Origin of the sequence: Blastococcus mobilis, assembly GCF_900188025.1 — a bacterium.
GTDB lineage: Bacteria > Actinomycetota > Actinomycetes > Mycobacteriales > Geodermatophilaceae > Blastococcus_B > Blastococcus_B mobilis.
Genome location: NZ_FZNO01000021.1, coordinates 1 through 56,220, shown reverse-complemented (window position 1 = coordinate 56,220; position 56,220 = coordinate 1). Strand labels below are relative to the sequence as shown.

General features: G+C 72.1%; 56 protein-coding genes and 1 other RNA gene (1 of these 57 only partly in view). 21 read left to right on the top strand and 36 right to left on the bottom strand.

The annotated features are described in order from the left end of the window. Positions 1-404, bottom strand: the 5' portion of a protein-coding gene (locus CHB94_RS17615) for a helix-turn-helix domain-containing protein (protein WP_176445616.1). It extends 28 nt beyond the left edge of the window; only the first 404 of its 432 coding nucleotides appear in the window; the start codon lies at positions 402-404; the stop codon falls past the left edge of the window. A gap of 31 nt (positions 405-435) precedes the next feature. After that, the gene (locus CHB94_RS17610; protein ID WP_089337856.1) at positions 436-1,206 is read right to left on the bottom strand and encodes a M23 family metallopeptidase; all 771 of its coding nucleotides are present in this window, start codon (positions 1,204-1,206) and stop codon (positions 436-438) included. 489 nt (positions 1,207-1,695) lie between these two features. Between CHB94_RS17610 and CHB94_RS17605 the strand changes: the two genes are divergently transcribed. Genes CHB94_RS17605 through CHB94_RS17590 form a run of 4 tightly spaced genes read left to right on the top strand, consistent with a single transcriptional unit; the run spans position 1,696 to position 6,080 of the window. Next, positions 1,696-3,309: a mannitol dehydrogenase family protein gene (locus tag CHB94_RS17605; RefSeq protein ID WP_254920733.1), complete on the top strand. Its 1,614-nt coding sequence runs from the start codon at positions 1,696-1,698 to the stop codon at positions 3,307-3,309. A gap of 32 nt (positions 3,310-3,341) precedes the next feature. Further along, entirely contained in the window at positions 3,342-4,130 is a 789-nt protein-coding gene (locus CHB94_RS17600) for an HAD family hydrolase (RefSeq protein WP_089337855.1), read from the top strand. Further along, positions 4,127-5,266 carry a CDP-glycerol glycerophosphotransferase family protein gene (locus CHB94_RS17595; RefSeq protein WP_089337854.1) on the top strand — a complete coding sequence of 380 codons (1,140 nt, stop codon included), beginning with the start codon at positions 4,127-4,129 and terminating at the stop codon, positions 5,264-5,266. The genes CHB94_RS17600 and CHB94_RS17595 overlap by 4 nt, the downstream gene beginning before the upstream one ends. After that, positions 5,253-6,080, top strand: a complete 828-nt coding sequence (locus CHB94_RS17590) for a phosphocholine cytidylyltransferase family protein (RefSeq protein ID WP_254920732.1) — start codon at positions 5,253-5,255, stop codon at positions 6,078-6,080. Before CHB94_RS17595 ends, CHB94_RS17590 begins: the two co-directional genes overlap by 14 nt. Before the next feature lie 30 nt (positions 6,081-6,110). Here the strand turns inward: CHB94_RS17590 and CHB94_RS17585 are convergent, their stop codons facing one another. From CHB94_RS17585 to CHB94_RS26595, 5 genes are read right to left on the bottom strand one after another with little or no spacing between them, the layout of a single operon-like run. Continuing rightward, positions 6,111-7,202, bottom strand: coding sequence for a hypothetical protein (locus CHB94_RS17585; protein WP_176445615.1), 1,092 nt, complete (start codon positions 7,200-7,202; stop codon positions 6,111-6,113). Continuing rightward, complete coding sequence (locus tag CHB94_RS17580; protein WP_089337852.1) at positions 7,199-7,882, bottom strand: SCO family protein; 684 nt, start codon at positions 7,880-7,882, stop codon at positions 7,199-7,201. Before CHB94_RS17580 ends, CHB94_RS17585 begins: the two co-directional genes overlap by 4 nt. After that, positions 7,879-8,613: a YcnI family copper-binding membrane protein gene (locus CHB94_RS17575; RefSeq protein ID WP_254920731.1), complete on the bottom strand. Its 735-nt coding sequence runs from the start codon at positions 8,611-8,613 to the stop codon at positions 7,879-7,881. Before CHB94_RS17575 ends, CHB94_RS17580 begins: the two co-directional genes overlap by 4 nt. A 37-nt stretch (positions 8,614-8,650) precedes the next feature. Next, positions 8,651-10,444 carry a FixH family protein gene (locus tag CHB94_RS17570; protein WP_089337850.1) on the bottom strand — a complete coding sequence of 598 codons (1,794 nt, stop codon included), beginning with the start codon at positions 10,442-10,444 and terminating at the stop codon, positions 8,651-8,653. After that, positions 10,441-11,082 carry a zf-HC2 domain-containing protein gene (locus CHB94_RS26595; protein ID WP_089337849.1) on the bottom strand — a complete coding sequence of 214 codons (642 nt, stop codon included), beginning with the start codon at positions 11,080-11,082 and terminating at the stop codon, positions 10,441-10,443. The genes CHB94_RS17570 and CHB94_RS26595 overlap by 4 nt, the downstream gene beginning before the upstream one ends. 68 nt (positions 11,083-11,150) lie before the next feature. On the opposite strand from CHB94_RS26595, the gene CHB94_RS17560 reads away from it, so the two are divergent. The 5 genes from CHB94_RS17560 to CHB94_RS17540 all read left to right on the top strand — a co-directional run bounded on the left by CHB94_RS17560 (position 11,151) and on the right by CHB94_RS17540 (position 16,102). Beyond that, a complete protein-coding gene (locus CHB94_RS17560) occupies positions 11,151-11,714 on the top strand; it encodes a sigma-70 family RNA polymerase sigma factor (protein WP_089337848.1) in 564 nt (187 codons plus the stop codon). A 107-nt stretch (positions 11,715-11,821) separates the two neighbouring features. Next, complete coding sequence (locus CHB94_RS17555; protein WP_089337911.1) at positions 11,822-12,439, top strand: DUF47 domain-containing protein; 618 nt, start codon at positions 11,822-11,824, stop codon at positions 12,437-12,439. Between the two features lie 6 nt (positions 12,440-12,445). Further along, on the top strand, positions 12,446-13,447 hold the full coding sequence (locus CHB94_RS17550; protein ID WP_089337847.1) for an inorganic phosphate transporter: 1,002 nt from the start codon (positions 12,446-12,448) through the stop codon (positions 13,445-13,447). 10 nt (positions 13,448-13,457) lie between these two features. Continuing rightward, positions 13,458-14,870 carry an MFS transporter gene (locus CHB94_RS17545; protein WP_254920730.1) on the top strand — a complete coding sequence of 471 codons (1,413 nt, stop codon included), beginning with the start codon at positions 13,458-13,460 and terminating at the stop codon, positions 14,868-14,870. A 233-nt stretch (positions 14,871-15,103) separates the two neighbouring features. Then, positions 15,104-16,102, top strand: a complete 999-nt coding sequence (locus CHB94_RS17540) for a sulfite exporter TauE/SafE family protein (protein ID WP_254920729.1) — start codon at positions 15,104-15,106, stop codon at positions 16,100-16,102. 113 nt (positions 16,103-16,215) lie between these two features. Here the strand turns inward: CHB94_RS17540 and CHB94_RS17535 are convergent, their stop codons facing one another. The 5 genes from CHB94_RS17535 to CHB94_RS17515 form a co-directional block, all read right to left on the bottom strand. Then, positions 16,216-17,199, bottom strand: a complete 984-nt coding sequence (locus CHB94_RS17535; RefSeq protein ID WP_089337910.1) for an NAD-dependent epimerase/dehydratase family protein — start codon at positions 17,197-17,199, stop codon at positions 16,216-16,218. A gap of 145 nt (positions 17,200-17,344) precedes the next feature. Beyond that, a complete protein-coding gene (locus tag CHB94_RS17530; RefSeq protein ID WP_254920728.1) occupies positions 17,345-17,839 on the bottom strand; it encodes a DUF5994 family protein in 495 nt (164 codons plus the stop codon). Between the two features lie 250 nt (positions 17,840-18,089). Then, positions 18,090-19,979 carry a translational GTPase TypA gene (gene typA / locus CHB94_RS17525; protein WP_089337846.1) on the bottom strand — a complete coding sequence of 630 codons (1,890 nt, stop codon included), beginning with the start codon at positions 19,977-19,979 and terminating at the stop codon, positions 18,090-18,092. 98 nt (positions 19,980-20,077) lie between these two features. Continuing rightward, on the bottom strand, positions 20,078-20,425 hold the full coding sequence (locus CHB94_RS17520) for a hypothetical protein (RefSeq protein ID WP_089337845.1): 348 nt from the start codon (positions 20,423-20,425) through the stop codon (positions 20,078-20,080). 148 nt (positions 20,426-20,573) lie between these two features. Next, positions 20,574-21,134 carry a YceI family protein gene (locus CHB94_RS17515; RefSeq protein ID WP_089337844.1) on the bottom strand — a complete coding sequence of 187 codons (561 nt, stop codon included), beginning with the start codon at positions 21,132-21,134 and terminating at the stop codon, positions 20,574-20,576. A gap of 88 nt (positions 21,135-21,222) precedes the next feature. Between CHB94_RS17515 and CHB94_RS17510 the strand changes: the two genes are divergently transcribed. Further along, positions 21,223-21,738: a MarR family winged helix-turn-helix transcriptional regulator gene (locus CHB94_RS17510; protein ID WP_089337843.1), complete on the top strand. Its 516-nt coding sequence runs from the start codon at positions 21,223-21,225 to the stop codon at positions 21,736-21,738. A 95-nt stretch (positions 21,739-21,833) separates the two neighbouring features. Here the strand turns inward: CHB94_RS17510 and CHB94_RS17505 are convergent, their stop codons facing one another. Together CHB94_RS17505 and CHB94_RS17500 are read right to left on the bottom strand one after the other, a co-directional pair. Then, a complete protein-coding gene (locus CHB94_RS17505) occupies positions 21,834-22,994 on the bottom strand; it encodes a glycerophosphodiester phosphodiesterase (RefSeq protein WP_089337842.1) in 1,161 nt (386 codons plus the stop codon). Between the two features lie 164 nt (positions 22,995-23,158). Next, a complete protein-coding gene (locus CHB94_RS17500; protein WP_089337841.1) occupies positions 23,159-24,010 on the bottom strand; it encodes a patatin-like phospholipase family protein in 852 nt (283 codons plus the stop codon). 88 nt (positions 24,011-24,098) lie between these two features. Between CHB94_RS17500 and CHB94_RS17495 the strand changes: the two genes are divergently transcribed. Both CHB94_RS17495 and CHB94_RS17490 read left to right on the top strand, forming a co-directional pair. Next, complete coding sequence (locus CHB94_RS17495; protein ID WP_089337840.1) at positions 24,099-25,847, top strand: class I adenylate-forming enzyme family protein; 1,749 nt, start codon at positions 24,099-24,101, stop codon at positions 25,845-25,847. 100 nt (positions 25,848-25,947) lie between these two features. Continuing rightward, positions 25,948-26,973, top strand: a complete 1,026-nt coding sequence (locus tag CHB94_RS17490) for a potassium channel family protein (protein ID WP_176445614.1) — start codon at positions 25,948-25,950, stop codon at positions 26,971-26,973. 250 nt (positions 26,974-27,223) lie between these two features. On the opposite strand, the gene CHB94_RS17485 is transcribed toward CHB94_RS17490, so the two are convergent. Next, a complete protein-coding gene (locus CHB94_RS17485) occupies positions 27,224-28,744 on the bottom strand; it encodes an adenylate/guanylate cyclase domain-containing protein (RefSeq protein WP_089337839.1) in 1,521 nt (506 codons plus the stop codon). A gap of 276 nt (positions 28,745-29,020) precedes the next feature. On the opposite strand from CHB94_RS17485, the gene CHB94_RS17480 reads away from it, so the two are divergent. Together CHB94_RS17480 and CHB94_RS17475 are read left to right on the top strand one after the other, a co-directional pair. Beyond that, on the top strand, positions 29,021-30,259 hold the full coding sequence (locus CHB94_RS17480) for a serpin family protein (RefSeq protein ID WP_176445613.1): 1,239 nt from the start codon (positions 29,021-29,023) through the stop codon (positions 30,257-30,259). Between the two features lie 189 nt (positions 30,260-30,448). Further along, entirely contained in the window at positions 30,449-30,700 is a 252-nt protein-coding gene (locus CHB94_RS17475; protein ID WP_089337837.1) for a hypothetical protein, read from the top strand. Between the two features lie 148 nt (positions 30,701-30,848). On the opposite strand, the gene CHB94_RS25300 is transcribed toward CHB94_RS17475, so the two are convergent. The 6 genes from CHB94_RS25300 to CHB94_RS17450 form a co-directional block, all read right to left on the bottom strand. Continuing rightward, on the bottom strand, positions 30,849-31,004 hold the full coding sequence (locus CHB94_RS25300; protein ID WP_176445612.1) for a hypothetical protein: 156 nt from the start codon (positions 31,002-31,004) through the stop codon (positions 30,849-30,851). 152 nt (positions 31,005-31,156) lie between these two features. Further along, entirely contained in the window at positions 31,157-31,858 is a 702-nt protein-coding gene (locus CHB94_RS17470; RefSeq protein ID WP_254920727.1) for an acetate uptake transporter, read from the bottom strand. Between the two features lie 337 nt (positions 31,859-32,195). After that, positions 32,196-33,359: a glycosyltransferase gene (locus tag CHB94_RS17465; protein ID WP_089337836.1), complete on the bottom strand. Its 1,164-nt coding sequence runs from the start codon at positions 33,357-33,359 to the stop codon at positions 32,196-32,198. Positions 33,360-33,366: 7 nt separating this feature from the next. Beyond that, entirely contained in the window at positions 33,367-34,254 is an 888-nt protein-coding gene (locus CHB94_RS17460) for a class I SAM-dependent methyltransferase (protein WP_141137540.1), read from the bottom strand. Next, on the bottom strand, positions 34,251-34,784 hold the full coding sequence (locus tag CHB94_RS17455) for an acyltransferase (RefSeq protein WP_141137539.1): 534 nt from the start codon (positions 34,782-34,784) through the stop codon (positions 34,251-34,253). The genes CHB94_RS17460 and CHB94_RS17455 overlap by 4 nt, the downstream gene beginning before the upstream one ends. 29 nt (positions 34,785-34,813) lie before the next feature. Beyond that, complete coding sequence (locus CHB94_RS17450; RefSeq protein ID WP_176445611.1) at positions 34,814-36,106, bottom strand: glycosyltransferase family 4 protein; 1,293 nt, start codon at positions 36,104-36,106, stop codon at positions 34,814-34,816. A 217-nt stretch (positions 36,107-36,323) separates the two neighbouring features. On the opposite strand from CHB94_RS17450, the gene CHB94_RS17445 reads away from it, so the two are divergent. From CHB94_RS17445 to CHB94_RS17430, 5 genes are all read left to right on the top strand, one after another. Then, entirely contained in the window at positions 36,324-36,704 is a 381-nt protein-coding gene (locus tag CHB94_RS17445) for an aromatic amino acid lyase (RefSeq protein ID WP_254920726.1), read from the top strand. 23 nt (positions 36,705-36,727) lie between these two features. After that, entirely contained in the window at positions 36,728-36,970 is a 243-nt protein-coding gene (locus CHB94_RS17440) for a hypothetical protein (RefSeq protein WP_089337831.1), read from the top strand. 118 nt (positions 36,971-37,088) lie between these two features. Then, positions 37,089-38,903 carry an RNA polymerase recycling motor ATPase HelR gene (helR, locus tag CHB94_RS17435; RefSeq protein WP_254920725.1) on the top strand — a complete coding sequence of 605 codons (1,815 nt, stop codon included), beginning with the start codon at positions 37,089-37,091 and terminating at the stop codon, positions 38,901-38,903. Further along, a complete protein-coding gene (locus CHB94_RS26285) occupies positions 38,882-39,235 on the top strand; it encodes an ATP-binding domain-containing protein (protein ID WP_254920724.1) in 354 nt (117 codons plus the stop codon). The genes helR and CHB94_RS26285 overlap by 22 nt, the downstream gene beginning before the upstream one ends. A 310-nt stretch (positions 39,236-39,545) precedes the next feature. Beyond that, the gene (locus CHB94_RS17430; RefSeq protein ID WP_089337830.1) at positions 39,546-40,112 is read left to right on the top strand and encodes a dihydrofolate reductase family protein; all 567 of its coding nucleotides are present in this window, start codon (positions 39,546-39,548) and stop codon (positions 40,110-40,112) included. Between the two features lie 669 nt (positions 40,113-40,781). Here the strand turns inward: CHB94_RS17430 and ssrA are convergent. From ssrA to prfB, 13 genes are all read right to left on the bottom strand, one after another. Further along, positions 40,782-41,156: a transfer-messenger RNA gene (ssrA, locus tag CHB94_RS17420) on the bottom strand. A 69-nt stretch (positions 41,157-41,225) separates the two neighbouring features. Continuing rightward, complete coding sequence (locus tag CHB94_RS17415) at positions 41,226-41,687, bottom strand: protein-tyrosine phosphatase family protein (RefSeq protein ID WP_141137538.1); 462 nt, start codon at positions 41,685-41,687, stop codon at positions 41,226-41,228. Next, positions 41,687-42,817: a magnesium and cobalt transport protein CorA gene (locus tag CHB94_RS17410; RefSeq protein ID WP_089337904.1), complete on the bottom strand. Its 1,131-nt coding sequence runs from the start codon at positions 42,815-42,817 to the stop codon at positions 41,687-41,689. Before CHB94_RS17410 ends, CHB94_RS17415 begins: the two co-directional genes overlap by 1 nt. Positions 42,818-43,080: 263 nt before the next feature. After that, the gene (locus tag CHB94_RS17405) at positions 43,081-44,703 is read right to left on the bottom strand and encodes an SLC13 family permease (protein ID WP_089337829.1); all 1,623 of its coding nucleotides are present in this window, start codon (positions 44,701-44,703) and stop codon (positions 43,081-43,083) included. 50 nt (positions 44,704-44,753) lie between these two features. Then, entirely contained in the window at positions 44,754-45,236 is a 483-nt protein-coding gene (locus tag CHB94_RS17400; protein WP_089337903.1) for a carboxymuconolactone decarboxylase family protein, read from the bottom strand. Between the two features lie 76 nt (positions 45,237-45,312). Then, positions 45,313-46,191: an SCO6745 family protein gene (locus CHB94_RS17395; protein WP_089337902.1), complete on the bottom strand. Its 879-nt coding sequence runs from the start codon at positions 46,189-46,191 to the stop codon at positions 45,313-45,315. Positions 46,192-46,201: 10 nt separating this feature from the next. Beyond that, positions 46,202-47,200, bottom strand: a complete 999-nt coding sequence (locus tag CHB94_RS17390; RefSeq protein ID WP_089337828.1) for a GNAT family N-acetyltransferase — start codon at positions 47,198-47,200, stop codon at positions 46,202-46,204. Between the two features lie 183 nt (positions 47,201-47,383). Further along, a complete protein-coding gene (locus CHB94_RS17385) occupies positions 47,384-48,292 on the bottom strand; it encodes an amidohydrolase family protein (RefSeq protein WP_089337827.1) in 909 nt (302 codons plus the stop codon). Further along, positions 48,289-49,212 carry an NADP-dependent oxidoreductase gene (locus CHB94_RS17380; protein ID WP_089337826.1) on the bottom strand — a complete coding sequence of 308 codons (924 nt, stop codon included), beginning with the start codon at positions 49,210-49,212 and terminating at the stop codon, positions 48,289-48,291. Before CHB94_RS17380 ends, CHB94_RS17385 begins: the two co-directional genes overlap by 4 nt. Positions 49,213-49,216: 4 nt before the next feature. Further along, positions 49,217-49,693 (bottom strand): SsrA-binding protein SmpB, encoded by a 477-nt coding sequence (gene smpB, locus CHB94_RS17375; protein ID WP_089337825.1) that lies wholly within the window; start codon positions 49,691-49,693, stop codon positions 49,217-49,219. Between the two features lie 44 nt (positions 49,694-49,737). Next, positions 49,738-50,622 carry a permease-like cell division protein FtsX gene (gene ftsX, locus CHB94_RS17370; RefSeq protein ID WP_089337824.1) on the bottom strand — a complete coding sequence of 295 codons (885 nt, stop codon included), beginning with the start codon at positions 50,620-50,622 and terminating at the stop codon, positions 49,738-49,740. Between the two features lie 83 nt (positions 50,623-50,705). Further along, entirely contained in the window at positions 50,706-51,395 is a 690-nt protein-coding gene (gene ftsE, locus CHB94_RS17365) for a cell division ATP-binding protein FtsE (protein WP_089337823.1), read from the bottom strand. A 257-nt stretch (positions 51,396-51,652) separates the two neighbouring features. After that, positions 51,653-52,765 (bottom strand): peptide chain release factor 2, encoded by a 1,113-nt coding sequence (gene prfB, locus CHB94_RS17360; protein ID WP_089337822.1) that lies wholly within the window; start codon positions 52,763-52,765, stop codon positions 51,653-51,655. A gap of 47 nt (positions 52,766-52,812) precedes the next feature. Between prfB and CHB94_RS17355 the strand changes: the two genes are divergently transcribed. Further along, positions 52,813-53,100 carry a DUF6343 family protein gene (locus tag CHB94_RS17355; protein ID WP_176445610.1) on the top strand — a complete coding sequence of 96 codons (288 nt, stop codon included), beginning with the start codon at positions 52,813-52,815 and terminating at the stop codon, positions 53,098-53,100. 5 nt (positions 53,101-53,105) lie between these two features. Here CHB94_RS17355 and CHB94_RS17350 read toward each other — a convergent pair whose 3' ends face one another. Beyond that, on the bottom strand, positions 53,106-54,935 hold the full coding sequence (locus CHB94_RS17350) for a putative bifunctional diguanylate cyclase/phosphodiesterase (RefSeq protein WP_254920723.1): 1,830 nt from the start codon (positions 54,933-54,935) through the stop codon (positions 53,106-53,108). Positions 54,936-55,040: 105 nt separating this feature from the next. Continuing rightward, entirely contained in the window at positions 55,041-55,367 is a 327-nt protein-coding gene (cutA, locus tag CHB94_RS17345) for a divalent-cation tolerance protein CutA (RefSeq protein WP_089337821.1), read from the bottom strand. Between the two features lie 65 nt (positions 55,368-55,432). On the opposite strand from cutA, the gene CHB94_RS17340 reads away from it, so the two are divergent. After that, entirely contained in the window at positions 55,433-55,669 is a 237-nt protein-coding gene (locus tag CHB94_RS17340; protein ID WP_089337820.1) for a hypothetical protein, read from the top strand. The last annotated feature ends 551 nt before the right edge of the window (positions 55,670-56,220 follow it).

Genomic DNA, 56,220 nt, shown 5'->3' with positions numbered 1-56,220 from the left:
CTCGATCGCGTGGGGCCGCTCGGGCGGGCCCAGGCCATCGCGAAGCAGGTGGGCACCGGAGGCAGCGGACCCCGCCGCCGGTAGACCGACGGCGGCTCGCCCACGATGTCGCGGAACACCCGGCTGAACGTGCCGAGGCTGGTGAAGCCGACGTCCATGCAGATGTCGGTGACGCTCCGGTCACCCGACCGCAGCAGGAACATGGCGCGCTCGACCCGGCGCCGCTGCAGGTAATGGTTGGGCGTCTCGCCGAACGCGGCGCGGAACGTGCGGATGAAGTGCGCCTCGGAGACGTGCGCGATGCGCGCCAGGGCGGGGACGTCGAGGGGCTCGGCGTACCGGCGATCCATGGCGTCGCGCGCCCGGAGCATCCGCCGGTTCGAGTCCTCCGCCGCCCGGCTCACGCCGGGATCACATCACGCCGCGCGCCGCGGGTCAGACGGAGACGCCGCGCTGCCGCAGCCAGGTGAGGGGGTTGATCCGCTCGCCGTCCTCGCCGCCCTCGTGCACCTCGAAGTGCAGGTGCGGGCCGGTGGACTGGCCACGGTTGCCGAGCAGGGCGATGGTCTCGCCGGCGTCCACGTACTGCCCCGGCTCGACGAGGATCTCGTCCATGTGGCCGTAGACGGTGACGTCGCCGTTCCCGTGGAGGATGTAGACGGCCAGGCCGAAACCGCTCGCCGCGCCCGCACGCAGGACGACGCCGTCCCCGGCCGCGTACTCCGGCGTGCGCATGGGCGCCGCGAGGTCGATGCCGTAGTGGAAGGTGCCCCAGCGGCTGCCGTAGCCACTGGTGAGCCGTGCGCCGTCGACGGGCAGGACGAACTTGGGACGGGCGGCCTCGCGGGCGGCGGCCTCGGCCTCGGCGCGGGCGGCGCGCGAGGCGGCGACCTCCTGGAGTCGGGCCTGCGCCTCGGCCACGGTGACCGACGCCTGGGGCTTGAGCTCCAGACCCTCGTCACCGGTGAGCAGGGCTTCCTGCACCTCCAGGACCGAGCTGTCCCCGGCCGAGGCCACGGGAGGGTGCACGCCGAGGACCGCCGCCGCCACACCACCGGCGAGCAGTGCGCTGAGCAGGAGCGCCGGCCGGCGTGCGACGCCCGTGGGTGCGCAGCGACGGGGGCGCGCAGGGACACGGTGACGGGCAGCGGGGCGGACCTCGGTCAGGAGGTCGGTGGGGGCCTCCTGGCCACGACGTGCGTCCATGCACCTGCCTGTCTGTCCGACTGTTCGGGAAGAGCCGACGAGCGCGATCCGGCCGTGCACCATCCAAACATTCCGTGACCCTCCCGTGACCATCTGTACGGCGCGTCGGCGGGGACACGCCGCGTGACGCGCCTCGCGCACCTCGCCGGTCACAGTGGTCACTCACAGCGGTGTGATTCAGTTCGTGCCGCCGGACGTCGGAGCCGCGTGTGCGCGCCGGCGGTGTCGGGCTGGTCACACAGCGGCGCCCGCGTACACCCGTGCGGGTGGCCCGGGCGTTTGAGCGTGGGAGGGAGAGGGCATGGTGTGTCATCGGCGTGAAACCACCCGCGCCGCTCCCGCGTCCGGCGATCCGGACGTGGCCGAAGCGGTTGCGCCTCGCTCCCATTGCGCGGGAGCCCGTTAGACCCGTGTACTGCTGATCACCGTCGGCCCGGACTGGGACGGCCGCGATGAGCCGTGCCCACGAACGAGAGACGGAGGGATGCCTTGACGCAGGCTGAGATCGTCCCCCTCCCCCTGAGCCGCGACCCGCTCCCCGCGGAGGCCTTGTCCGAAGCGACCGCCAGAGAGATCGGCCCGGCCGACCTGCCGAACGTCGTGGCCTCGACCGCAGGGATCCGGCCGCTGACCCAGGAGACGCTGGGGCAGCACGACGAGCAACTGATCGTGCCCACCTACGACCGCTCGGCGCTCACGCCGGCCGTCGTCCACTTCAGCGTCGGTGGCTTCCACCGCTCGCACCAGCTCCTGTACTTCGACGAGGTGGCCGAGCGTCGGATCAGCGACGACTGGGGCGTGGTCGGCGTCGGTCTGCACAGCCGCCACATGAAGGACGCCCTCGCCCCGCAGGACCACCTGTACACGGTCGTCGAGCGCAGCCCCGAGGGCGAGCGGGCGCGCGTCGTCGGCGTGATGGTCGACTACCACTACGCGCCGGACGACCCCGCGACGGTCCTCGACGTCCTCACCGACGAGCGCACCCGGATGGTCTCGCTGACCATCACCGGGGGCGGGTACCGGCTCTGCCCCCAGACGGGTGAATTCGACCCCGAGGACGTCGACATCCAGTGGGACCTCACGGAGACCGCCCGTCCGCGGACCGTCTTCGGCTTCATCGTCGAGGCCCTCGACCGCCGCCGCCGCGCCGGACTGCCCCCGTTCACCGTCGTCTCCTGCGACAACATGCACCGCAACGGCGACGCCGCCCGCGCCGCGGTCGTCGGTTTCGCCCGGCTGCGGGACGAGGTGCTGGCCCGCTGGATCGTCGACCGCGTCGCCTTCCCCAGCAGCATGGTCGACCGGATCACCCCGCACACGACGCCGGAACAGCGCGAGGTGGTGGCCCAGCGCTACGGCGTCGACGACAACTGGCCGGTGATCACCGAGCCGTTCTCCCAGTGGGTCATCGAGGACACCTTCTGCAACGGTCGCCCTCCCCTGGACCTCGTCGGCGTGCGGTTCGTGCCCGACGTCGCCCGCTACGAGCTCATGAAGACGCGCCTGCTCAATGCCAGCCACTGCGCGCTGGGCTACCTGGGGGCGCTCGCCGGACACACCAGCATCGACCGCGTGATGGCCGATCCGGTGTTCGCCGAGTACGTCGAGCAGATGATGGACGTCGAGGTCACGCCGCTCCTCCCGCCCCCGGACGGCATCGACCTGGCCGAGTACCGGCGGACGCTGCTCGAGCGGTTCGCGAACCCGGCCATCGCCGACCAGCTCTACCGCCTGTGCCGGCGCGGGTCGACGAAGATGCCGCACCACCTGCTGCCCTCACTGCGGGAGGCGATCGCCACCGACCGGCCGCACGCCCTGCTGACCCTCGCGGTGGCGGCGTGGTTCCGCTACCTGCGCGGTGTCGACGCCGACGGCCGGCGGATCGTGATCGACGACCCCAAGGCCGAGGTCCTCCAGGCGCTGGCACGTGCCGGTGGCAACGATCCCCGACCGCTGCTCGGCGAGCGGTCGGTCTTCGGCGACCTCGGCGACGATCCCGTGTTCGTCGCCGAACTCGCCGACGCGCTGGAACGACTGGAACGGGACGGCGTCCGGACGACGCTCGCCGCCGCCCTGCGCGGCTCCGGAAGAATCCGCCCGTGACCCATGACCGCCACCCGAGGGGAGCTCACCGCATGCCGCCCGTCCCCACGCCGCTCCTCGAGCAGGTGCAGATCCTGCTGTGCGACGCCGACGGCAACCTCTTCCCGTCCGAGGAGCCGGCCTTCGACGCGTCGGTCGAGGTCACCAACGCCTTCCTCGCCGCGATCGGCAGCGACCGCCGGTTCACCGCCGCGGAGCTGCGGCTGGCCGCCACCGGGCTGAACTTCCGGTCGACCGCCCAGCGCCTGGCCGCCGAGGCCATCGTCCCGGACGTCGACGTCGAACCCTGGGTCCTCGAGGAGAAGCGGGCCGTCACCGCCCACCTCGCCCGCACCCTGCGCCCGCACGGCCCGACCTCCGCGGCGCTCACGGCCCTGGCCGAGCACCTGCCGCTGGCCGCGGTCAGCTCGAGCGCGCTGGCCCGCCTCGCCGCCTGCTTCACCGCGGCGGAGCTGGACGAGCTGATCCCGCCCGCGCGCCGGTTCAGCGCCGAGGACTCGCTGCCCACCCCGACCAGCAAGCCCGACCCCGCGGTCTACCTGCACGCCTGCGCACAGCTGGGGATCCCTCCGCAGGCCGGCCTGGCCGTCGAGGACTCCCTCCCCGGCGCCCTGTCGGCCGTCGCCGCCGGGTGCCCGACCATCGGCAACCTGCTGTTCGTGGCGCCCGATGAGCGCGAGGAGCGCGCCGCCGTCCTCGAGGAGGCCGGCGTGCTCGCCGTCGTCAGCTCGTGGCAGGAGATCGCCGATCTGCTGCTGCCCGTGCTCGCCGCACGCAGGACCGCCGAGGCCGGCCTCCAGACGACGGGAGCAACGCCGTGAAGATCGTCTACAGCGCCTTCCGCGGACACTTCTCCGACAGCCCGCGCGCCATCTACGAGGCCCTGCTCGCCCAGGGCCCCGACTCCCCTGCCGGGGACGCCACGCACACCTGGCTGGCCGCGCCCCACCTGCAGGAGACCTTTCCGGCCGGGATCGACACCGTCGAGTTCGGCACGCCGGAGTCCATCGCCGCCCTGGAGGGCGCCGACATCGTCATCTCGAACGACCACATCCCCCTCGACTGGGAGAAGCGGCCGGGAGCGACGTACCTGCAGACCTGGCACGGCACGATGCTCAAGCGCATCCACAACGACGTGCTGTGGGCGCCGGAGGGGCGGCTGGCCTACCTCGAGCAGGACATCGCCCGCTGGGATCTGCTCCTCTCGCCGAACTCGGTCACCACCGAGCGCCTGCGCAAGGCGTTCGGCTTCACCGGGCCGATCCACGAGACCGGCCTCCCCCGCAACGACCTGCTCAGCTCGCCGCAGCGCGACCAGATCCGCGCCGCCGTCCGTGCCGACCTGGGGATCGGCGAGGACCAGAAGGTCGTGCTCTACACCCCGACGTGGCGCGACGACCTGGTGTTCAAGAAGAGCGGTCCGCAGGATTTCGAGTTCGCCATCGACCTCGACCACTTCGCCGAGCGGCTGGGCGAGGACCACCTGCTGCTGCTCCGGCTGCACAGCATGGTGATGGACCGGTTGGAGATCCTCGAGGGGTCGGTGGTCTGGGACGTCTGCAGCCACCCCGACATCCGGGACCTCTACCTGGCCGCCGACCTGATGGTCACCGACTACTCGTCGACGATGTTCGACTTCGCGATCACCGGCAAGCCGATGCTGTTCTTCACCTACGACCTCGACTACTTCCGGGACGAGCTGCGGGGCTTCTACTTCGACCTGGCCGAGGCCGCCCCGACGCCGCTGCTGCGCACCAGCGAGGAACTGGTGGACGCGATCGCCGGCATCGACGCGATTGCCGCGGAGAGCGAGGCCCGCTACGCCCGGTTCCGTGAGACCTTCACCCACCTGGAGGACGGCTCGGCCACCGAGCGCGTCCTGAAGCTGCTCTTCCCGTCCGGCGCACCCGCGACCGGCGAGACAACCGAGGGAGATGAGAACCGTGCGGACCTCTGACCGCGTTCTGTCCAACGTCCTGCGGGGTCGCTCGTCGTCCCGCTCGACGCGGCGGCACACCGCCCAGCCGCCGCTGCAGGTCGTCATCCTGGCCGCCGGCATGGGCACCCGCCTCGGCCGCGACCATCCGAAGCCGCTGACCCCGTTGCACGACGGCCGCACCATCCTGCGCCGTCAGCTCGACGGCCTGCGCACGGTGCTCGGCGCCGACGTGCCGATCACCGCCGTCGTCGGCTACCGCTGCGAGATGATCATGCAGGCGGCGCCGGACCTGACGTTCGTCTACAACCCCGACTTCGCCGTGACGAACACCTCCAAGAGCCTGCTCCGCGCTCTCAGCAACTCCCGTGACGGCGGCGTCCTGTGGCTCAACGGCGACGTGGTCTTCGACCCCGCGGTCCTCGAGCTCGTGCTCCCCTTGCTGCAGGAGGACCAGAGCTTCGTCTGCGTCGACACGAACACCGTCGCCGACGAGGAGGTCAAGTACACCCTCGACGGTGAGGGCTTCGTGCGAGAGCTGTCCAAGACCGTGGTCGGTGGCCTGGGCGAGGCCGTGGGCATCAACTTCGTCTCCGCCGCCGACAAGTCCGCCCTGATCGAGCACCTGGGCGCCTGCGACGTCCAGGACTACTTCGAGCGCGGCATGGAGACCGCGATCGACGAGCGCGGGCTGCGGTTCCGTCCGGTCGACATCTCCCGGTTCGCCGCGGTGGAGGTCGACTTCGAGACCGACCTGCAGCGGGCCAACACCCTCCTGCCCGGCACGCGCAACCACGTCGTCGACGACGTCGCCGAGGTCGCCGAGGTCGGCTGACCTCGTCGGTTCCGGGCCGGCCGGTCCCCGTCAGCCGACGGGGACCGGCCGCCCCGGCGTCGTGCCGTCGTACGGCGCGGTGCCGTCGCCGGGGGTGTCCTCACGGAATCGGCGGACCGCCGCGATGCCGCCGGCCACGCACCCGGCCCCGAGGGCGAGCAGCAGGGCCACCGCCCCCCGGGCCATGACCGGCGGGCCGTTCGAGGCCACGTTCGCCGTCCAGAGGACGTCGACGTCGGGCAGACCCTGCACCAGCAGGAGCCAGCCGAGGACGACGGCGAGCAGGCCGGTCATCGCGCCACGTCCCCTCCGGGCCGCGCGGAACCCGACGCCGGCCACGAGCGCGGCGATCGTCGCCGGCAGGAGCGCCGAGACGACGGCGCCGGCGTGCGAGGCGACGCTCACCGGCGGCTCGGGCGTCGCTGCTGCGTGCCACAGGGCCGCGGCGGCCCCGACCAGCAGCAGTGCTCCCAGCGGTCGTGCCGTCCGGGCCAGGAGGCCGGCAGTGAGGGCGATCAGGACCAGTGCGGCGTAGAGCGGCCACACCAGCCACGGGGACGGCGGCGGGCTCCAGGTCAGCTCGCCCGACACCTCGACCGGGGTTCCGCCGTGGACGAGCGGCACCGTCCACTCGAACACGGTGTGGTCGCTGCCGGGGTCGGCGGCGACCGCGGGTGGCAGTTGCGACTCGCTCATCCAGTGCGTGCGGTGGTCGTGCCAGACGTAGTGCGGCTCGGTCGAGACCTGCTGCCAGTCGGGCTGGGCGTCCGCGCCCGCGTGGTCGGGCGGATCCACCTGCGCGTACCGGTCCAGATTGATGTAGGCCGCCGGGCTGTTGGCGTTGCGCCAGACGCCGTCCGGACCGATGCGCAGATAGGGCTCGCCGCCGTACCCCGGGACGACCACCTCGGCACCGGTCCGGTTGACCAGCTCCAGCTCGTCCCCGAACTGCAGCACGCGCACGTCGAGGCCGGGAACCTGCGGGGTCACCGCGACCACCCGGGCGTCGAAGTCGCTCCCGGCGGCCTCGCCACCGACGTGGGCGGCCGCCGGCCCGGACACGGCGACGGTGGCCAGCAGTGCCAGCAGGACCACGAGGAGGCGGGCCGCCGGCCGGCTCACGCCTCCGCCGCCACCAGGCGAAGGTCTGCGGCGATGTCCCGGGACGTGTTGCCGCTGTCGAAGGCGACGTGCGCCTCGTCGTCGGCTCCGTACAGCAGCAGCAACGACGAGTGCAGCCGCCCGTGGTCCTCGGCCAGCGGCACCCCGGTCGACAGCTGCGCCTGGTCGATCGACTCCTGGTCGCCGGTCAGCCCGATGAACGGCACGGGCAGGTCGGCGGCGAAGCGGCCCAGGTACTCGCCGAGGACCTCCGGGGTGTCGAACGCCGGATCGGTGGTCACGAAGACGACCTGCAGGTCCTCGACCACCGCCGCGTCGAGTCCGCGCAGGGCGACCGCGACATCGGCCATGGTCGTCGGGCACACGTCGGGGCAGTTCGTGTAGCCGAAGAACAACAGGGTGGGCCGGCCCGCCGTGGCGGCCTTGAAGTCGAAGGGCGCCCCGGTGGTGTCGGTGAGGGTGAACGAGGGACGGCGGTAGGGCTCGGCGAGGTCGAGACCGGCGTACCGGTCCTCGGGGGCCTCGACGGCGGCCGGGACGTCCGAGTGGTCGTGTCCGGCCGCGCCGCCGTCCGGCCCCTCGGCGGTCGGATCGCTGCCGCAGCCGGTCAGGACCAGGACGGCGGACAGGGACAGTGCCGCCAGCGCCGGGCGCAGGCGACCGCGGACGGCGGAACTCACGAGGACACCGTACGTCGGCCGGCCCGCCAGCCGAGGACGACACCGCCGACCGCGGTCAGCAGGGCGAGGATGGCCAAGAACAGCGCGAGCCCGCCCGGGGAGTCCTCGACGGCGGCGGCATGGGCGCTGTCGTCCTGCCCCTCGCCGGCGCTCTCGCTCGCCGTCCCCTCGATACCGGCGGCTGCGGCGAGGGTGAGCACCGGGGCCGGACGCTCGGGCTCCTCCTGACCGTCGATCGACGGCTCGATCCAGGCCGACTCACTACCGTCGCTGTAACGCTGCACGGTGGGGAAGGAGAGTGCGCCGGCCTCCGGGAACGGCCCGCCCGAGAGCGCGAACTCCTGGAACTCTCCCGGCGCGATCCCGGCACCGGCCTCGGCGCGGAACTCCACGACGGAGACGTAGGAGCTGACCTCCTCCCCGTGGACCTGCAGCGGCTCCGCGAGGTCGGACGTCGTGAGGGTGGCCGTCCACCCGGGGAGCGACTGGGTGCGCAAGGAGGGCATCGCGGCCTCCGGCGGTACCTGGATGCGCAGCCCGACCGTGCTGGCGGTGTCGCTCTCGTTCGGCACGCGGAAGGTGATCTTCCCGTAGCCGCCGGGGGCGGCGTCCTGGCTGGACACGCTCACGTGCGCCGACGCGCTGCCGGCGAGGACGAGCGAGGCCGCCAGCGCGGTGAGGACCGCCGCGCCGAGGACGGCGAGGCGGGCGAGGGGGCGGGGCAGGGACACAGAACTCCTGTTCATCGATGTGCTGGTCGGCTGGGGGTCAGCGGACCGGGAACTCGGTACGGGCAGTGGTGGCGGTGAACTCGTCCAGCCGGATGCTGACGGCGAGGGTCCACGTGCCGGCGCCGGGGATGGTCATCCCGTCGGAGACGTAGTGGCCCGGTCCGGCCGGTTCCAGTGGCACGTCCAGCGGCCCGATCTCCTGGGACGGCTCGGTCAGGCTGACGGTGATCGTGGCGGGCTGGGTGGGCCTGCCCGCGTCGTCGAAGAGGTAGACGTGCAGGGTGTTCGGCCCGGGCCGCGCCGGGTCGAGCGAGAGCTGCACGCTGCCGGACGGTCCGCCGCTGCCCTGCAACGGCAGCAGCACGTCCACCGGTTCGGCGACGGCGGAGCGGGCCGGCGGGGTGCCGACCAGCACCGCCGACAGCGCCAGGACGACGGCCGCGACAGCGAACTCCACGAGCACCGAACGCCGCAGGGCCGGCACGTGCTCGGCGGCAGCGGCCGACTGCAGCCGGTCGCGTACCCCCGCGGCCTCTTCCACCTCGGTGGCGACACCCGAGCTGCCGGGACTACCGGCGGCGAAGGCGTGCGCGGTGAGGCTGCGGAGCCCACGGGCCCGGGCCCGCCGGACACCGAGTCGCTGCTGCACCCAGACCCGGGAGACGCCGGCCGCGGCCAGCAGGACGACCACCAGCAGCAGCTTCGCGACGAGCAGCCAGCCGTACGTCGTGGCGAACACTGCTGTCGGGGACCGCACCTCACGGACGGCCTGCACGGTGCCGCTGACCACCAGAGCCGCGACCGCGCCGAACGCGATCCGCGACCAGGGCGGGAGCATGGCGGCGAGGTCCTGCGGCGGCGTTCCCGATCGCAGCACCACTGCGAGCAGGGCGGCCAACCCGCCGAGCCAGACCGCCATCCCGGCGGCGTGCACCGCCGCGACGGCCACCGCGAGCCCCGGCCAGGCCCCGGCCACCGGGTGCCCGATGGCCGCGGTGGTGACGACCGCCCCGAGCGCCAGCGCGCCGGCCACCGCCGATCGCCGGCCCGACGGGGGCACGCCGCGCCGCCAGACGGGCAGCAGGACGAGTGCGAGCCCGGTGGCGAAGAGCGCGCGGGCGAGCAACGTCCGGCCGGCCGTCGACGAGGCCGTGGCGGACAGCAACGACGGGTCGAAGACGGAACCGATACCCGCGGCCCCGGCGTACGGGCCCTGGAGCAGGAAGGTCAGCAGGGCGCTGACCGCGAGGGCGGCGGCGCCCCCGGTGGCCAGGCCGCGGAGCCGGGCCGAGTGCCAGCCTCCGGGCCAGCAGAACAGCGCCAGCACGGGGACACCGATCGCCAGCGCGAGTCCGGCGAAGCCCACCCAGCGGCTGATCGGAAGCGCGACGGCGACGACCGGATCGGTGCGGTCCTGCGCTCCGGCCGCGGTCATGGCCACCAGGTCGGCGTCCCCCACGGTGAAGGAGAAGGCACCGGCGATGGGGTGCGAGTCGGCCGACACCACCCGATAGGTGACGAGGTAGCCCGTGTCGTGGGGAAGCTCGTCGAGCGGGGTGATCGTCAGCGTGTCACCGTCCACGGCGGCCGTGCTCGGCAGCACGGCGCCGTCCGCCTGCAGCAGACGGGCGTACCCGGAGCCGAGGGACACCCCCTCGGTGAACTGCAGCGTGATGCGCTCCGGCGACCGCTCCAGCCGGGCCCCCTCCCCCGGGTCCGTGGCGACCAGCTCGGCGTGCGCGGACGCCGCCGGCGCCGTCGCCACCCCGGCCACCGACCAGCCACCGAGCAGGGCGGCCAGCAGGAGCAGGACGGGCAGGGAACGCCTCACGCGGGCACCCGCCGGCCGCCGAAGGCACCGACGGGGCGGCGGCGCCCCCGCCAGGCGACGGCGGCGACCAGGACGACCCCGGCGAGCACGAGCAGATGGACGACCGCCCGTTCCACGTGGACGTGCCCGGCTCCCAGGTCGGTCAGGGTCACCGGCACCAGCAGCGCCGCGAAGGAGCCGAGGAACGGAAGCGCCCCGGCGGCCAGGCGAGGGCCCGCGGCGACCGCCAGGAACGCGGCCGCCACGGCGAGGTTCCACGCCGCGGTCTCGTGCGCCATGTGCACCGGCGCGCTCATCGCCCCCGCGCCGAAGGTCAGCACCGGCCACGCCATGGCCGCCTGGGCGATCCCGACGGCCACCAGCGCGAGCCGGAGTGCCGAGTCGGCCAGCCGGGCCCGGGCGGCCGCGGCGGCCCCCGGCAGCTCGCGGGGCAGGGCGCCGAGCACCGATGCGGTGAGGTCGGGCACCGGAGGCGCGGGAGCCAGTCTCGCCCGGCGGGTCACCAGCGTGGCGGCGGCCATCCAGGCGGTGCAGTCCGCGCAGGCGGCGAGGTGCTCGTCCAGCTCACGGGAAGGCACCCCGAGGGCTTCACCGTCGAGCCTGGCGGAGATCGCCTCGCGGAAGGGAGAACACGGCATGGTCCATTAGTCGCTCCCCGGCCCCGTCCGGTTCCCGGCCGGTTGTGGGCGACGGGGAGGATGGGGTCATGGACGACCTGGCGCGCACCGCGGCCGATGCCGCCGGGGGTGACCCTCTGGCCGCGGCGGCGCTCGTCCGCGCCACGCAGTCCGACGTCTGGCGGCTGTGCGCGGCGCTCGGCGACCGTGACAGCGCCGACGACCTCACGCAGGAGACCTACCTGCGCGCCTTCGGGGCGCTGCACCGCTTCGAGCACCGCTCCTCGGTGCGCACCTGGCTGCTCTCCATCGCCCGCCGCGTCTGCGCCGACGCCCTCCGCTCGCGTCGTCGACGGCGGATGACCCTCGTCCGCGACGACGCGGACCTGGAGAGCCTGTCGCGCCCCCGCGGCGCGGATCCCGTCGCGGAGGGCGCGACCGTGGTCGATCTGCTCGCCCGGCTCGACGTCGACCGGCGCGAGGCCTTCGTCCTCACCCAGCTGCTGGGCCTGCCCTACGCCGAGGCGGCGGAGGTCGCCGGCTGCCCGGTCGGGACCATCCGCTCCCGGGTGGCCCGGGCCCGTGCCGATCTCGTCGCGTCGCTCGACGGAGTGGCGAGCGCCGGCTGCCATGGTGGCGCCACCCACGGTTGACCATTCGATGCACGTCCGACATCTCGCGGCCACCTATGCTGCCCGACGGCCGTGCGTCGCTCCGATGCGGCGGCGACCCGGCCCCCACCCCCGACACGGAGCCACGCGTGCCCTTCAGCCTGACCCCCAAGGACTCGAGCTTCTACCCGCTGTTCACCGCCTCGGCGGAGAACCTGGTCGCGGCCACCGACGTCCTCAGCGATTTCATCCACGACCACGCGCGTCGCGCTGAACTGGCCATCCAGCTCCGCGACCTCGAGCACGCGGCCGACCAGACCACGCACGCGATCTTCCGGCAGCTGAACACCAGCTTCGTCACGCCGTTCGACCGGGAAGACATCTACGCGCTGGCCAGCAACCTCGACGACGTCATGGACTACGTCGAGGCGGCAGCCGACCTGGTCATCCTGACCGGGCTCGGCACCCTGCCCGCCGAGATGAGCCAGCAGGTCGCCCTGCTGCAGCGGGCCGCGCAGACCACCGCGGAGGCGATGCCCCGGCTGCGCACCCTCAAGGACCTCTCCGACTACTGGATCGAGGTCAACCGGATCGAGAACGAGGCCGACAAGCTGTACCGGCGGCTGCTGTCCCGGCTCTACAGCGGCGAGTTCGACGCCCTGGAGATCCTCAAGCTCAAAGAGGTCGCCGACCAGCTGGAAGAGGCGGCCGACGCGTTCGAGCACCTCGCCAACGTGGTCGAGACGATTGCCGTCAAGGAGTCCTGACCCCGCATGGACGCGGCCGTCATCGGTCTGATCGTCATCGTCCTGGTCGCCCTGGCCTTCGACTACACCAACGGCTTCCACGACGCCGCCAACGCCATCGCGGTAGCGGTCTCCACCAAGGCGCTCACCCCGCGCGTGGCGCTCGCCCTCGCCGCGGTCATGAACCTGGTCGGGGCGCTGCTCTCGACCGAGGTGGCCAAGACCGTCGGCGCGGGGATCATCGATCCTCCCGAGGGCAACAACGGCCTGGAGATCGTCTTCGCCGCGCTCATCGGGGCGATCACCTGGAACATGATCACCTGGTGGTACGGGCTGCCGTCGTCGTCCTCCCACGCGCTGATCGGCGGGCTCGTCGGCGCCGCGCTGGCCGCCGCGCACTCGGTCCAGTGGATGGGTGTCTTCAACAAGGTCATCGTCCCGATGATCGTCTCGCCGCTGGTCGGGTTCGGGCTGGGCTACCTGTTCATGCTGGTGCTCCTGTGGACCTTCCGCCGGGCGCACGTGACCAAGGCCAATCGCAACTTCCGCTACGCGCAGATCGTCAGCTCGGCGACGATGGCTCTCGGGCACGGCATGCAGGACGCCCAGAAGACGATGGGCATCATCACCCTGGCGCTGTTCACCGCCGGGGAGATCGACAGCTTCGAGGTGCCGTTCTGGGTGGTGCTCGCCGCTGCTGCCGCGATCAGTGCCGGAACCTACGCCGGGGGGTTCCGCATCATGCGCACGATGGGCCGGCGGATCATCCAGCTCAGCCCCGCCGGCGGCTTCGCCGCCCAGACGGTGGCCTCGAGCGTCATGGTGACCACCGCGACCGTGTTCGCCGTCCCCGTCTCGACGACGCACATCACGACCACCTCGATCATGGGCGTCGGCTCGACCCGGCGACTCTCCGCCGTGCGCTGGGGTGTGGCCGGCAACATCGTGGTCGCGTGGGTCGTCACGCTCCCCGCAGCCGGCATCGTGGCCGCCGCCGCCTACTTCCTGACCGACCTCGCCGTCGGCTGAAAGCTGTCCCGTGACCGGTAGCCGCGAGGGGCCGCCGGTCGCGCTGGGCACCGCGCCGGGCCGCTGGCTCGTCGTCGTCGCGGTGCTGGCGACCGGGATGGCATTCCTCGACGCCACGGCGGTCCAGGTGGCTCTTCCCTCCATCGGCCGCGAGCTGGACGCCTCGCTGTCCGGGCTCCAGTGGACCGTCACCGGCTACACGCTGACGCTGGCCTCGCTGATCCTGCTGGGCGGTTCGCTGGGCGACCGCTACGGGCGTCGGCGGGTCTTCGTGATCGGGGTCGTCTGGTTCGCTGCCGCCTCCATGCTGTGCGGGCTGGCCCCGAACACCGGCCAGCTCGTCGCCGCGCGCGCCCTCCAGGGCGTCGGCGGGGCCCTGCTCACCCCGGGCAGCCTGGCGCTGATCCAGTCGTCCTTCCGTCCCGGGGACCGGGCGAAGGCCATCGGGTTGTGGTCGGCGCTGGCCGGCGTCGCCGGCCTGATCGGGCCGTTCCTCGGTGGGCTGCTGGTCGACACGGTCAGCTGGCGGGTGGTCTTCCTCATCAACGTTCCGATCGCCGTCCTGATCGTCGCCGTCGCCGGAAAGCACGTGCCGGAGAGCCGGAACCCCGCCCACCACGGGCGGTTCGACTACCTCGGAGCCGCACTGGGCGCCCTGGCCCTCGGCGGTCTGACCTACGCGCTCATCACCGCCGGTGAGACCCCGGCGAGGCCCGACGTCCTCGCCTCCGCGGCGATCGGCCTTCTCTCTGGCCTCGCCTTCGTCGCTCGCGAGCGGCGAGCCGCCGACCCGATGCTGCCCCCTCGGCTGTTCCGCGATCGGCAGTTCACCGGCGCCAACCTGGCCACGCTCGCCGTCTACGGGGCACTGGGTGGCAGCGGGCTGTTCCTCGTCATGCAACTGCAGATCGTCCTCGGCTACGGCGCGACCGCAGCGGGCGCCACGATGCTGCCCTCGATCCTGCTGCTCACGCTGCTGTCCCCGCGGGCCGGCGCCCTGGCCCAGCGGATCGGCCCGCGACTGCCGATGACCGTCGGACCCCTCGTCGTCGCCGCCGGCACACTGCTGCTGGCCGGCGTCGACGGCGGCCGGCCCTACGCCGTCGAGGTGCTCCCGGGGTCGGTGCTGCAGGGGCTCGGCATGGCGGTGGTCGTGGCCCCGCTGACCGCGACCGTGCTGGGGGCGGCCCCCGACGCGCTGGCCGGGATCGCCAGCGGTGTGAACAACGCGGTGGCCCGGGCCGCGCAGCTGTTGGCGGTGGCCGCGCTGCCGGCCGCCGTGGGCCTCTCCGGCGACGACTACGCGCAGCCGGGCGCCTTCACCGACGGCTTCCGGACGGCGATGGTCGTCTGCGCGGTCCTGTTCGCCGTGGGTGGCGCGATCTCGTGGTGGACCATCCGGAACGACGTCCTGCAGGCCTGATCCCGCCTCCTGGGACCGTCGATTGCATAAGTCGACCAATCTGGTAGACATATGCCCATGGCGGCGACGGCGGTGCTCCTCGTGGGGCGGATCCACGTCGACCTGCTGCGTGTCTGCACCGCCACCTGTCCGGGCTGCTGACTCCTCGCGCCTGACGGCGCCCCTCGTTCTCCCCGCAGCGCTGCGCCCCTGTCCGTGCGCCCTGCGGTCCTTGAGACCCGGAGTTCAGTCCTGTGAAGACCCTTGTTCTCCTCGCCCTCGTCGGCCTGGGCGCACAGCTCGTGGACGGCAGCCTGGGCATGGCCTACGGCGTCACCTCGACCACCCTGCTGCTCGCCATCGGCACCAACCCCGCGGCCGCCTCTGCCACCGTGCACGTCGCCGAGATCGGCACCAGCCTCATGTCCGGGCTGGCCCACTGGAAGTTCGGCAACGTCGACTGGAAGGTCGTCGCGAAGATCGGCCTGCCGGGCGCCGTCGGCGCCTTCGCCGGCGCCACGTTCCTCTCGCACCTCGCCACCGAGGTCGCCGCCCCGGTGATGTCCCTGATCCTGCTGACCCTCGGGGCCTACATCCTGGCGCGCTTCACTCTCCGGGGCATCGACCGCCGCCACTTGGGCAAGCCGATGCGCAAGCGCTTCCTCGGCCCGCTCGGCCTGGTGGCCGGGTTCGTCGACGCCACCGGTGGCGGCGGGTGGGGGCCGGTCGGGACCCCGGCCATCCTCGCCAGCGGCCGGATGGAACCCCGGAAGGTCATCGGCTCGATCGACACCTCCGAGTTCCTCGTGGCGGTCGCCGCCAGCCTCGGCTTCCTGCTCGCCCTGGGCTCCCAGGGAGTCGACGCCGTCTGGGCCCTGGGGCTGCTGGCCGGTGGCCTGGTGGCTGCCCCGGTCGCCGCCTGGCTCGTGCGGCACGTCCCGCCCCGCATGCTCGGCTCCCTCGTCGGCGGGATGATCATCCTGACCAACGCGCGCACGCTGCTGACGAGCGACTGGATCGACGCCGGGGACCCCGCCCGCTACGCCGTCTACGCGGTGCTCTACCTCGTCTGGGCCGCCGCGGTCGTCCACTCGTACCGCGAGTACCGCAAGGACCGGGCGCTGGAGTCGGCCGACGCCATCGCCGCGGTGGCCGAGCGGAACGTGGTCGCCGACGTCGGGAACGACGGCTTCGACGCCGCGGTGGCAGAGGGCCAGATCGCAGCCGGGCGCCCGAGCGCACCGCGAGACTGAGACGCGACTCTGCGTCGCCCAGCCCTCGCACGCTCGGGACGGGCCCCTGACGCGGGGCCGCTCCGGTCATCCGGTGCCGGCAACCGCCCGTGGCTGCCGGTACCGAGAGCTCGTCAGTGGGTGGCGAGGAGCCGCGCCTCGAGGTGCGACGGGAGGCCGGGTTCCTGGCGGTGCGCCATCGGAGGCAGCGACGGCCGCTCGTGGGTGGACTGCCAGGCCCAGGTGTCGGCCACGGACGCGCGCAGCGGGCGACCGGACAGCCCGAGCTTCCGCGCGCGGGTGGTGTCGACGTCCCAGGCGGTCCGCGCCACCTCGGCCGGCAGCCAGAGCGGCAGGTGCACCCACGGCTGCACACCCGACGACAGCAGCTCGTCCTCCGGTACCGGCACCCACTCCGCGTCGCTGCCGGTGACGTCGCGGCAGAGGTCCAGCAGGGCGCCCAGCGTCGTCATCCCGTTCGGGCCCGTGGCATTCACCGCCCCCGCCGGCCTCCGCTCGGCCACCTCGACCAGCCAGCCGGCCAGGTCGCGCGCATCGACGGCCGTCACCGGCTGGTCGAGGGTCTCCGGCACGACGACCCGGCCACCCCGGCTGATCCGATCCAGCCACCAGCCGAGCCGATGGATGGGGTCGTAGGGACCGATGATCAGGCCGGCGCGGGCAGTGAGGAACCGTTCGCCGAGGGCAGCTCCGAGGATGCGTTCGGCGTCGGCCTTGATCGGGCCGTACTCCTCGGCCTCGGTCGTCCAGGTGGGCTCGTCGTCCTCCGGACCGACGGGGCCGGGCGGCCAGTTGCGATAGGCGTTCAGGCTGCTCACGAAGGCATACCCCTGCACCCCGCCCAGCACGACGGCGGCGTTGCGAGCGGCAGCACGGGTCTGGCAGGACGTGTCGACGACGAGCTCCGGCGCCCATCCGTCGAGTGCCTTCGGCAGGGCATCGGGATCGTCCCGGTCGCCGTGCAGCGCCCGCGCGCCGGCCGGAGGCTGTCCGGAGACGCCGCGGGTGAAGGTGGCGACATCATGGCCGCGGCCGAGCGCCGCCGTCGCCACGTGCCGGCCGAGGAAGTGGGTGCCACCGAGCACGAGGAGCCGCATGGTGCTCACTCCAGTGCAGCGCTCCCCCGCCGTCCAGCCGGTTCGCGGCAGGCGTAAGCAGAAGGAGCCCGTCCCTCTCACCGCTCGCACGCTCGCGGCGAGCCTCCGACCGGGGTCGAGGAGCAGCGTGGAAGGAGGGGGTCCTTCAGACGGCCCGCGGGTACTCCGGGACCTGCGGCAGCGGTGTGGAGCGCGCCGCGGCCAGCACCATCTGCGGCGACCTGGGCAGCCCGCGGCGGGTGCACAGGCGCAACGCCCGGGCACCGGTCAGCACGTCGGTCTCCGGCGGCACCACCAGCAGGTCCGCCCGTCGGACCCCACCGGCCCAGGTCAGGCAGACGACGCCGGGGTCCATGCTGCGGAAGCCACCGGTCCGCACGGTCCGGCCCTGCACCACGATCTTGCGCGGCGCCGGCGACCAGGCGTCGATGGCGTAGGTGAACCGCTCGACGCGGACGCCGCGCCGGTCGAGTTCGGCGATCAGCTCCGGCACCTCGAGGGCGAGGTCCCGGCTGCGCGGGAACCAGGCGCCGTCGAACGCCGACGCACCGTCACCGGCGTTGTCCCGAAGACTCACCCGGACATCGATCCCGCCCCGGAACCCCGCATCCGGAGCCGTTCGGGTGATCATCGTCGTCATCAGCGCTCGGCCGCCTCTCGTCGCTCGACCAGGGCCGCGGAACACGGGCCCGACGGCAAGCTACGGCCCGCCATGGGCGTGTTCCCGCCAAGGCGAGCCGGGCGCGTCACCGCTCCCCGGCCCGTCGTCACGACCCGTGCGCGACCGGCCACACGGCCCTGCCGCCCAAAGCGACAAGTCAACTTGCCGACGGTGGCCCCGTCCCGGGTCCCGCCCCGAGCGTGCGAAGGGTGGGGAGGACGGGGTCCTCTCAGGGCTTGGGCTTGCGGTTCTTGGCCTTGCCGCGCTCGGTCTGGTCGAGCACCACCTTGCGGATGCGCACCGTGGCCGGGGTGACCTCGACGCACTCGTCCTCGGCACAGAATTCCAGCGCCTGCTCCAGGTTCAGGATGCGCGGCGGGATCAGCCGCTCCAGCTCCTCGGAGGTGGACTTGCGCATGTTGGTGAGCTTCTTCTCCTTGGTGATGTTCACGTCCATGTCGTCCGGACGGGAGTTCTCACCGACGATCATGCCCTCGTAGACCTCGGTGCCGGGCTGGACCATGAGCTGGCCGCGCTCCTGCAGCGAGAACATCGAGTACGTCGTCGCCACGCCCTGCCGGTCGGCGACGAGCGAGCCGGTCGGGCGGGCACGCATGTCACCCAGCCAGGGCTCGTAGCCCTCGAGGTTGTGGTTGAGGACGCCGGTACCGCGGGTCTCGGTGAGGAACTCGGTGCGGAACCCGATGAGGCCGCGGGACGGGACGATGTACTCCATCCGCGCCCAGCCGGTGTCGTGGTGCACCAGGTTCTCCAGCCGGCCGCGGCGGACGGCCAGCGCCTGGGTCAGGGTGCCGACGTACTCGCCGGGGGTGTCGATGGTGACCCGCTCGACCGGCTCGTGCAGCTTGCCGTCGATCTCCTTGGTCACGACGGTCGGCCGGCCGACGGTCAGCTCGAACTCCTCGCGGCGCAGCTGCTCGACGAGGATGGCCAGGGCCAGCTCGCCGCGGCCCTGCATCTCCCAGGTGTCGGGACGGTCGGTGGGCAGCATGCGCACCGACACGTTGCCGACCAGCTCCTGGTCGAGGCGGTTCTTGATCAGCCGGGCGGTCAGCTTCTTGCCCGACTTGCCCGACAGCGGCGAGGTGTTGATCCCGATGGTGATCGAGATCGAGGGCTCGTCCACGGTCAGCGGCGGCAGGGGACGCGGGTCGTTCGGGTCGGCGAGGGTGTCGCCGATCATGATGTCCTCGATGCCGGCGATGGCGACGAGCTCGCCCGGGCCGGCGCTGTCGGCCGGGGTTCGGGTGAGGCCCTCGGTGACCAGCAGCTCGGTGATCTTGACGTTCTTGATGGAGCCGTCGGTCCTGCACCAGGCGACCTGCTGGCCGTTCTTCATCGTGCCGGAGTGGATGCGCAGCAGCGCCAGACGACCGAGGTACGGCGAGGCGTCGAGGTTGGTGACCTGCGCGCGCAGCGGCTCCTCGGCGTCGTAGACCGGCGCCGGGATCGTCTCCAGCAGCGTCTTCACCAGCGGGGCGAGGTCGGGGCTGTCGGGCGAGGTGCCGTCGGCGGGCCGGGTGAGCGAGGCCTGGCCCGTCTTGCCGTTGCTGTAGACGATCGGGAAGTCGAGGTTGTCGACGTCCATGCCGGAGTCCTCGAGCAGCTCCATGAACAGCTCGTAGGTCTCGTCGACGACCTCGGCGATGCGCGCGTCGGAGCGATCGGTCTTGTTGACCACGAGGATGACCGGCATCCCCTTGGCCAGCGCCTTGCGGAGCACGAAGCGCGTCTGGGGCAGCGGGCCCTCGGAGGAGTCGACCAGGAGGACGACGCCGTCGACCATCGACAGGCCGCGCTCGACCTCACCGCCGAAGTCGGCGTGGCCGGGGGTGTCGACGATGTTCACCGTCACCGGGTTGCCGTTCTCGTCGGCCAGCCGGATGGCGGTGTTCTTCGCCAGGATGGTGATGCCGCGTTCGCGCTCGAGGTCCATCGAGTCCATGACGCGGTCCTGCGTCGTGTCGGCGTCGGTGCCCTCGCCCTTGGCACGGCCGAGCGCGCCGGCCTGGCGGAGGAGGGCGTCGACCAGGGTCGTCTTGCCGTGGTCGACGTGGGCGATGATCGCCACGTTGCGCAGGTCGTCGCGGGTGGGCATGCGGAAGGGCACCTCGGGGGGTTCGGGGAGACCGCTGCGTCAGCGCGCGGCATCTCGTGTAACGGCCGCCGGCCCGGCGACCTTCCCATGGTAGTCGCTCAGCGGGCGGGCTCCCCCGGCCGAGAGGCATCTGCCACCCGGAACGTCACCCCCGCGGCGGCGAGCGTGACCAGACTCACGGCCAGCCAGGCCGGCAACCCGACGCCGATCGCCAGGACGTGGGCGAGGACGAAGGCGCCGACGTAGAGCGCGGCGAGCGCCACGGCGGTTCCCGGTCCACGGCGCCGCAGCCAGAGGGCACCGGCGGCCAGGCCGGCCACGGCGAAGACGGCGCCGCCCAGCGCCCGGATGCCCGTGCCCTGCGCGACGCCGAAGCCTGCGGCCAGCCCGACGGCGACGAGGACGGCGGACGGGAACCGGGTGCGGACGAGGGTCGAGGTCGACATGGTCCCCAGTCTCCCCCGTCGTCCGGGACCCTCGTCGAGTGAGCAGTTGTGGTCGCCGACACGCGCGGACGCGCCGTCGCGGGCAACCACAACTGCGCACTCGACGGCGAGGGGCCCCGGGCAATCGCCCGGGGCCCCTCGTCCTCGATCAGGCGGTGCGGAGCACGGCCTCGATCTCGAGCTCGACGGTGATCTTGTCGCCGACGACGACGCCGCCGCCGTCCATCGGCATGTCGATGTCGACGCCGTACTCCTTGCGGGAGATCTCGGTCTTGGCCGAGAAGCCGGCGCGCGTGCCGCCGTAGGCGTCCGGCCCGAAGCCGTTGAGCTCCAGCTCCAGGGTGACCGGCTTGGTGATGCCCTTGATGGTCAGGTCACCGGTGACGGTCCAGTCGGCACCGTCGGTGGCGACACTGGTGGAGCGGAAGGTCATCTCGGTGTAGTTGCCCACGTCGAAGAAGTCGGCGGAGCGGATGTGCGCGTCGCGCTGCTCCTGACGCGTGTCGATCGAGTCCATGTTGATGCGCGCGGTGACGCTGGACTGCGTGGGGTCCTCTGCGGTGACGATCTCGCCGGAGAAGTCGCGGAAGTAGCCGCGGACCTTGCTGACCATCATGTGGCGGACGGAGAAGCCGACGGTGGAGTGGGCGGCGTCGATGTCCCAGGTGCCGACGACGTAGCCGGGGATCTGGACGGTGGAGCTGCTCATGAGGTGCCTCCGGTGGTTGAGCGTTTGACCTTCTGCCGCATCCTAGCGTAGTTGAAGGCTTTACTATTCCGCCGGTATTCTGTCGGTCATGACCACCGACGTGTCGGCTGCCGAGCCCCCGGTCCCCGCCTGCCCGGGCCCGGGGCCCGACGAGGCCCGTTGGCTGTCGGAGGACGAGCAGCTCGCCTGGCGGGCGTGGCTGTTCAGCTCGCTCCTCCTGCACGACCGCCTGGACCGCGACCTGATCCGGGAGACCGGCATCTCCCACGCGTACTACGAGATCCTCGTCCAGCTCTCGGAGACCCCCGGCCACTCGCTGCGGATGAGTGAGCTGGCCGAGCGCTGTCTGTCGTCCCGCAGTCGGCTGTCCCATGCCGTCGCCCGACTGGAGGAGCGTGGCTGGGTGCGCCGGCAGGTGTGCGCCGAGGACGGACGTGGTCAGCTCGCCGTGCTGACCGACGAAGGATTCGCCGCCCTCGAGGGCGCCGCACCGGTGCACGTCGAGAGCGTGCGCACCCACCTGCTCGACCAGCTCAGCCCGCAGCAGATCACCGCCATGCGCGACATCGGCGAGACCCTGCTGCGCCACCTCGCCCCGCGCTGAACCGCGGGGGCGCGCCCGGACGCCGAAGAGGCGTCGCGAGGCGTCACCGGTGACCCGGCGGCGGCGAGCGGCCGGGCCACCACGCTGCCCGGCGGTCAGAACACCGGTTGGACGGTGCTCAGGAACAGCTGGCGGGAGACGACGCCGGTGTCCGGGTTGTCGGTGAACATGCCGTCGATCCCGGCCTCCCAGTAGGCCGCCTGCTCCACCAGGGCCCGGCCGTAGTCGTCCGGCATCGGCCCCTCACGGAGCACCGGCGGCAGGAAGGTGTTCTCGTTGCGGAACGTGTAGGGATGCACGAGCAGGCCGGCGGCGTGCGCGTCGTCCACCAAGGCCGTCGGCGCCCCCAGCGCCCCGTCGGGCAGGGCCGGGATCACCTGATTCTTCTCGGGGCCCACGCCCTCGGCGTAGGAGGCGATGTCGCGCAACCCCGAAGCGCTGGAGAGCTCGGCATAGGTCCGCGGGTCGCCGGCTGCCAGCAGGTCGTAGGGAGCGCCGACCGCAGTCATCAACTGGACGAGCGGCACGCGGACACCCTGGCGGTCCAGCTCCCGCAGGTTGGCCGTCTCGAAGGACTGGATGAAGACCGGCGCCCTCTGGCCGTCCAAGCGCGCCTGCCGGAGGTCGGCCAGGAGCGGTTCCTCCAGCGAGAGGCCGACGACGTCGAAGTAGGTGGGGTGCTTGGTCTCGATGTAGACCCCGACCTCCCGGTCCAGTTCCCGGGACAGTCGGTCCCGCAGATCGAGGACCTCGTCGAGCGTCGGCACCTGGTAGAGGCCGTTGTAGAGCGTGTTCTCCTCGCGGACGTCGGGGAGCCGCTCGACCGCGCGCAGCGTCCGCAGCTCGGCCAGCGTGAAGTCCTCGGTGAACCAGCCGGTCAACGGCACACCGTCGATGACCTTGGTGGTCCGGCGGTCGGCGAACTCCGGGCGCGCGGCGACATCGGTGGTCCCGGAGATCTCGTTCTCGTGGCGGGTCACCAGCACGTGATCCTTGGTGCTCACCACGTCCGGCTCGATGTAGTCGGCGCCCATGCGGGCCGCCAGCTCGTAGGAGGCCAGCGTGTGCTCGGGCCGGTAGCCCGAGGCACCCCGGTGGCCGACCACGATCAGGTCGTCGGCGAGCGCCTCACCGGGCACGGCCGCCGGGGGCTGCGGCGCGGCCGAGGCGGGCACGGCCGCCGGGAGGACGAGGGTCAGAGGGACGACGGCGACGACGGCCGCCACCGAGACCTTCCATCGACGTGCGCTGAGCATGAGAACTCCCGCGGGCTCGGGCGACGACCCTCGCCGCCGGTCACCTGCCCGATCCCAGCCATCCGGTGTGGACGACCGGTGGGTGGTCCCATGAACGACGAGTGAGGTCGGGATGGCGTTCTGGAGTGCATCGCGTGCCGCCCGACCAGCTCACTCCCCCGCCGTCAGGCGCGCCACTTCTCGGCGACCTGCTCCGCCACCCTCGCCGCCTGCGCACGCCCGGCCTGCGCCGAGGGTGCCCGGGCCGCGGGGTCCAGCACGTTGCGGCCGATCGCCCTCCGGCTGTCCGCGTCGGGCGAGACGACGACGATCCGCGACACCATGCCGGTCACCTGGGCATCGACGCTGGCGATCGGCCCGAAGCCCCTGGAGATCGGCGCGAGCACGACCACTCGCTCGCATCCCCGGGCGAGGTCGGCATTGGCCGCCGACCGCATGCCGCCGTCCACGTACCGGCATCCGTCGATCGTCACCGGCGGGTACACGCCGGGAACGGCGCAGCTGGCCGCCACCGCGTGCACCAGGGTCACCCCGGAGTTCCGGTCGAAGGTCCGGAACTCACCGGTCGCCGCGTCGACGGCGGTGATCACCAGCCGTCGCTCGGGCCATCGCATGCCGGCCAGCAACGCCCCGATCACGTCGAGACGCTCCTGCTCGGGCGGGGTGAGACCGACCTTCTCCGCGGCGAGGGCGAGCACACCGATCCGGCGGCGGAACTCGACGTCGCGGCCGCGGCTGCGCAGCATCGCCCAGCCGAACTGCGCGAACGTGGCCCGGTTCAGCCGCGCGGCCGTCGCTCCGGTCGCCGGGGTCAGCTGCCGCTCGTACATCGCCTCGAGCTCCACGCCGCTGGTCAGCTGCGCGCCGACCACCGAGCCGGCCGACGTGCCCACCACGAGATCGGCACCGCTGAGGTCGGTACCGGCTTCGGCGAGCCCGGCGAGGAGACCGATCTCCCACGCGATGCCGGTGATCCCGCCACCGCCGAGCACGAGAGCGGTGCGCTGGTCGCTCATCGCGTCATCCTCACAGACCGCCCGGATCTCGACAGCGAGTGTGACGTGAGCCACGCTGTGTGCTGACGTTCGCGACGAGAGGATGCGCATGACCGCCACGCAGCCGGCACCGGACGCCCCCACCACGGGCACGACGAGCTGGCCGCCGGGACTCCCGCGCTCGCTGGAGTACCCGGAGGCACCGGTCGGCTCGATCCTGCGGGCGGCCGTCCGGCGCTGGGGCGACCGGCCCGCGTTCATCGACCACGACGTCCCGCTGACCTTCGAGGAGCTGGGCAGCCGGGCCCACGCCGTCGCCGGTTGGCTGGCCGACCACGGCATCGGCCGCGGTGACGTCGTCGCCGTGCACGTCCCGAACTGCCGCCAGTACCCGCCGCTCTACTACGGGATCATGCTGGCCGGCGCCACCTTCTCCCCCACCAACCCGCTGCTGCCCGCGGCCGACCTCGCCGCCCAGCTCACCGACGCCGGCGCGAAGCTGCTCGTCACCTGGGACCAGGTGCTGCCCTTCGTCCGCGGCGCCCTGGCCGAGACCCCGGTGCAGACGGTGGTGGTCACCGGCGAGGCGCACATCACCGACTTCGCGGCGCGGCTCGAGCTCGAGGACGGCGACGTCGACCTCGCCGACCTGCTCGCCGGCAACCCGGCCGACCGGCACCTCGACGCCGACGTCGACGTGGCCGACGACCTCGCCCACCTGGCCTACACCGGTGGGACGACGGGCGTGAGCAAGGGCGTCGAGCTGCCGCACCGCAACGTCGTCACGAACGTGCTGCAGTCGGCCTGCTGGACGTCGGGGTCGCTCCCCGAGCTCGACGAGGCCGGCGACGTGACCATCCGCCAGGTGGTCGGCGACGACGAGTATCCGACCCGGCTGGGCACCGCCCGGATCATCAACCTCACGCCCTGGTTCCACGCGATGGGCGTGATCGGCTACCTGAACGGCATGGTCATGGGCGGCACCACGACCGTGATCCACATGCGCTTCGACCCGGTGACGTACGTCGAGGACGCCGTCCGCTACGACGTCACCGCCATCGGCGGCGCACCGCCGGTCTTCGTGGCCCTGCTCCAGGTGCCCGGCGTCGCCGACCACGACTGGTCGCGGGTGCGCGGCGTCTCCAGCGGGGCCGCACCCCTGCCGGTCACGCTGATCGGGAAGCTGCAGTCCCTGCTGCCCAACGCCGTGATCGGCGAGGGCTACGGGCTCACCGAAGTGACCATGCAGGCCACCGGCAACCCCTCCTTCCGCTCGGGCACCCGCAAGGCGGGCACGGTCGGGGTGCCCGTCTTCGACACCGAGATCTCGATCCGGCCCCTCGGCGGCGGCGACCCGCTGCCGGCCGGTGAGCGCGGCGAGGTGTGCATCCGGGGCCCGCAGGTGATGCGCGGCTACGCCCATCGCCCGGAGGCCACCGCGGAGTCCATCGACGCCGACGGCTGGTTCCACTCCGGCGACGTCGGGATCCTCGACGAGGACGGTTACCTCTCCATCGTCGACCGCACCAAGGACATGCTGCTCTACAAGGGCTACAACGTGTTCCCGCGCGAGCTCGAGGAGATCCTGTTCGCCGTGCCCGGCGTGGCCGGAGCCGCGGTGGTCGGCCGCCCCGACGAGGAGGCCGGTGAGCTGCCCGTCGCCTACGTCGTCCGCAAGGGGGACGACGCCGGGGCCGCGCTCAGCCCGGAGTCGGTGATGGCCGCGGTGAACGACAAGGTGACGCCGTACAAGCGGCTGCGGGACGTCGTCTTCATCGACGCGATCCCGGTCTCGGCCGCGGGCAAGGTGCTCAAGCGGGAGCTGGCGGCGAAGGAGCGGGAGAAGGTCCCCCTCTGAGCGGCCCCGGCTGATCGCGCGCGCCGCACCCCTCCGGTTCCGTGACCCGAACGGGTGCGGCGGCGCGCGGCCGCCGGGTCGGCTCACTATCGTGCCCGGAGTGACACAGCCAGAGGGAGCCGGGACCGAGCACACCGGCGTCCGCATCGCGCATGTCGAGCCCCCGCCGATCCGGCAGGTGGCGCAGCGGCTGTTCTTCGCAGTGTTCGTGCTGCTCGCGACAGTGCTGATCGTCTACGTCGACCGCGACGGCTACAACGACAACTCCGACGGCGCGGTCGATCTGCTCGACGCCTTCTACTACACCACGGTCACCCTCTCGACGACCGGCTACGGCGACATCGTGCCGGTCTCCGACCAGGCGCGCCTGATCAACTTCCTCGTCATCACGCCGCTGCGCGTGCTGTTCCTCATCGTCCTCATCGGAACCACCCTCGAGGCGCTCACCACGCGCTCGCGGGAGGAGTTCCGCATCCGTCGCTGGAGGTCACGCGTGCGTCAGCACGTCATCGTGTGCGGTTACGGCACCAAGGGCCGCAGCGCCATCCGCTCCCTCATCGCCAACGGGACGACGCCGGACCGGATCGTGGTCGTCGACCCGGAGCCGCGGGCGATCGACGAGGCCAACTCCCTCGGGCTCACCGGCATCGTCGGCGACGCGGGGCGCACCGAGGTCCTCCGGCGGGCCGCGGTCGAGCGGGCGCGCGCGGTGATCGTCGCGGCAAACCGGGACGACGCCTCGGTGCTCATCACGCTGACCGTGCGGCAGATCAACCCCAGCGTCCCGATCACGACCAGTGTCCGGGAGGAGGAGAACGCCAACCTCCTCCGGCAGTCCGGCGCGGACACCGTCATCACCACCTCGGCGACATCCGGTCGGCTGCTCGGCCTCTCGACCGACGCCCCACGGGTCGTCGCCGTGGTCGAGGACCTCGTGACCGGGGGGCAGGGGCTGGACCTTCACCAGCGCACGGTGACCAGCAGCGAGGTCGGGCTGGACTCGCGTTCACTCCGCGACGTCGTCCTGTCGGTCACCCGCGGCGGGCGGACGCTGCGGTTCGACGACCCCCTGATCGGCACCTTGCAGCCGGAGGACGTCCTCGTCGTCGTCCGCTCCCACCACTGAGCACATCGCGGTCCTCCGGATCGCACCGCGGCCATGACATCGCGATCCTCCGGATCGCACCGCGGGCACGTGCCTTCCCCCCGCTGCGCTGAGCAGCTGCGTCGCGCCTGCGCGGACCCCTTCGGGGCCATGGCATCGCCGTCCCCCGGACGGCACCGCGGCCAATTGCCGTCCCCGGCTGCATCGAGCCGCTGCGTCGCGCCTGCGCGGACCCCTTCGGGGCCCACTCGGCCCGACCCCGGCGCGAGTCTCATGCCTTCCGGCGCACCCAGGTGGTGGTCGGCTCACCCCGCCCGCGGAGTTCGACGGCCGCGTCCTCCATCCAGTGCGCCCGCTCCTCCGGAGCCGCCGCGAGCACCGTCGCCTCGCTGGCCACCACCCGGCCGGCGCGCTCCTTGGCCAACTCGGTGAGGCGAGCGGCCTCGTTCACCGGGTCGCCGATGACCGTGTACTCCAGCCGGCTGGCAGCACCCACCTGGCCGGCCCACACCCGCCCGCACGCGACCCCCACGCCGACGTCGACCTCCCCGGCCTCGCGGACGGCGTCGCAGATGTGCCGAGCGGCCCGGAGCGCGGCGCCGGCCGGGTCCGCGTGATCGGTGGGCGCCCCGAAGACGCAGAGCGCGGCGTCGCCCTCGAACTTGTTGACCAACCCGCCGTTGCTCTCGATGGTGTCCACGACCACCTCGAAGAAGCGGTTGAGCAGGCCCACCATCTCGGCCGGCCCGGTGCGCCGGACCAGGGAGGTGGAACCGGCGATGTCGACGAACAGCGCGGCGACGGTGCGTTCCTCCCCGCCCAGCGAAACGCCGGTGGCCAACGCCCGGGCGGCGACCGTCGTCCCGACGTGGCGGCCGAACAGGTCGCGCAGTCGTTCCCGCTCGGCCAGCCCCGCGGCCATGGTGTTGACCCCCTCCTGCAGGAGTCCGATCTCCCCGGCGTCGTCGACCACCACCCTGACGTCGTAGTCGCCGCGGCCGACGTGCTGCACCGCGTCGCGGAGGTCGCGCAGTGGCTGCCCGACGGCCCGGGCGGTCAGCAGGGTGGCCAGGCCCCCGACGAGGAGGGCGACGACGACGAGGAAGACCACGGCGCCCCTGCCGGGACCGTCGGGATTGCTCGGGTCGACGTAGAGCAGGACCACCCCGAGCATCGGGACGCCGCTGGTGAGCCCCCACGTGAGCAGCAGGCGCGGCCGGACCCCCAGGGTCAGGGCCCCGACGGGCGGGTGTGCGGCCAGCGCGATCGCGGTGACGGTGCGGGCCGCTCGTGCGACGAGCAGGTAGGTGACGCCGGCGGTCGCCATGCCGCCGAGGAGGGTCGCCACGCCGGTCCGCAGCCCGACCAGCGGATCGGGGAAGGCGGCGGCGGAGACCCCACCCACCAGGACGGCGCCGAGCAGCCAGATGAGCCCGGCGATGAGGGCGGTGTCCACGGGGAGGCGCAGCGCGTGGCCCGCCTCCCCGCTGGTCGGTTCCCGGCGGGCCATGAGCCAGCGGTTGGTGACCCGTTGCCGCCGGAGTCCGGCCACCGTGCCGGCGGGCAACGCGACAGCGAGGTAGGCCGCCACGGCCCACAGCACCGGTCCCCGGCCGGTGTCACTGCTGCCGTCCTCGACACCGATCAGCAGCGCGACGACCGTCGCCACCCCCACCAGGTTGGCCACGACGACCAGCAGCACGATCGCGGGCACGGCGGCCCGGCCGGTGGGTGCCCAGGAGGCCCAGGCGCCGTCCCGGCGGGTCTGCGCCACGGAGCTGCCGGAGGTCATGCCCGGCGCAACGACGGGTGTGCCCGCGCGGACACGGCGGGGCACCCGATCGTGATCATGCGGTCATGATCGCGGGTCGCCCGGGGCGCTGCGCGACGGGGCGATGCCTCGCCCCGTCGGATGTCCGCTCGGCCCCGCCGTCGACCGGCCGGGCACGCGTCGCCCGGTCACGGCTGAACAACGATCCGAGCCGGTCCTGCTGTCGCCCGTGGCTCACCGTCCATGATCATGCTCCTCGGCCGACCGCGCCCGGTGGCGGCGGGAAGGAGCGTCACGATGGTCGGGCGGACCTCCGCCGGTCGCCTCGGCGTCGCAACGGCTGCGGTGGCAGCCCTGACCGCGTGCGGCAGTGCCGGCGCTCCTCCCCTCACGCACCGGGGCGACGTCGTCCCGGTGCAGGCCGGGTCCTTCACGGCACGCGACATCAGCCAGGCACAGACGGCATTCGGTGTCGATCTGCTGCACGAGGTGTGCGGGCGAACCGTCGGGGAGAACGTGCTGCTCTCCCCGACCTCGGCCGCGGAGGCGCTGAGTCTCCTGTATCCCGCAGCCGGCGGGCGGACCGCGACCGACTTCGGGGCCGTACTGCACCTGCCGGAGTGGTCACCGGACCTCGTCGCGGCGGTGCGCGAGCACACCCAGGCGCTCGACCGGCTCCGCTACGACGGCGACCCGGAGGACGACGACGCGCCGGACTCCCTGCACCTGAGCAACCGCCTGTGGACCGCCCTGGGCCTGGAGCCCGACCCCGGTTACCTGGACGACATCGCGACGGCCTTCGACGCGGAGGTGCAGGGGCTCGACTTCGCCGGTGACCCGGGCGGGGCGACCGATCGGATCAACGACACGGTCTCCGAGGACACCCACGGGCTCATCGAGGAGCTCTTCGGCGCCCCGCTGGGCTCGCACACGGTGGCCGTGCTCACCAACGCGCTCCACTTCGAGGCCCGGTGGGCGGTCCCGTTCACCGACACCTGGCCGGCCCCGTTCGAGGCACCGTCCGGCGAGGTGACGGTCGACATGATGGGTGGCGCGTCCGGTGTCACCCGCAGCGCGGACGGGTGGCAGGCGGTCGAGCTGCCCTACCGCGACGGCACCCTGGCCGCCGTGGCCGTCCTCCCGCCCGAGGGGACCGGTCCCTGCGCCGTCGACGTCCCGACGCTGGCCGCACTCGACGCGGCCGAGCCCGGCCGGGTCGGCGTCCGGCTGCCGCGCATGAGGATCGAGCAGACGCACGAGCTGATCGAGCCGCTGGAGGCCCTGGGCCTGCCGGTGGCGGGCGACTACTCGGCGCTCGGCGCCGACGGCTTCATCTCGCGGGTGGTGCAGAAGACCTTCCTGGAGGTCGACGAGGAGGGGACGGTCGCGGCCGCCGCCACGGGTGTCGTCGTCGACGCCTCGGCCGGCGTGCCGCAGCCGGTCGTCTCCTTCGACCGCCCCTTCCTCTTCCTCCTCACGGACACGGAGACCCGCTCGCCGCTGTTCGTGACCGTCGTCAACGACCCGTCCGCCTGAGCCGCCCGGCCCAGCCACGGAGCGCGACCGTGTGGCACGGGGAGCCCTCGACCTGCCGACGTGCGACCTTCGGCCCTGGTGGAACCGCCCTCCGGAGAAGACCGTGGCGTCTCGCTGGGACGGACGGGAGAGAGAAAGGGCCACCCGATGCGTCAGGAGATCCCGCGGACCCTCCGACGGAGGAGCAACGTGCCGACTCCCTTCGTCGTGGGGCCGGTTGCCGTGCGCGCGGCGGCCGTGCGAGCACTGGCCGTAGCAGCGTTCGCCATGGGGGCGGTCGCCGGAGGGGCCGTGGCCCTCGGGTTCGTGACCGTCGGGTGGCTCCGCGTCGGCCGTGCCGACGTGCGCCGCCTCCGGATCAACCGGCTGGAGGTGGACGAGCTGGCGGTCGCCAGGTCCGCCGGAGCACCGGTGACCTCCACGCCCCCCGCGTCCGGCTGATGCTCGGCGGGGGAAGGCTCACGGCGACCGACCGCCGGTGAGTCGGCCCGCGGTCGCGAAGGCTGTCGGCGGAGCAGCGCTCCCGGACCGGAAGAGCGATACCACGCGGGTCGACCGGGTAGGAGAGCGCGACATCCCGGACCGCGACTCAGGCAGGTGTGTGATGCAGGAACGACAGAGCGCCTCCGACCACCCGCGCAGCGACGACGTGAAGGGGCGGGAGCGGCACGACGGCGACGACGAACGCGGGGTCGGCGACCGCGGCGACTTCGGCGATCAGGGGATCGACCAGACCGCGGCTCACGCGAACCCGCAGAACCAGGGCGCTGCCGCCACCGCGGCCGGGGGATCCAGCCCGGACACCACGCCTCCCGGCAGCGACACCCCCGGCGGGCTGAGGCGACCTGCCCGAGGACGGTCGACCGGCATCCTCGGAGGCCGGTCGACCGGCGCGGGTCACATCTTGTACAGCGGTGGGTTCGGCAGGACCGCACGTCCGAAGGTCGACGCACTCACCCCGGCGAGGCACGCGTACCAGGCGACGACGGCGGTGACGAGACCCAGATAGCCACCGACCGTGGTCAGGCCCTCGTTGTGCGCCACATCCGCGAACCCGAGCACGAAGAACGTGGCGGTAAGGAGGGTGAAGAGCAGGACCAGCACCGCGGTGGTGCGCAAGGCGGCGACCCACAGGATGACCGTGAAGATGCCCCAGCTGATGAGGTACCAGCCGACCACGGTCTCCCGGTCGCCGGCGTCGGGGATGTCGGCCGCGTAGAAGGTGACGAACGCCCAGAACGAGAGCCAGAAGGCGCCGTAGGAGGTGAAGGCGGTCGCGCCGAAGACATTGCCCTTTCGGAACTCCCACATGCCGGCGAGCACCTGGATCGCGCCCCCGTAGGCGAGTGCCACGCCGAAGACGATCGGCTCGCCCTCCAGCGGCAACAGACCTGCGTTGAACAGGCTGAGCAGGAACGTCGTGAGCGCGAAGCAGCCCAGGCCGAGCGGCGCAGGGTCGGCGATCATCCGGACGTTCTCGGAGGCGAGTTCCCTCGCCATGGCGACCCGACCGGCGGTCGGGTCGCTCAGGTCGGCCAGGAACTCGTTCCCGGCGTCGGTGGTCCGCGTTCCCGGCTGCGAAGCTGCGTTGAGTGCCACGGCAGAGCCCTCCTGATCGACGCTGGAAAGGAGCACGGCTGGACGTCGGCCAGCGGGAGCCCCGCCCAGCGGAGCGCGTCCACCGGGGTTTCCCGTGATTAGGGACCTCCGTGGCCACGGGCGTGGTGGAGGCTGGTCGGTCCCCTCGCGATCGGACGCCGGCTCACTCCTTCGGTCCAGGGCCGGGCCGGTCGCGGGGCTGCCACGAGGAAGCGGCGGACGCCCTCCCGCACGACAGCGACGACGACCACATCGACCGTCAAGACGGCTTCGGCGTGGCGCAGCCGACCGGAGTCGCATCTCTTCGCCGGCACCCCATCGACGACGGGTACGTCCGTCAGGGGCCGCCGACCGCCAGGCTCAGCACCTCCGCGGCGATCTTCTGGACGACCACGCGCGGGTGGAACCTGGCCGACAGACGCTGCAGGTCGAACGCGACGGCCCGCCGGTCCTCGGGATGCTCGAGGAACCAGCGCAGCCGCTCCTCCAGCGGCCCCTCCCCCGGCTCGTACAGGACGTCGGGATGGCCGTCGCAGATCTCCGGGTAGCTGCCGACCCGCGGGAGGATGCAGCAGTTCCCCGTGTACATCGCCTCGAGGGTCGACACGCCGAGGCTCTCGTGGGTCGCGGTCGACACCTGGAGGTCGGCGGCCCACAACGCCGCGAAGTACTCGTCCAGCGGCAGATCGCGGCCGAGGATCACCTGCTCCGGAAACCGTGCCGCGAGTTCGGCGATGGCCTCGCCACCCGGCTGCCAGGGGGCGAAGTCACGGGTGATGAGGACGGCGACGTCCTGGTGCGGCAGCACCCGCGCCATGACGCGGGCGAAGAGCTCGGGGTTCTTGCTGGACACCGGGGCGTGGTTGAAGACCACGGTCGGCCGGGGGAACCGGCGGCTCGTACGGCAGGCGTCGATCCGGTCGACGGCGAGGGGCAACCCGACCACGGCGGCATGAGCGTCCACGTGCTCGGCCAGCGGGGCGTTGAAGGCGCCGATCGTGCTCCGCAGCGTCGTCCGCATGTACTCCGAGACCAGCAGCACGCGGTCGAGGACGTGCAGGTTGGCCAGGTCGAGGACCTCCATCCCGGGGTAGGTCTCGAAGCGGAAGGTGTCGGTGGGGTCCCAGTGGCTGCCGTGCGTGTAGCCGACGATCGGGATCGACAGACCCAGGTCTAGCAGCATCCGCCTGATCTCCACGGGAAAGACCGAGAAGATGTGGAAGCAGAAGATGACGTCGGGAGGGTCCTCGACGAGCTCGCGGAGCACGCTGCGGTAGTTCGCGAGGATCCACGAGAGCCGGTGATCCGGACCTCCCGGATCGGCAGGCGCCGCATCGAGCCGGGGACGGACGACGTCGAGCCCGAGGGCCGCCAGCCCGTCGCGGATCGCCGCGGACGCGGTGATGCCGTATCCGATCGCGTCACTGGACGGAACGCCGGCCTTCGGATCGGGCACCGTGTAGCCGTCCAGATAGAGCACCCGGCACCCGTTCCGGCTCATCGCCGCCTCACCGGGTCCCGCCGGGCAGCTTGTAGCCGAGCACGGCGTAGTCCTGTGGTCCGAACAGGGCTTGCACGACGTGCCCCCCGAGCTGGGCGCAGCTGTCCTGATCGCCGGGGGGCGCCGGCGGAGCAGCCTTCGGATGCAGCGGCCGGACCTCGATGTCTCCGAAGCCCTGCGTGGACACGAGGTACTCCGTCAGGGCCGGGGGAAGCGGCGACCGGTGCGTCGGGTCGTTGTAGAAGTCGCAGGCGGCCATGACCAGGTTGGTGGGGTTCGGCGTCTCCAGCAGCAGGCAGCCGCCGGGACGGAGCGCCCCTCTCGCCGCTGCCAGCAGCGCCAGCAGGTCCTCGGTGGCCAGGTGCTCGATGACGTGGAACGCCGTGACCATGTCGACGGAGTCGGGTGGCAGTGCCTGCAGGTACCCGAGGGCGTCGCCGAGCTCCATGTCCAGGCCACGCGCGCGGCCCGCCGCCACGAAGTCGGGGTTGGCGTCGACGCCCCGGGCTGCCACCCCCGTGGCGCGGAGCAGGGTCAGCCACTCCCCTCGACCGCAGCCCAGGTCCACGACGCCGCCGGGGCCGGCGAGCCGGTGCACGTCGGGCAGGTAGCCCTCCAGCTTGGCACCGACCTCGGCGGTCGAGCCGCGGAAGTGCTCGGTGAAGTCGGCGTAGATCGCCGCGAAGCGCGGGCCCCATCCGTCGGCGGCGGAGCTGCTCCCGCCGCTCGCCTGCAGACTCCGCAGCTCGGCCTCCACCGACTGCAACCGCTCCTGGGTGTCCCCGACCAGGCGGCGCAGCTCGTCGACGGCATGGCCGAGGTTCGTGACCTGGCGCTCGAGGTCCACCTCGCGCGCCCGCGGCGGAGTTCCGTCTCGAGCGGCGCTCGGGCTCATCCCGCGCCCACTCTGCCGGCTTCCCCGGCGTCGGGGCCGGCGGGCGCGGCGGCCGGCGCGTCCGGCCTCGGGATCTGCCGGAGCACCCTCGCCGGGCTGCCCGCGACGACGGTGTAGGGCTCGACGTCACCCATCACCAACGACGCGACCCCGACCACGGAGTGCGCGCCGATGCGGCAGGGGGCGACGACGATGACGTTGCTGGACAGCCAGGCACCTTCTTCGATCACCACGTCGCGGCCGGAAGGCGGAACGGCCACCTGACGTTCGGCGCCGAACTTCGTCCAGTCGTGCGTGCCCGTGAGGATCGAGACGTTGTGCCCGAAGAACGCGTACTCGCCGATCGTAACGTTGCCCGAGGACAGGTTGATCAGGGCGTTGTTCAGGATGGCCGTCGGATGGACGTGCAGGCGGTCGGGGTCGCCGTAGACGAGCGGCCGGAACAGTGCCGGGTCCTCGGTGTCCCGCGCTCCTGGCGGTTTCCCGTCGGGGCGATCGGCGGAGAGAAGAGCGAGCCCACGCTCTCGCACGGCCCTCATTGCGCGGTTGACCAGAGACATCAGGGTCCCCTCCTGCCGCCACGGCGGATCCCGGAGCCTGCCACTACCCCCCGGCGGAGGGGTTGACCCTCCTCGCCATCGGCTTCGCGAAGCACCTGGGCGTACATCCGGGCGTGGAAGTCGGCGATCTTCGGCCACGTCCATTGCTCGGCGCGCGCGCGGCCGGCCGTGGCCAGCCTCGTCGCGAGGGCACGGTCGGACAGCACGAGGAGCAGTGCGTCGACCAGTGCAGCGGTGTTGCGCGGCGGCACACGGAGGACTCCCTCCACCTCCGTCGGCCGCTCCACCTCGCCGGGAGTTGAGGTCGCGATCGTGGGGACGCCGTGCGCGAGCGCGGCGAGCAGAGACCCCGACTTGGCGGTCACCCCGGCGTCGAACGGGAACACCGCCGCATCCGCGGCGCGCAGCAGGCGGGACACGTCGTCCTCGTCCAGATAGCCGGTGAAGATGACGTGCTGCTCGACGCCGTGGCGGCGTGCGGCGTCCTTCAGGCCCCGGCGCATGGCGTCCGCGGCACCCTCGTTCACGGAGTGGCTCTCGCCGCCGCCGGCGACGACGAGCCGCAGACCGGGCACCACCCGGCGCACGGCGGCGACCGCCTCGATGAGGCCCGCCAGGTCCTTGACCGGATGGAGGAACCCGAAGAAGACGGCGAGGCGTGCGTCCGGTGGCAGGCCGAACGATGCCCGGACCGCCGTCGGGACGTCCTCCCCGTCGAGCCGGGCGACCGGGATGTTGGGCGCGATCGGGACATGTGTCACCCCGAGCCGAGGATCGGCGAAGCGGGCGCGCACCACGTCGGCGTGCTCGGGGGCGGTGACGAGCAGCCGGTCGGCCTTCACCGTCAGCGCCAACGTCTCGCGGTCCGCGCGCTGCTGCCGCTCCACCGCGGACCAGGCGGCAGAGCGGAGCCTCCGACCGGCGCCGGTCGCCGTCCAGACGCCGTACTCGTGCAACGTGGCCACCACGGGTGTGGCGGCCGGGAGGAGCAGCGGCAACAGGCCCACCGCCCGGGAGAAACCAAAGGCGGACGGCGCGAACTGGACGTGCACGACGTCCAGTGACAGCCGCGCGATGGTCCGGGCAGCTCGGCGGATCCCGCGGACATCCCAGCGGTCGGTCACACCGACGATCTCCTCGCCCGGTGTCCGTGCGTATCGGTGCGCGGTGCAGATCAGGGACTCGCACCCGGCCGCCCGCAGCTGCCTGGCGAGGTGACGGGTGTAGTCGGCGACGCCGTCACGCGCGGGGTCGAAGTGTCCGCAGACCAGCCCCACACGCAGTCGGCCCACCCCACACCTCCCCCTCCTGGCATGCCGCGGGCCGTCCGGCATGGCCGGCGGCCGATGGCCGCCGTCCAGGTCTGTCCCGACGACGACAGCCGCTCGAGATCATCGGCGCCGCCCGACCGGCTGACCAGGCGTTCCCGCGCGGCGGGCGGGTGGCACCGGGAACGGGCGTCGTCACGGGAGGGTCAGGTGGGTCCGCCTCCAGGCAGGTCGTCCCCAAGTGCCGACCCGCGCGCGAGACCCGGCTGCTGGCCCAGGCGGAGACCTACGCTCAGCGCGCCGCCGGCATCCTCTCGGGCACGAGGCGCTCAGATCACCTGTCATCAGCAACTTCCACCCGATGATGCTGGCGATCTCCTGTGACGCGCTGCGGATCGCCGTCGCGCACGTGGGACAGCTCAGCGAACGCCGGCTGGCCCACCTCTGGGAGGCGTTCTTCCGTCAGCCGCCCGGTCCACCCTCGACGAGCGCGTACGGGATACAGCTCCGTTATCCGGCGGCAGCGGTCGTCGCGGAGCTCAAGCAGCTCGCCGCGCCGGCGACCCTGACATCCCGCCGCAGAACCTCGGCGTCGAGGACCACGCCACCGGCGCCCCGCTGAGCGTCCGCAAGACCGACACCGCGGTGAGCCTCCTCGAGGATCTCCTGGCGGTCGAACTGCTGCTGGCCAACGACATCCTGGCCAGGGCGTCGACCAGGCCGGCTCTCGGCGCCGGAACGGGCGCTGTGCTCGACATGGTCCAGTCGGCGATCGCCGCGGCCGATCCCTACCCGGACGCCGTCCACGGGGTCCTGCGCACGCGGTTCCCGTCGCCGAACGGTCGGACGGGCGGGGTCCACCGACCTCACGGGAGCCCCGGTCGATGACCCGTGCTGCGCAATGGTCCGAGCAATTCCCTCATTTCCTTTGTAGCAGATTGCCGCCGCTCTCATGAGCGCCGAAATTTGTATCTAAGGTGACGAGCCTCAGATCGAATCTGATGAGGTGAGCCCTTTGATCACCAACGCGTTCGACCTTCCCGACCACCTCACCCCCAAGGCCGACCCGGCGCTGATCGCCGCCGACGAGCAGCACTTCGCGGCCATCGCGGAGAACCTCGACCAGTCGATCGCCGACCTGTCCGACCGGCTCGACGCCGAGCGCAAGGCACCCGGCGGCATCGGCCAGGAAGCGATGGACCGGGACATGCAGATCCACCGGCTGGCCGCTCGCCTGCGCACCCTGCGTCGCTTCCGTCTCGACCTGTGCCTCGGACGCATCATTCGCGCGGACGACCCCGAGCCGGTGTACATCGGACGACTCGGCCTCACCGACACCGCGGGCCGTCGGTTTCTGCTCGACTGGCGTTCTCCCGCGGCCGAGCCGTTCTTCGGAGCGACCCGCGCCAACCCCATGGGCCTGGCCAGCCGGCGCAGGTATCGCTGGACCCGCGGCCGGATCACCGACTACTGGGACGAGGTCTTCACCGCGGACGGGTTCGAGGGGCATGCCGCGCTCGACGACCAGTCCGCCTTCATCGCCAGCCTGGGCAGCAACCGGTCGGACCGGATGCGGGACGTGCTCGGCACCATCCAGGCCGACCAGGACGCCATCATCCGCGCGGGATCCGACGGCGCTCTCGTCGTCGACGGTGGTCCCGGCACGGGGAAGACCGTCGTCGCCCTGCACCGCACCGCCTTCCTGCTCTACTCCGACTCCCGCCTGGGGCACCGCCGGGGCGGCGTGCTGTTCGTCGGTCCGCACCAGCCCTACCTGGCCTACGTCTCCGACGTCCTTCCCAGCCTGGGAGAGGAGGGCGTGCAGACCTGCACCCTCCGCGATCTCGTCCCCCAGGGAGCGGCAGCAACGATCGAGTCCGACCCCGAGGTGGCCCGCCTGAAGTCGTCCATGGACGTGGGAACGGTGATCGAGGCGGCCGTCCGGTTCTACGAGGAGCCGCCTCCCCAGGGGATGACGGTCGAGACCGACGCGTCGGACATCTGGCTGAGCGCCGACGACTGGGCCGAGGCGTTCGAGGCGCCAGACCCCGCTACCCCGCACAACGAGGCGCGCGACCAGATCTGGGAGTCACTGCTCTCGATCCTCGTCGACACATACGACGGCGACGAGCCGGTGGAGTTGCTCCGCAAGTCACTGCTCGAGAACAGGGAGCTGCTCGCTGCCTTCGACCGGGCGTGGCCGCTGCTCGACGCCACCGACCTCGTCGGAGACCTGTGGTCGGTGCCCGCCTACCTCCGGATGTGCGCTCCCTGGTTGAGCCCCGACGACGTCCGGGCGCTGCAGCGCGCGGACGTCCGAGCCTGGGCGGTGTCCGACCTGCCGCTGCTGGACGCGGCACGGCAGCGGCTCGGTGACCCGGAGGCTTCCCGGCGCAGGCGTCGGCAGGAGGCCGTCGTCGCCGCCGAACGCGAGCGCATGGCCGACGTCATCGACCGCCTGATCGAGGCCGACGACTCCGAGCTGCTGTTGATGACCAGCCTGCGCCACCAGGACCTCCGGGACGCCCTGGTCGACGAGGCCGCACTGCCCAGCGCCGACCCGGACCTGCTCGCCGGTCCGTTCGCGCACATCGTCGTGGACGAGGCCCAGGAGCTGACCGACGCCGAGTGGCAGATGCTGCTGCTCCGCTGCCCGTCGCGGAGCTTCACCATCGTCGGGGACCGCGCCCAGGCCCGGCACGGATTCAAGGAGTCGTGGCAGGAACGGCTCCAGCGGATCGGGCTCGACCGGATCACCCTGGCCTCCCTCACATCAACTACCGGACGCCGGAAGAGGTCATGGCCGAGGCCGAGCCCGTGATCCGCGCCGCGCTCCCGGACGCCAACGTGCCGACCTCCATCCGGAGCACCGGCGTCCCCGTCGTCCACGAGTCCGTCTCGGAGTTGGACTCGATCCTCGACGCCTGGCTCGCCGCGCACAACGAGGGGATCGCCTGCGTCATCGGTGACCCCATGTTCCAGTCCAGGCCCCGCGTCCGGTCATTGACCCCGGAGCTGTCGAAGGGGCTCGAGTTCGACCTGGTCGTTCTCATCGATCCGGAGACGTTCGGCACGGGCATCGAAGGAGCGGTCGACCGCTATGTCGCGATGACCCGAGCCACCCAGCGACTGGTCATCCTCACGAGCTCCTGACGCCGGTCACGACCTCGTCGAGCTCCTGCCTCCACTCGGTGACGATGGCGGGGGGCGATGGTCCGCGGCGGCCCTCTGCTCACACGTGAGGGCCGAGCGCAGACTCCGGGAGCGGCACGTGCGGTCCTCCGGAGGTGGCTCAGGCGCCGGCGAGCAGGGTGGCGAGGGCGACGTGCACGGCGGTGCCGACGGCGATGCTGAGCAGGATGTGCCGCTTCCACAGGTGCCGAGCGAAGACCGGCGGGACCGATGAGATCGTCCGCGTCCGCCGGTCCGAGCTCCCGGACCGAGTCGTGGATCAGGAGGACGCATGCGGAAGATCGTCGTGCACATGATGCTGTCGCTGGACGGCTACTTCGAGGGGCCGGACCACGACCTCAGCTGGCACCTCGTCGACGAGGAGCTGCACGCGCACTTCAACGAGCAGCTCGCGACCATGAGCGCCTTCGTGGAAGGCCGGGTCAGCTACGAGCTCATGGAAGCGGTCTGGCCGACCGCCGACCAGAACCCGGACTACCCGCCGACCATGCGCGAGTTCGCCGGCATCTGGCGGGCGGTGCCGAAGATCGTGTTCTCCCGCACGCTGCAGGAGGTCGGTCCCAACGCCTCGCTGCGGGCAGAGGTGGACCCCGACGAGATCCGCGCACTGAAGCAGCAGCCCGGCGGGGACATGACGCTCGGCGGTGTCGACCTGGTCGAGACCTTCCGCCGACTGGACCTGGTCGACGAGTACCGGCTCTACGTCAACCCGGTCGTCATCGGCCGCGGTCGACGGCTGTTCGAGACCGCCGACAACCCGACCGACCTGGAGCTGGTGGAGAACCGGCGGTTCAGCAACGGTGTCGTCCTGCTGCGCTACGCCGTCCGACGGCCCTAGGACCTGTCTCCGAAGTCATCGGAGCCAGAGCAGGATCGAGGCGTGGACGATCGTGCCGCGGTGGACGAGGGGGTGTTCGTCGTAGCGGGTGGCGATGCCGCGCCATTGCCTGAGCCGGTTGAACGCCCGCTCGATGACGCTGCGCTGCTTATAGTCCTGGGCGTCGTAGCTGACCCGCCGCGGGAGCCCGCGCTTGGCGGCGGGCTCGAGGACGACCGCGGTGACACCACGCGCCCGCAGATGGGCGCGGTGGCCGCGCGAGGAGTACGCCTTGTCCCGGGGGGCGTGTCCGTGGTCAGCTGGAGACGGTCGAGCAGGACCTGGCGGAGGGTGCCACCGCCCTAACGGCCGCCCTGCGCTTACTGGACAAGCCGCAGCAGCTCTTCCAAGAGGCCGGCGAGACGACCCGGCGTCTGCTCACCCAGACCGTCTTCGAGCGTCTGTACATCGACGATGGCGACGTCACGGCGGTGCGCTACCAGCAGCCCTTCGGCGACCTGTACGAAGCGGGCCAGACCTGGCGGTCCACCAAGACGAGCGCCGGCCGTCAGAGGGCGGGCACACAAGCGAAGAGCCCCGACACCAGCGGTGCCGAGGCTCTTCCAGGGGGTTGGGCCGACTTACTCGCCTCTGTGTCCTTGGACAGCGGTTCGAGCAAGACGGTCCTGGTGGTGGAGGTGGCGGGAATCGAACCCGCGTCCTTCGATGAATCACCAGGGCTTCTCCGAGCGCAGTCTGCGTTGCCTCTGCTCGGCCCCATCGATCATGCAGACGAGTCGATGTGACGGGCCCAGTCGCTGTTGGATGTCCCGCGCGCGCCCGCGACCGGCGCGCGCAGTGAGTCATCTAGCTGATGCCAGGATCCGGGCCGATGACGAACCCGGGCTGACAGACTCGCCTAGCTGCTATCAGGCAGCGAGAGCGAAGTCGTGCTGCTTATTCGCGGCACTTGTTGGTTTGCAACGGATGGTTAACGAGCTCATCGTTGCCTTCCTCGGCTCGCTTCCCCTGGTCACCCGACCGAAGTCGAGACCATTCACCCCCTGTGTAGTTGTGCACCGAGCCTAACGGCTCCGGGCCCCGCTGTGTTCCCCGGGCGAGAGTGTCCCCCGATCAGCCCACCCGGCGCAGCCACCAGCGCTGCCAGGGCGTCTCGACGGCGCGCGGGTGGAACTCCCGCCGTACCCATGCGAACGCGTCCTCCGGCGGCAGCCCGTCCAGCACGGCGAGGGCGGCCAGCGCCGTCCCGGTGCGCCCTGTCCCGCCCCGGCAGGTGACCTCCACCCGTTCCCCGGCGAGCGCCCGACGGCGGACCTCCCGAAGGGCGTCGAGTGCGTCGTCCCGGTCGAGCGGGACCCAGAAGTCCGGCCACCGCAGCCGACGGTAGGGCCAGCCCGGCACGGGCCCCGCCGCCAGGACCAGCGCGAAATCGACGGGCGACGCCCGGTCCCCCAGGCGCCGCCCCCGCACCCGGGCACCCCCGGGCAGCCGCACCACGCCCGGCTCGTCGTCCCGGCCCCGCTGCAGGGTCCCGCCGCGAGCTTGCGAGCGGTGGGGGGCAGTGGGGTCCTTCATCAGATCCAGTCGCGGCGTTTGAACACCAGGTAGAGCGTGACGCTGACTCCGACCATCAGCAGGAGTGCCATGGGATAGCCGAGCTGCCAGCCGAGCTCCGGCATGTCCTCGAAGTTCATCCCGTACACGGTCCCGACCAGGGTCGGCGCGAAGAGGATGGCCGCCCACGCCGAGATCTTCTTGACCTCCTCGCCCTGCGCAATCGAGGCCTCCGTGAGCTCACGGATCTCCTCGTTCTGCCGCTGGGCGACGAGCGTCGCGTTGACGGTCAGGATGTCGCGCAGCTGCAACCGGAACGCCTCGGCCCGCTCGTTGACCTGGGTGACGTGGTCGGCGACGTCGCGCAGGTAGCTGCGCAGCTCCTCGTCGACGCCGTACTTGTCGAAGCCGGCGGTGATCGCGGCCAGGATGCCGGTCAGCGGCGCGGCGGCGCGCTGGAACTCGAGCACCTCCTGGGAGAGCTCGTAGATGCGCCGGGACACCCCTGGGTCACCGCGGAAGACCTCGGTCTCGATCTCGTCGATGTCGATCGCCAGCCCGTCGACGACCGGCCGGTAGCCGTCCACGACCGCGTCGAGGGTCGCGTACAGCACGGCCTCGCTGCCCTTGGCCAGCAGCGCGGGCTCGCTCTCCAGGCGGCGGCGCACCCGGGAGAGGTCCGGCGACTCGCTGTGCCGGACGGTGATCGCGAAGTCGGCGCCGAGGAACAGGTGCAGCTCCCCGAACTCGACCTCCTCCGTGGCGTCCAGGTAGCGGGCGGCCTTGAGGACGACGAACAGCGTGCCGCCGTAGCGCTCGAACTTCGGCCGTTGGTGGGCCTTGATCGCGTCCTCGACGGCCAGCTCGGGCAGGTCGAAGAGCTCGGCCAGCTCCCCCAGCTCGTGCGGCTCGGGGCGGTAGAGGCCGAGCCACGCCAGGCGGTCCTCACCGGCCGCCAGCTCCTCGCGGCTCTCGGCGGCGCTCGTGGGAGTGGCAACCCGTCGTCCCTCCGAGTAGACGGCGTTGTCCACGATCCGCGACCGCGGCTTGGGCGCGGCCGTCGGAGGCTCGGCGAGACGCATGTCGACACGCGGCGGGCGGCGGGCGAGGGTGGTGAGGGCGGTCAGCGGCGCGAGGCGGCGCTCGGTCATGACGGACTCCCGGAGGGCGGGGACGGCGAGGGACACCGGGGAGGTCCCCGCTCCGCCCGGCCTCCCTGCGGGGTCCCGCCGCGAGCTTGCGAGTGGCGGGGGGCAGGGAGGCCCTTCTTCAGGCGGGGAGGACCTCGAGACCTGTACTGGGAGGTTCGCTGCGCATGAGCTCACTCCCTCCCGGTCGGGGCCGCGTCCGTCCGCAGGCCGTCGTCCATGGTGTCACGGTCTGTCCAGTGGGTCGCCCGCGCGGGTGAACCCGATCAGCCGCCGGGGTTCCCGAGCACCAGACCGACCATCAAGGGCAGGAGCAGCACGATGAGGAGCGCGCCCAGGACGTCGAAGGAGACCCCGGACCGGATCATCTTGGTGATCGGCACGACGCCGGAGCCGTAGACGATCGCGTTCTGCGGTGTGGACACCGGCAGCATGAAGCCGAACGAGGCGGCGAAAGTCGCGGCCAGCGCCGGCACGAACGGGTTGATCTCGGCGGCGATCGCCACCGGGATGATGATCGGCACCACGACGGCGGCCGACGCGGTGTTGCTCGTGGTCTCGGAGATGATGATCGCCAGGATCACCGCGAACAGCGTGATCGCGAACGTGCTGGTGAGGCCGAGCAGGCTGGCCGATCCCTCGCCGATCGTCTGCGCCAGGCCGGTGCTGTCGAGCAGCGACCCGAAGATGATCCCGGTGCCGAACAGCAGGATCGTGCCCCAGTCGATCGTTGCGGCGTCGCTCCAGTTCAGGGTGTACTCCCGCGACTTCCAGTCGGTCGGCAGGACGAACAGCAGGGAGGCGCCCAGGACGGCGATGATCCCCTCGTTGAGCCGTCCGCTCACGGTCTCGTAGATCGCGGAGTCGGTACCGGCGGCGAGCGCGATGATGCCGGGGAAGATCCACAGCGTCACGGTGACGCCGAAGGCGATCAGCGTGTTGCGCTCGGCGCGCGAGAACTTGCCGAGCTGGGAGCGCTCGGCCTCCACGTACTCGTGGACCCCCTCGATCTGGCGGATCTCCGGGCGGTTGAGCAGCAACAGCACCGCGGCCAGCGCCACGAACATCAGCGCGCAGATCGGCATCGCCATCAGCATCCAGTCGAGGAAGCCGATCCGTTCCCCGGTCGCCTCCTCGATCAGGCCGCGGCCGATCAGGTTCGGCGGCGTGCCCACCGGGGTCAGCAGCCCGCCGACACTGGCGCCGTAGGCGAGCATCAGCATGAGCGCGACGCCCACCCGCAGCCGGAGCGGGTCGAAGTCCGGCCGCACCAGCTCCTTGTCCTGCAGCAGCTTGGCGATCACCGACAGGATGCCCAGCGCCGTCGGCAGCAGCATGGCCACGGTGGCCGTGTTGGAGACGAACGCCGAGAGCAGCGCGGTGATGGCGCCGAAGGCGATGACCACGCGGTAGGTCGAGGTGCCGACGAACTTCAGGGACAGCACGAACATGGCGAAACGCCGGGCCAGGCCGTGCTTGAGCATGGCGGCGGCCAGGATGAACGCCCCGATGAAGGTGAAGACCGTCGTCGACCCGAACGGGGCGACGGCATCGGCTGCGGGCACCACCCCGAGGACGACGATGGCGCCGATGCCGATCAGCCCTCCGACGGGGATCGGCACCGGCTCGGTGATCCACAGGATGATGACCCCGAGCAGGATGGCAGCCAGCAGGTGCTGCTGGCGGGGCAGGTCGATCGGCAGCAGAGCGAAGACGATCGTCACCGCCGGGGCGAGGAACAGCCCGACGGTGCGACGGCCCTTCTCGAACCGCTCCTCGGCCGGGCTGAGTTCCTGCTCCCCGAGGCTCCGGTACGTCGCGCTACCGCGGAAGGCGGCGTCGACGTCGGTTCGCTGTCCGGGCGCGCCCGGTCGCTCGGTCGTGGTCATGCCGCTCTCCCATCGTGGGGATCGTGACCTCGACCATAGGGAGGGACGGGTCAACCGGCGACTTCACCGTCCGGCGGCGGCACCTCCAGCGCTACCAGGAAGCGGGAGACCATCGCGTACCCCGCGACCGTCGTCACCAACTCGACCACCTGCCGGTCGTCGAGGTGCTCGCGGACCGCGGTGAAGACGGCGTCCGGGACGGCGACGTCGCGGGTGGAGGCGTCGGTGAACGCGAGTACGGCCGCCTGAACCGGCGTCCAGCCGGGGCCTCGGCTCGGATCGGGCAGGCGGAGTAGTTGCAGCTGCACGTCGGTGAGTCCGGACCGGCGGCCGATCGGCTCGTGGGCGGTCCACTCGAATACGGCGTCGTTGAGGACCGCCACCCGCAGGATGACCAGCTCGCGGAGGTCGGCGGGCAGCGTCGTCCCCGAGCGCAGGGCACCCATGAGTGCGTTCCAGCCCTCGGCGACCGGCGGGCTGTGCAGCAGCAACCGGTCGAGGTCGCTGAGGCGGCCACCTCGCCGGGCCCGCATCAGCTCCGCGGTCGCTCCCTCTCCGGACGTGGGCGTGATCCGGGGGCCGTGGAGCTGGTCGCCTGTCGACCCCCGCTCAGCCACGACCGGCGAGGACTCCGGGCGGATAGGCGCCGTTGCCCACCATAATCCGGACCAGGCCCTTCGCCAGCTCGACCACCCGTGCCGTGGCCTCGGGGCCGAGCAGGAGCCACGGATCGGCCGAGAGCACGTCGGTCCGCGCCTCGATCCGGGTCCGCAGCTCCTCACCCTCGGCGGTCAGCCCGGCGTCGTCGAGCAGGCCGCGCTCTGCCAGGGCGGCGCAGCCGTCGGCCCAGTCCTGCTCGCTCCAGCCGCGGGTGGCTCGTGCGGCGGCCTCGGTGAAGCCGCGCCCGGTTGCCGTGTGCGTGATCAGCGCCTCGAGGCCGGACAGCCCGGTCTGGAGCAGGGTGGCGATGTGACCGTCCCCCCGGTACTCGCGCAGCAGGGTCGCCCCGTGCCAGAGGGAGAGGACCGGTTCCTCCGGCCACGGCAGGTCGGCGTGCCCGGCGTACAGCGGCCGGCCCTCGGGGGTGAGCCCCGCACACGCCTCCCGCAGGAGGGCCGCCAGCTCGGTCACCTCCGGAGATCCCGCGACGTCAGCACCCAGCAGCCGGGTGAGGGACGCACCGGCGGCGTCGAGCCGCGCAGCGAGAACCTGCTCGGGCGCGGCCAACGTCCAGGCCCGCGGGATCATGTGCGCCACCAGGGACGGCGAGAAGTTGTAGAAGGTCGCCGTCACCACCCCGGCGCCGACGGCGCCCATCGGGGCGGCCCGGCCGGCGAAGTAGCTCATCCGCCCCGGCCGCAGCCCCAGGGCGACGAAACGCTCGTCGTGCTCGGGGGCGAAGTAGAGATGGGAGTGCAGCGGTTCGACCGCCCGGTGGGCGCGGGCGACGGCGGCAGGGTCCAGGGCTGGCTGATCGACGCTGACCATGCGCCGCACCTTACTGAGAAACCACGGCAGGCAGCGCCCGCGTCCAGGACACCTGGGTCCGCCGCTTGGTGAAGCCGAGGCCCTCGTAGAGCCGGAGGGCTCCGGTGACGTTCTCGCTGTCCACCTGCAGGCCGGCACTGCGGCAGCCCCGCTCCGCCGCCGCACGGAGGGAGGTGGCGATGATCGCCTTCGCCAGTCCGCGGCCGCGGGCAGCCGGCAGGACACCGATCTGGCCGAAATCCACCTGCTCGTACCCGTTGGCCGCCGTGTCGGCCTCGAACACGTAGGCCAGCGCGTAGGCGACGACGGCATCGTCGACCAGCGCGAGCGACGACAGCTCGGGCCGGAACGCGCGCTGGCCGGTGAACAGGGTCCGCCACGTCGTCTCGTCCCGGTCGGCAGAGCCGTGGTGCTTGGTGAAAGCCGCGTTGTGCGCCCGCCGGACCTCGTCGTCGCGGTCCCAGCTGAACGGGACCAGCTGCACGCCCTCCACCGCCGGGACGGCCGGCAGGTCGGTGAGCGGGCGCTCCATCACGAAGTACCAGCGCTCCTGCTCGAGCCCGGCCCGGCGCACGAGCCCCTCCAGCGACGACATGGAGGTGTAGACCTCGACCGAGAGGACCGCCGGGGACTCGGGGTGCCGCTCGGCGTGCACCTCGCGACCACGCTCCAGCTGCCAGGCCAGCAGCCCGCAGCCGATGCCGCGGTCGCGCCAGGCCGGGTGGACGCGTGCCTCGAGGATGATCCGGAAGGCGTCGCGGAACGTGGGGAGAGCCAGCACGGTGGCCCAGGCGACGAACCCGCCGTCCGGTGAGGTCACGGCGAGGCTGTCCCGCTCGAGGTCGACGAGGTCGTTGACCCACCACTCGGTCAGGTCGTCGGGGCTCCAGTGCTCGCCGGTGTCGTCGAGCTCCTCGGCGGCCTCCAGCAGGGCGGAGGCGTCGGCGACGTCGTCGGCGGCGAGCGGGCGGACGGTGAGGCCGTCGGGCAGTGTGGGGAAGTCAGCCACGACGTCGGAGGCTAGGCAGCCGCCGACGTCCCGGCCACCGGATTCAGCGACGGACGAGCAGACAGAGGGGGTGGCCCGCGGGGTCGTCCCGGAGCGGCCGGCCGAGCAGCCGCTGGTAGGAGCGCACCGGCCCACGTAGGTCCGGCGTGCCGAGGACGGTGGCGGTGCGGGCGAAGCTCGGCGTCAGGCCTGCAGGCCGAACAGCCGGGCGCCGTTCTCCCAGAGGACGGCGCGCAGCCACTCCTCCCCCAGCTCCAGCCGGTGCAGCGCCGCCAGCTGGTGGGCGTACGCGTACGGGATCGAGGGGAAGTCGGTGCCGAGCAGGACCTTGGCACGGAGGTCGGCCAGCCGGGGGCGGTCGGCCGGGTCGAAGGGCATGAGCCGCTCGGTGAAGTCGGTGGCGAACATGGTGGTGTCCAGGTGCACCCGCTCGTACCGCTCGGCGAGGTCGAGGAACTCCCGGTACTCGGGCATGCCCAGGTGGGCGATGACCAGCTGCAACCTCGGGTAGCGCTCCAGCAGCCCGGTCACCGGCTCCGGGCCGGTGTGCTCCCCGGCGAGCGGCCCCGACCCGCAGTGGATGACGACGGGGGTGCCCGTCTCCTCCAGCCGCGCCCACACGGGGTCCAGCAGCGGGTCGCGCGGGTCGAAGGAACCGACCTGGACATGGACCTTGAACACCCGCGCCCCGCGCTCCAGCGCCTCGGCCACGTACCCGGCGGCCCCGGGCTCGGGGTAGAAGGTCGCCGACTGGAGCACCTGCGTGCGGGCGGCGGCGAACCCGGCCGACCACTCGTTCAGCCACGCCGCCATCCCCGGCTTGTGCGGGTAGGGCAGCGTCGGGAAGGCGCGCACTCCCAGCCGGTCGAGGACGGCCAGCCGCTCCTCGTCGGGCAGCGCGTAGGCGATCGGCCAGCCCGTGCCGTAGTGCGTCTCGGCCTGCGCGAAGTACTCCCACACCTTCGCCTGCACGCGCTCGGGCAGGAAGTGCACGTGCACGTCCACGAGCCCGGGGAGGCCCAGCTCGCGCCAGTAGCGGGGGACGTCGGCGTCGTCCGCCGGCGGGAGCACCGTGCTCGTGGCCCGGCTCATCGCAGCGTGACGACGACCTTGCCGCGCACGTGACCCTCGGCCACCATCCGCTGCGCGGCGACGAGCTCCTCGAGCGGGAAGGCCTTCGCGATCGGGACCCGCAGCTGCCCGGCGTCGGCCATGCGCCCCAGTTCCTCGAGGTCGTGCTGCTCGGGGTGGACGAACACGTACCGTCCGCCCATCTGGTTCACCGACGGATCGACCACCGACGCGATCCGGGAGACGTCGCGCACCTGCTTCGGGGCGTCGGCGAGGGCGTCCCCGCCGACGAGATCGAGCACGGCGTCCACCGGCTCGGACAGCTGCCCGCTGATCGGACCGGCGGAGTAGTCGAGCACCTCGGCGGCACCGGCGTCCTTCAGGAAGCCGTGGTTGCGCGGACTGGCCGTGCCGATGACGTGCGCCCCCAGCGCGACGGCGATCTGCACCGCGTTGAACCCGACGCCGCCCGCCGCCCGGTGCACGAGCACCCGGTCGCCCTCGCCGACGTCGAGCGCCTCGGTCAGCGCCTGGTAGGCGGTCAGCCCGGCCAGGGGGAGCGCGCCGGCCTCGGCGAAGGAGAGCGACTGCGGCTTGTGCGCCAGGCAGCGCTGCGGCGCGGGCACGAGCTCGGCCGCCGTCCCCCACTGGACGTCGTCCCGGCGGACGTAGCCGAACACCTCGTCCCCGGGCCGGAAGGCGACGACCGCCGGTCCGACCGCCTCGACGACCCCGGCGACGTCCCAGCCCGGCACGATCGGGAAGTGGTGCGGGTAGGCGCCGGCGAGGTATCCGGCGCGGATCATCATGTCGACCGGGTTGACCCCGGTGGCGTGCACCCGCACCAGGACGGTGTCGGGCCCCACCGGGGGCTCGGGCAGGTCGTCGCGCAGCTGGAGGACGTCGTCGTCGCCGAACCGGTCGTAAGCCATTCCCCGCATGCGGTCAGCGCCGTCCCTTCACGTACCGCCCGAAGGCCTTCTGCATCTCCCGGCGCGAGTCGCGCTCGGCGAGGTCCTGCCGCTTGTCGTAGGACTTCTTCCCCTTCGCCAGCGCGAGCGTGGCCTTGACCTTGCCGTCCTTGAAGTACAGGTCCAGCGGGACGAGCGTCAGCCCGCCCTCCTTGGTCTTGCCGATCAGCTTCTCGATCTCGGCGCGGTGCATGAGCACCTTGCGCTTGCGCCGCGGTGCGTGGTTGGTCCAGGTGCCCTGCGTGTACTCGGGGATGTGCACGTGCTGCAGCCACACCTCGCCGTCGTCCACGGAGGCGAAGCCGTCGACCAGTGAGGCCCGGCCGGCCCGCAGGCTCTTCACCTCGGTGCCGGTCAGCACCAGGCCCACCTCGTAGGTGTCGAGGATGGCGTAGTCGTGCCGCGCCTTCTTGTTCTGGGCGATGAGCTTGCGCCCGGTCTCACGCGGCATGTCCCCAGGCTACTGCGCCGCCCGACCACGCCCCGGGAGAGGAACTACAGCCGGACGTACAGCCGCAGCGTGACGTAGGCGGCGATGCCCGCGAGGCCCACCCCGGCGGCGGCGATGACGGGCGCGATCAAGGCGATCGCCGACCAGTCGACCGGCGGGATGATCCCGGCCTTGATCGGACCGGCCAGCGTGCGGTCGACGAAGAGCACCTTGGTGAGCACCAGCCCGCCGACGGCCAGCAGTGCCCCGATCAGCCCGGCGACCGCGGCCTCGAGGATGAACGGCAGCTGCGTGTACCAGCGGGAGGCGCCCACCAGGCGCATGATGTTCGTTTCGTTGCGGCGGTTGAACGCGGCCAGCTGGATGGTGTTGGAGATCAGCAGGAGCGCCGCCAGCGCCTGGACCACCGCCACGGCGATGGTGGCGTTGCGGGCGCCGTTGAGCAGGCTGAACAACCGGTCGAGGAAGTCACCCTCGTCGCGGACCTGGTCCACGCCGTCGGCGCCGGCCGGGAACTCCGCCTTGATGACCTCGTAGCGCTCGGGGTTGACCAGCTCGACGCGGAAGCTCTCGGGCAGCGCGTCCGGCGGCGTGTTCTCGACCAGCTCGGGCTGCTGGCTGAACTGCTGCTGGAAGCGCTCGAACGCCTCGTCCTTGGACTCGTAGATGTAGCTCTTGACCTCCGGGGAGCTCTCCAGCCGCGACTCGATGCCGGCCCGCTGCTCCTCGGTGACGTCCTCGGCCAGGAAGATGGAGACCTGCACCTTGTCGTAGTAGATCTCCTTCATGTCGGAGATCATCCCGGCGATCAGCAGCCCGGTGCCCATGAGTCCGAGGGAGATCGCGGTCGTCAGGATCATCGCGACCGTCATGGTCAGGTTGCGACGCAGCCCGGTGGCCACCTCGGAGAGGACGAAGTTGACGCGCATGGATTCCCTATCTGGATTCGTGCACGGGGCGAGACGAGCGTCTCGACGTCAGCGGCACGTGGTTGTGACGACTGGCCGCTGGTCTAGCGGCCGACCCCGTAGACGCCGCGCGACTGGTCGCGGGTGAGGACTCCCCCGTTGAGCTCGATCACGCGCCGGCGCATGGAGTCGACGATGTGGTAGTCGTGCGTCGCCATGATCACCGTGGTGCCGGTGCGGTTGATCCGCTCCAGCAGCAGCATGATCCCCTCGCTGGTCTCCGGATCGAGGTTTCCGGTGGGCTCGTCGGCGAGCAGCACCAGCGGCCGGTTGACGAACGCGCGGGCGATGGCCACCCGCTGCTGCTCGCCGCCGGAGAGCTCACCGGGGAGCCGCTGCGCCTTGCCCTCGAGGCCGACCATCTCCAGCACCTCGGGCACGACGCGCTTGATCGTCCGCGCGGGCTTGTTGATGACCTCGAGCGCGAAGGCGACGTTCTGGGCGACCGTGCGGTCACGGAGCAGGCGGAAGTCCTGGAAGACGCAGCCCATGGTCCGGCGCAGCTTGGGCACCTGCCACTTGCTCATCGTGTTCAGCGTCTTGCCGTTCACGCTGATCGTGCCGGAGGTCGGGGTGTCCTCCTTGAGCAGCAGCCGGAGGAACGTCGACTTCCCCGAGCCGGAGGATCCGATGAGGAAGACGAATTCGCCCTTGTCGATCTCGGTGGACACGTCGTCGAGGGCTGGTCGGCTGCTCGCCGGGTACAGCTTGGTGACGTGTTGCAGTTCGATCACGAGGCGCCACGGTACCTGCCTCGGCGATGACAATGCCCCGTCTGCGACGGAACTCGCGGGAGTCCTTCTCGCACACAGTGACCGGCGCGCGGAAACCCCCCGGTCGACAATTACAGACGGTCGCGTCCGACACTCTCGGGTGGCCCCATGTGAGGTCGCCGACTACCGTCAGCCGGCCCCCTGCGGGGTCCCGCCGTGGCCCCGTCCCGGGTCCCCCCTGAGCTTGCGAAGGGTGGGGAGGACGGGGTCTCCTACTGTCAGCCGGCGTCGACGGTCTCCTGCTGACGGCGCCAGCGGATGCCGGCCTCGATGAAGGCGTCGATGTCACCGTCCAGGACGTTGGCGGGGTTACCGGTCTCCACCTCGGTCCGCAGGTCCTTGACCATCTGGTACGGGTGCAGCACGTAGGAGCGCATCTGGTTGCCCCAGCTGCTGCCCTCCCCCTTGAGCGCGTCCATCTCGGCGCGCTGCTCCTGCTGGCGGACGACGAGCAGCCGGGCCTGCAGCACCCGCAGCGCGGCCGCCCGGTTCTGGATCTGGGACTTCTCGTTCTGGCAGGACACCACGATGCCGGTCGGGATGTGGGTCATCCGGACGGCGGAGTCGGTGGTGTTCACGCTCTGCCCACCCGGCCCGGAGGAGCGGAAGACGTCGACCCGGATCTCGTTCTCGGGGATGTCGACGTGGTCGGTCTGCTCGACGACGGGCAGCACCTCGACCCCGGCGAAGGAGGTCTGGCGCCGGCCCTGGTTGTCGAACGGGGAGATGCGGACCAGCCGGTGGGTGCCCTGCTCGACCGAGAGCGTGCCGTAGGCGTAGGGCACCTTGACGGCGAAGGTGGCCGACTTGATGCCGGCCTCCTCGGCGTAGCTCACGTCGAGGACCTCGGTGGGGTACTTGTGCCGTTCCGCCCAGCGCAGGTACATGCGCATGAGCATCTCGGCGAAGTCGGCGGCATCGACGCCACCGGCCTCCGAGCGGATGGTCACGAGCGCCTCGCGGGAGTCGTACTCGCCGGACAGGAGGGTCCGGACCTCGAGCTCATCGATCGCCGTGCGGATGCTGGCGAGCTCGCGCTCGGTCTCGGCGATCGTCGCCTCGTCGTTCTCCTCGGCGGCCATCTCGTGCATCAGGCCGACGTCCTCGAGGCGGCTGCGCAGGTCCTCGACGCGGCGCAGGTCGCCCTGCAGGTAGGACAGCCGGGAGGTGAGCGCCTGGGCGGCCTCGACGTCGTTCCAGAGGTCCGGAGCGGCCGCCTGCTGCTCCAGGTCGGCGATCTCGCTGCGCATGTCGTCGATTCGCAGCACGGCCTCGATCGACTTCAGGGTCGTGTTCAGTTCGTCCAGGACGACGGAGAAGTCAGCAGCCACGTCTGGCCAGGGTAGTGCGCCGCGGCCCAGGGGTAGCCATCCCTGGCATGAGTGAGCCTCGCAGACGTCGTTCCCGGGCGGACTACGAGCGCGGCCTGCCCGACCATCACGACCCCACGGCCGGCTTCGCCGGAGCTCCGCCGGCCCGGTCGGCCCTCACGCTGCGGCTCGTGCTGGCGATCTTCGGGCTGGTCGTGTGCGTCGCCGGTGGGCTGGGCTGGCTGGCGACGGACCTGCCCGCCTGGCCGGGCGTCGTCCTGCTCGTGCTGGGCGCCGTGGCGCTCGTCGACATCGTCGTGATCGTGCGACGGAAGGCGCGGGGCGAACCCGGCTGACGGGACTAGCGACGCGCGGCGAGCAGCCGTCCGGCGGAGCGGCCGAGCCGATTCCGGGCGCGCGTGACCGGGCGCGCCGAAAGCCAGCCCATCAGCTCGTCGGCCGGCATCGGCCGGGCGATGTGGTAGCCCTGGGCGAAGGTGCAGCCGAGCTCCGTGGCCAGCGCGAGCTGTTCGGCGGTCTCCACGCCCTCCACGAGGCTGCGCATGCCGCAGGCCTGGCCCAGGCCGACGACGGCGGCGATGGCCGCGGCCGACTGACTCCGGCGGCCCAGGGCACCCGCGACCAGGCTGCGGTCGATCTTCAGCACGCCGGCCGGGATGTTGACCAGCTGACCCAGGGACGAGAACCCGGTGCCGAAATCGTCGATCGAGACCTCGACCCCCGAGATCCGCAGGGCCGCGAACTGGGCCGCGGCCCGCTCCGGATCCTCCGCGACGCTGGTCTCGGTCAGCTCCACGATCAGCCGCTCGGGGGGCAGCCCGGACGACGCGAGCGCCTCGGCGACGTCGTCCACGAGCGTTCCGGAGGCGAGCGTCGTCGCACTGACGTTGACGCCCACCACCAGCGGGACGCCGGCCCGGTTCCACTCCGCCGCCTGCCGGGTGGCTGCGCCGAGCACCCAACGGGTCAACGGGTCGATCAGGTCGTACTGCTCGGCGACAGGGATGAAGTCGCCGGGCGGGACCATGCCGCCGTCGGGATGCTGCCAGCGGATCAGCGCCTCCACGCCTTCCACCTCGCCGGTGGGCAGGTGCACGATCGGCTGGTAGTGCAGGACGAACTGGTCGGTCCCGAGCGCCTCGCGGAGCTCGGCGGCGACCCGGACCTTCCGCTGCACGGCCTGGCGCAGGTCCGGGGTGAACACCCGGATCCCGTTGCGGCCGGCAGCCTTGGCCGCGTACATCGCGAGGTCGGCGTCGCGGACCAGGTCGGCGGACCGGGTGCGCGGCGCGTCACTGCCCTGCACGGTCGCGATGCCGATGCTGCCGGTCAGCCGTGCGGGTCGACCGCCGAGGTCGAACGGCCGCGCGAACGTGCTCTGGAAGCGGCGGGCCAGTGCCTCGGCACCGTCGGCGTCGCAGTCCCGGCAGAGGACGACGAACTCGTCGCCGCCGAGCCGGCCCACGGTGTCGTGCACCCGGGTGTTCGCGACGAGCCGGCCGGCCAGCTCGCGCAGCAGCCCGTCGCCCACGTCGTGACCGAAGGAGTCGTTGACGTCCTTGAACCCGTCGACGTCGAGGAAGAGCACCGAGACGGGGCGGCCGTCGGCGCGCTGCAGCTCGACGTCGATGAGCTCGTGCAGATGGGGGCGGTTGGGCAGCTCGGTGAGCTCGTCGTGCCGGGCACGCCAGGTCACGGCCTGCTCGGCCTGCACGCGGGAGCTGATGTCGGTGTGCGTGACGACGACGTGGCCCGCCTGGTCCATCCGGGAGGCGTGCACGTGGTACCAGCGCGTGACCGAGTCCGAGGGGTGCGTGATCGAGTAGTCGAGGGAGACCTCGTCGCGCTCACCCCGGGACAGCTCACGGAGGGACTGCACCAGGCCGCGGGACACCTCGTCGTCCCAGAGGTTGAGGATGTTGTCGTAGTAGCTGGAACCGACACCGTGCTGGACGCGCTCGTCGTCATAGGTCGAGGCGCGGCGGCTCCAGGCGGTGTTGCCCAGCAGCAGCCGCCCGTCGGGGTCGAGCAGGACCGTCGGGGAGGGCAGCGCGTCGAGCACCGCCTCCACGAGGGCGGCGTCGCGGTCGTGCGAGCCCGTGCGGGCGCGCACGTCGACCGACAGCTCGGCCCTTCCCGGTCCTTCTCGCACGTCTCCCCCGGTGGTCACGGACGCATCGGCGGCGCCCTCGACCCCTACATCGGCAGCCGTGCCCGGGGGTACAGGTCACGATGACCGTTCTCCCCGCAAAGGGTGAGACGAGATCGTCCGCAATCAGGCGGGGCGGGTCTCCTCGGCGATCCAGCGCAGGTAGGCCGGGTTGCCGCCGACGAGTGGCAGGGCGATCACGCAAGGGACGTCGTAGGGATGCAGCTCCGCGGTGCGCGCGACGATCTCCGGCACCAGGGACCGGCGGGTGTGCAGCGCCACGCGGGCCTCGGGCTCGTCGTGCACCTCGCCGTCCCAGCGGTAGACCGACCTGATCGCCTGCAGGTTGTGGCCGCAGGCGGCCAGCCGCTCCTCCACCAGCGTCCGGGTGAAGGCGGCGAGCCAGTCGGCGTCCTCGGCGGTGACGACGACCTCGCAGTACTCCTCGTCCACGCCGTCATCCTGGCCCCCGACCGGTCGTGGCGTGGAACCTCGGTCCCCGCGGGTAGGGGCCCGACATGACCGATGACATGACGATCCAGATCGACAGCGAGGAGTACGTCCTCCGGCAGGACGGCGACGGCTTGCAGGTGGGGCGCCGGAACGGGGCGGACGTGGCCTGGTTGGACACGGTGGACCTGGACCTGCTGCCCGGACCGGCGCGAGAAGCGCTCGAGCGCGGGGACACCTCGGACGAGGCACTGATGACCGCGCTGCGCGGCGTCACCCAGGCCGAGGTGGAGCGCGGCGGCTGAGCACCTCGGGCCGGCGGGTGCGCCACGGGCCGGTGGCGCACCCGCATCCGTCCGACGCCGATCCGGCGGATGAACGTCAGGCGCCCCTGAGCCGACTCAGCCGTCGACGTAGCGGAGACGCTCGACGACGTACTGGCCGGTGGCGGTGTTGGCGTCGATGAACTGCGGCAGCAGCAGATACGCACGGTCACGGTCACGGTCACGCAGACGGAGAACTCCTCCCCCGGCCTCAGCGTCGGCGAGTAGCCGCCGGCCGCCTCAGAGTCCGCGCCCGCCGGCGCGTAGGCCAGGCGCAGATCGGTGACGTCGACCGACTGGTCCTCCACCGCCAGCTCCGCCGCCCGCGGCGCCGCTCCTGCCCGATGCCCGGGTCCGGTGCCGGTCAGCCCGGCCTCGGCCAGGAGCAGTTGCCGTCGTCCCGGGCGGCGCGGCGTCGTCCGGGGCTCCGGTGCCCGGGGGCCGCTGCGCCAGATCAGCAGCAGCCCGACACCCAGCAGCAGCCCGAGCAGTGCTCCGGATCCGCTCACGAACGGTCTCCGAGCAGGGCGGGC

Coding starts and splice junctions, on each gene's coding strand:
- CHB94_RS17610 (WP_089337856.1), bottom strand. CDS start 1,206: ATGGACGCACGTCGTGGCCAGGAGGCCCCCACCGACCTCCTGACCGAG.
- CHB94_RS17600 (WP_089337855.1), top strand. CDS start 3,342: ATGCCGCCCGTCCCCACGCCGCTCCTCGAGCAGGTGCAGATCCTGCTG.
- CHB94_RS26595 (WP_089337849.1), bottom strand. CDS start 11,082: ATGCCGTGTTCTCCCTTCCGCGAGGCGATCTCCGCCAGGCTCGACGGT.
- CHB94_RS17560 (WP_089337848.1), top strand. CDS start 11,151: ATGGACGACCTGGCGCGCACCGCGGCCGATGCCGCCGGGGGTGACCCT.
- CHB94_RS17550 (WP_089337847.1), top strand. CDS start 12,446: ATGGACGCGGCCGTCATCGGTCTGATCGTCATCGTCCTGGTCGCCCTG.
- CHB94_RS17535 (WP_089337910.1), bottom strand. CDS start 17,199: ATGCGGCTCCTCGTGCTCGGTGGCACCCACTTCCTCGGCCGGCACGTG.
- CHB94_RS17530 (WP_254920728.1), bottom strand. CDS start 17,839: ATGACGACGATGATCACCCGAACGGCTCCGGATGCGGGGTTCCGGGGC.
- typA (WP_089337846.1), bottom strand. CDS start 19,979: ATGCCCACCCGCGACGACCTGCGCAACGTGGCGATCATCGCCCACGTC.
- CHB94_RS17520 (WP_089337845.1), bottom strand. CDS start 20,425: ATGTCGACCTCGACCCTCGTCCGCACCCGGTTCCCGTCCGCCGTCCTC.
- CHB94_RS17515 (WP_089337844.1), bottom strand. CDS start 21,134: ATGAGCAGCTCCACCGTCCAGATCCCCGGCTACGTCGTCGGCACCTGG.
- CHB94_RS17510 (WP_089337843.1), top strand. CDS start 21,223: ATGACCACCGACGTGTCGGCTGCCGAGCCCCCGGTCCCCGCCTGCCCG.
- CHB94_RS17505 (WP_089337842.1), bottom strand. CDS start 22,994: ATGCTCAGCGCACGTCGATGGAAGGTCTCGGTGGCGGCCGTCGTCGCC.
- CHB94_RS17500 (WP_089337841.1), bottom strand. CDS start 24,010: ATGAGCGACCAGCGCACCGCTCTCGTGCTCGGCGGTGGCGGGATCACC.
- CHB94_RS17495 (WP_089337840.1), top strand. CDS start 24,099: ATGACCGCCACGCAGCCGGCACCGGACGCCCCCACCACGGGCACGACG.
- CHB94_RS17485 (WP_089337839.1), bottom strand. CDS start 28,744: ATGACCTCCGGCAGCTCCGTGGCGCAGACCCGCCGGGACGGCGCCTGG.
- CHB94_RS17480 (WP_176445613.1), top strand. CDS start 29,021: ATGGTCGGGCGGACCTCCGCCGGTCGCCTCGGCGTCGCAACGGCTGCG.
- CHB94_RS17465 (WP_089337836.1), bottom strand. CDS start 33,359: ATGAGCCGGAACGGGTGCCGGGTGCTCTATCTGGACGGCTACACGGTG.
- CHB94_RS17460 (WP_141137540.1), bottom strand. CDS start 34,254: ATGAGCCCGAGCGCCGCTCGAGACGGAACTCCGCCGCGGGCGCGCGAG.
- CHB94_RS26285 (WP_254920724.1), top strand. CDS start 38,882: ATGGCCGAGGCCGAGCCCGTGATCCGCGCCGCGCTCCCGGACGCCAAC.
- CHB94_RS17430 (WP_089337830.1), top strand. CDS start 39,546: ATGCGGAAGATCGTCGTGCACATGATGCTGTCGCTGGACGGCTACTTC.
- CHB94_RS17415 (WP_141137538.1), bottom strand. CDS start 41,687: ATGAAGGACCCCACTGCCCCCCACCGCTCGCAAGCTCGCGGCGGGACC.
- CHB94_RS17410 (WP_089337904.1), bottom strand. CDS start 42,817: ATGACCGAGCGCCGCCTCGCGCCGCTGACCGCCCTCACCACCCTCGCC.
- CHB94_RS17405 (WP_089337829.1), bottom strand. CDS start 44,703: ATGACCACGACCGAGCGACCGGGCGCGCCCGGACAGCGAACCGACGTC.
- CHB94_RS17400 (WP_089337903.1), bottom strand. CDS start 45,236: ATGCGGGCCCGGCGAGGTGGCCGCCTCAGCGACCTCGACCGGTTGCTG.
- CHB94_RS17395 (WP_089337902.1), bottom strand. CDS start 46,191: ATGGTCAGCGTCGATCAGCCAGCCCTGGACCCTGCCGCCGTCGCCCGC.
- CHB94_RS17385 (WP_089337827.1), bottom strand. CDS start 48,292: ATGAGCCGGGCCACGAGCACGGTGCTCCCGCCGGCGGACGACGCCGAC.
- CHB94_RS17380 (WP_089337826.1), bottom strand. CDS start 49,212: ATGCGGGGAATGGCTTACGACCGGTTCGGCGACGACGACGTCCTCCAG.
- smpB (WP_089337825.1), bottom strand. CDS start 49,693: ATGCCGCGTGAGACCGGGCGCAAGCTCATCGCCCAGAACAAGAAGGCG.
- ftsX (WP_089337824.1), bottom strand. CDS start 50,622: ATGCGCGTCAACTTCGTCCTCTCCGAGGTGGCCACCGGGCTGCGTCGC.
- CHB94_RS17355 (WP_176445610.1), top strand. CDS start 52,813: ATGAGTGAGCCTCGCAGACGTCGTTCCCGGGCGGACTACGAGCGCGGC.
- CHB94_RS17340 (WP_089337820.1), top strand. CDS start 55,433: ATGACCGATGACATGACGATCCAGATCGACAGCGAGGAGTACGTCCTC.